Origin of the sequence: Enterobacter cloacae complex sp. SHL012 (assembly GCF_049237505.1) — a bacterium.
Taxonomy (GTDB): domain Bacteria; phylum Pseudomonadota; class Gammaproteobacteria; order Enterobacterales; family Enterobacteriaceae; genus Enterobacter; species Enterobacter kobei.
The window spans coordinates 796,308-853,978 of the sequence record NZ_JBMKIZ010000001.1 but is presented as its reverse complement, the minus strand read 5'-3'; the positions used below and the strand labels follow the sequence as shown (position 1 = coordinate 853,978).

At 56.2% G+C, this 57,671-nt stretch carries 47 protein-coding genes and 2 pseudogenes (2 of these 49 cut by a window edge); 38 read left to right on the top strand and 11 right to left on the bottom strand.

What is annotated here, in order from left to right; genetic code table 11:
• Positions 1-1,293, bottom strand: the 5' portion of a protein-coding gene (nhaB, locus tag ACOTY9_RS04070; protein ID WP_023330627.1) for a Na(+)/H(+) antiporter NhaB. The gene continues 246 nt to the left of window position 1, outside the view; 1,293 of the gene's 1,539 nt are visible here — the first part of the coding sequence; the start codon lies at positions 1,291-1,293; its stop codon lies off the left edge, out of view.
• 200 nt (positions 1,294-1,493) lie between these two features.
• Between nhaB and fadR the strand changes: the two genes are divergently transcribed.
• A complete protein-coding gene (gene fadR / locus ACOTY9_RS04065; protein ID WP_014884259.1) occupies positions 1,494-2,213 on the top strand; it encodes a fatty acid metabolism transcriptional regulator FadR in 720 nt (239 codons plus the stop codon).
• Positions 2,214-2,322: 109 nt separating this feature from the next.
• Here fadR and ACOTY9_RS04060 read toward each other — a convergent pair whose 3' ends face one another.
• Positions 2,323-3,855, bottom strand: coding sequence for a SpoVR family protein (locus ACOTY9_RS04060; RefSeq protein ID WP_421637307.1), 1,533 nt, complete (start codon positions 3,853-3,855; stop codon positions 2,323-2,325).
• Between the two features lie 321 nt (positions 3,856-4,176).
• Here ACOTY9_RS04060 and ACOTY9_RS04055 point away from each other — a divergent pair, with 321 nt between their 5' ends.
• From ACOTY9_RS04055 to ACOTY9_RS04045, 3 genes and pseudogenes are all read left to right on the top strand, one after another.
• The gene (locus ACOTY9_RS04055) at positions 4,177-5,475 is read left to right on the top strand and encodes a D-amino acid dehydrogenase (protein WP_348565435.1); all 1,299 of its coding nucleotides are present in this window, start codon (positions 4,177-4,179) and stop codon (positions 5,473-5,475) included.
• Positions 5,476-5,484: 9 nt separating this feature from the next.
• Positions 5,485-6,555 (top strand): catabolic alanine racemase DadX, encoded by a 1,071-nt coding sequence (gene dadX, locus ACOTY9_RS04050; RefSeq protein ID WP_014884256.1) that lies wholly within the window; start codon positions 5,485-5,487, stop codon positions 6,553-6,555.
• Positions 6,556-6,564: 9 nt separating this feature from the next.
• Positions 6,565-6,666: pseudogene (locus ACOTY9_RS04045) on the top strand (hypothetical protein); the annotation flags it as partial.
• On the opposite strand, the pseudogene ACOTY9_RS04040 reads toward ACOTY9_RS04045, so the two are convergent.
• Positions 6,622-8,337 (bottom strand): annotated as a pseudogene (locus ACOTY9_RS04040) (potassium/proton antiporter); the annotation flags it as partial. The pseudogenes ACOTY9_RS04045 and ACOTY9_RS04040 sit on opposite strands and share 45 nt — an antisense overlap.
• Positions 8,338-8,434: 97 nt before the next feature.
• Entirely contained in the window at positions 8,435-9,349 is a 915-nt protein-coding gene (gene ldcA / locus ACOTY9_RS04035) for a muramoyltetrapeptide carboxypeptidase (RefSeq protein WP_348565436.1), read from the bottom strand.
• Positions 9,350-9,455: 106 nt separating this feature from the next.
• On the opposite strand from ldcA, the gene emtA reads away from it, so the two are divergent.
• A complete protein-coding gene (gene emtA, locus ACOTY9_RS04030; RefSeq protein ID WP_014884253.1) occupies positions 9,456-10,067 on the top strand; it encodes a membrane-bound lytic murein transglycosylase EmtA in 612 nt (203 codons plus the stop codon).
• Between the two features lie 37 nt (positions 10,068-10,104).
• On the opposite strand, the gene ycgR is transcribed toward emtA, so the two are convergent.
• Complete coding sequence (ycgR, locus tag ACOTY9_RS04025) at positions 10,105-10,836, bottom strand: flagellar brake protein YcgR (RefSeq protein ID WP_014884252.1); 732 nt, start codon at positions 10,834-10,836, stop codon at positions 10,105-10,107.
• Between the two features lie 208 nt (positions 10,837-11,044).
• On the opposite strand from ycgR, the gene ACOTY9_RS04020 reads away from it, so the two are divergent.
• The gene (locus ACOTY9_RS04020; RefSeq protein ID WP_014884251.1) at positions 11,045-11,299 is read left to right on the top strand and encodes a GlsB/YeaQ/YmgE family stress response membrane protein; all 255 of its coding nucleotides are present in this window, start codon (positions 11,045-11,047) and stop codon (positions 11,297-11,299) included.
• 112 nt (positions 11,300-11,411) lie between these two features.
• Positions 11,412-13,514: a TonB-dependent siderophore receptor gene (locus ACOTY9_RS04015; RefSeq protein WP_063943263.1), complete on the top strand. Its 2,103-nt coding sequence runs from the start codon at positions 11,412-11,414 to the stop codon at positions 13,512-13,514.
• 82 nt (positions 13,515-13,596) lie between these two features.
• Here ACOTY9_RS04015 and ACOTY9_RS04010 read toward each other — a convergent pair whose 3' ends face one another.
• Positions 13,597-15,282 carry an alpha,alpha-trehalase gene (locus ACOTY9_RS04010; RefSeq protein WP_348565437.1) on the bottom strand — a complete coding sequence of 562 codons (1,686 nt, stop codon included), beginning with the start codon at positions 15,280-15,282 and terminating at the stop codon, positions 13,597-13,599.
• A 420-nt stretch (positions 15,283-15,702) separates the two neighbouring features.
• Between ACOTY9_RS04010 and ACOTY9_RS04005 the strand changes: the two genes are divergently transcribed.
• Entirely contained in the window at positions 15,703-17,043 is a 1,341-nt protein-coding gene (locus ACOTY9_RS04005; RefSeq protein WP_421637306.1) for a carbohydrate porin, read from the top strand.
• Between the two features lie 15 nt (positions 17,044-17,058).
• Here ACOTY9_RS04005 and ACOTY9_RS04000 read toward each other — a convergent pair whose 3' ends face one another.
• Positions 17,059-18,015, bottom strand: coding sequence for an AraC family transcriptional regulator (locus tag ACOTY9_RS04000; RefSeq protein WP_023330622.1), 957 nt, complete (start codon positions 18,013-18,015; stop codon positions 17,059-17,061).
• 115 nt (positions 18,016-18,130) lie between these two features.
• Between ACOTY9_RS04000 and ACOTY9_RS03995 the strand changes: the two genes are divergently transcribed.
• Positions 18,131-19,318 carry an MFS transporter gene (locus ACOTY9_RS03995; RefSeq protein WP_348565439.1) on the top strand — a complete coding sequence of 396 codons (1,188 nt, stop codon included), beginning with the start codon at positions 18,131-18,133 and terminating at the stop codon, positions 19,316-19,318.
• A 40-nt stretch (positions 19,319-19,358) separates the two neighbouring features.
• Here ACOTY9_RS03995 and gap read toward each other — a convergent pair whose 3' ends face one another.
• Positions 19,359-20,369, bottom strand: coding sequence for a type I glyceraldehyde-3-phosphate dehydrogenase (gene gap, locus ACOTY9_RS03990; protein ID WP_023330621.1), 1,011 nt, complete (start codon positions 20,367-20,369; stop codon positions 19,359-19,361).
• 78 nt (positions 20,370-20,447) lie between these two features.
• On the bottom strand, positions 20,448-21,428 hold the full coding sequence (locus ACOTY9_RS03985) for a GlxA family transcriptional regulator (RefSeq protein WP_045134174.1): 981 nt from the start codon (positions 21,426-21,428) through the stop codon (positions 20,448-20,450).
• Positions 21,429-21,576: 148 nt separating this feature from the next.
• Here ACOTY9_RS03985 and ACOTY9_RS03980 point away from each other — a divergent pair, with 148 nt between their 5' ends.
• Together ACOTY9_RS03980 and ACOTY9_RS03975 are read left to right on the top strand one after the other, a co-directional pair.
• Positions 21,577-22,545 (top strand): fatty acid desaturase, encoded by a 969-nt coding sequence (locus ACOTY9_RS03980; RefSeq protein WP_348565440.1) that lies wholly within the window; start codon positions 21,577-21,579, stop codon positions 22,543-22,545.
• Positions 22,538-23,296 carry a phosphate/phosphite/phosphonate ABC transporter substrate-binding protein gene (locus tag ACOTY9_RS03975; RefSeq protein ID WP_348565441.1) on the top strand — a complete coding sequence of 253 codons (759 nt, stop codon included), beginning with the start codon at positions 22,538-22,540 and terminating at the stop codon, positions 23,294-23,296. The genes ACOTY9_RS03980 and ACOTY9_RS03975 overlap by 8 nt, the downstream gene beginning before the upstream one ends.
• Here the strand turns inward: ACOTY9_RS03975 and ACOTY9_RS03970 are convergent.
• A complete protein-coding gene (locus ACOTY9_RS03970) occupies positions 23,275-24,171 on the bottom strand; it encodes a LysR family transcriptional regulator (protein ID WP_045269557.1) in 897 nt (298 codons plus the stop codon). The two genes, ACOTY9_RS03975 and ACOTY9_RS03970, sit on opposite strands and share 22 nt — an antisense overlap.
• Before the next feature lie 22 nt (positions 24,172-24,193).
• A complete protein-coding gene (locus tag ACOTY9_RS03965; protein ID WP_348565442.1) occupies positions 24,194-26,482 on the bottom strand; it encodes an FdhF/YdeP family oxidoreductase in 2,289 nt (762 codons plus the stop codon).
• 1,000 nt (positions 26,483-27,482) lie between these two features.
• On the opposite strand from ACOTY9_RS03965, the gene ACOTY9_RS03960 reads away from it, so the two are divergent.
• The 27 genes from ACOTY9_RS03960 to ACOTY9_RS03830 all read left to right on the top strand — a co-directional run.
• Positions 27,483-27,977, top strand: coding sequence for a hypothetical protein (locus ACOTY9_RS03960; protein ID WP_014884240.1), 495 nt, complete (start codon positions 27,483-27,485; stop codon positions 27,975-27,977).
• Between the two features lie 23 nt (positions 27,978-28,000).
• On the top strand, positions 28,001-28,504 hold the full coding sequence (gene tssJ / locus ACOTY9_RS03955; RefSeq protein WP_014884239.1) for a type VI secretion system lipoprotein TssJ: 504 nt from the start codon (positions 28,001-28,003) through the stop codon (positions 28,502-28,504).
• Between the two features lie 28 nt (positions 28,505-28,532).
• The gene (tssK, locus tag ACOTY9_RS03950) at positions 28,533-29,876 is read left to right on the top strand and encodes a type VI secretion system baseplate subunit TssK (RefSeq protein ID WP_348565443.1); all 1,344 of its coding nucleotides are present in this window, start codon (positions 28,533-28,535) and stop codon (positions 29,874-29,876) included.
• A gap of 17 nt (positions 29,877-29,893) precedes the next feature.
• Complete coding sequence (locus tag ACOTY9_RS03945; RefSeq protein WP_045134169.1) at positions 29,894-31,132, top strand: DotU family type VI secretion system protein; 1,239 nt, start codon at positions 29,894-29,896, stop codon at positions 31,130-31,132.
• Positions 31,133-31,134: 2 nt separating this feature from the next.
• Positions 31,135-34,755 carry a type VI secretion system membrane subunit TssM gene (tssM, locus tag ACOTY9_RS03940; RefSeq protein WP_023330613.1) on the top strand — a complete coding sequence of 1,207 codons (3,621 nt, stop codon included), beginning with the start codon at positions 31,135-31,137 and terminating at the stop codon, positions 34,753-34,755.
• 16 nt (positions 34,756-34,771) lie between these two features.
• Positions 34,772-35,488: a type VI secretion system-associated protein TagF gene (gene tagF / locus ACOTY9_RS03935; protein ID WP_014884235.1), complete on the top strand. Its 717-nt coding sequence runs from the start codon at positions 34,772-34,774 to the stop codon at positions 35,486-35,488.
• A gap of 11 nt (positions 35,489-35,499) precedes the next feature.
• Positions 35,500-36,516 (top strand): type VI secretion system protein TssA, encoded by a 1,017-nt coding sequence (tssA, locus tag ACOTY9_RS03930; protein ID WP_023330612.1) that lies wholly within the window; start codon positions 35,500-35,502, stop codon positions 36,514-36,516.
• 75 nt (positions 36,517-36,591) lie between these two features.
• Positions 36,592-37,116, top strand: a complete 525-nt coding sequence (gene tssB, locus ACOTY9_RS03925; RefSeq protein WP_014884233.1) for a type VI secretion system contractile sheath small subunit — start codon at positions 36,592-36,594, stop codon at positions 37,114-37,116.
• Between the two features lie 3 nt (positions 37,117-37,119).
• Positions 37,120-38,619 (top strand): type VI secretion system contractile sheath large subunit, encoded by a 1,500-nt coding sequence (gene tssC / locus ACOTY9_RS03920; RefSeq protein WP_014884232.1) that lies wholly within the window; start codon positions 37,120-37,122, stop codon positions 38,617-38,619.
• 65 nt (positions 38,620-38,684) lie between these two features.
• Positions 38,685-39,191, top strand: coding sequence for a type VI secretion system amidase effector protein Tae4 (locus ACOTY9_RS03915; protein ID WP_014884231.1), 507 nt, complete (start codon positions 38,685-38,687; stop codon positions 39,189-39,191).
• Positions 39,188-39,613 carry a T6SS amidase immunity protein Tai4 family protein gene (locus ACOTY9_RS03910; RefSeq protein ID WP_014884230.1) on the top strand — a complete coding sequence of 142 codons (426 nt, stop codon included), beginning with the start codon at positions 39,188-39,190 and terminating at the stop codon, positions 39,611-39,613. Before ACOTY9_RS03915 ends, ACOTY9_RS03910 begins: the two co-directional genes overlap by 4 nt.
• Positions 39,614-39,792: 179 nt before the next feature.
• On the top strand, positions 39,793-40,275 hold the full coding sequence (locus ACOTY9_RS03905) for an Hcp family type VI secretion system effector (RefSeq protein ID WP_014884229.1): 483 nt from the start codon (positions 39,793-39,795) through the stop codon (positions 40,273-40,275).
• Between the two features lie 582 nt (positions 40,276-40,857).
• Positions 40,858-41,847 (top strand): hypothetical protein, encoded by a 990-nt coding sequence (locus ACOTY9_RS03900; RefSeq protein ID WP_348565444.1) that lies wholly within the window; start codon positions 40,858-40,860, stop codon positions 41,845-41,847.
• Positions 41,841-42,257, top strand: coding sequence for a hypothetical protein (locus tag ACOTY9_RS03895; RefSeq protein WP_032636243.1), 417 nt, complete (start codon positions 41,841-41,843; stop codon positions 42,255-42,257). Before ACOTY9_RS03900 ends, ACOTY9_RS03895 begins: the two co-directional genes overlap by 7 nt.
• 87 nt (positions 42,258-42,344) lie before the next feature.
• Positions 42,345-44,099: a type VI secretion system-associated FHA domain protein TagH gene (gene tagH, locus ACOTY9_RS03890; protein ID WP_348565445.1), complete on the top strand. Its 1,755-nt coding sequence runs from the start codon at positions 42,345-42,347 to the stop codon at positions 44,097-44,099.
• On the top strand, positions 44,096-44,893 hold the full coding sequence (locus ACOTY9_RS03885; RefSeq protein ID WP_014884226.1) for a PP2C family protein-serine/threonine phosphatase: 798 nt from the start codon (positions 44,096-44,098) through the stop codon (positions 44,891-44,893). The genes tagH and ACOTY9_RS03885 overlap by 4 nt, the downstream gene beginning before the upstream one ends.
• A gap of 16 nt (positions 44,894-44,909) precedes the next feature.
• Positions 44,910-45,902: a hypothetical protein gene (locus tag ACOTY9_RS03880; RefSeq protein WP_421637305.1), complete on the top strand. Its 993-nt coding sequence runs from the start codon at positions 44,910-44,912 to the stop codon at positions 45,900-45,902.
• A gap of 9 nt (positions 45,903-45,911) precedes the next feature.
• Complete coding sequence (locus ACOTY9_RS03875; protein WP_221703447.1) at positions 45,912-46,724, top strand: type VI secretion system accessory protein TagJ; 813 nt, start codon at positions 45,912-45,914, stop codon at positions 46,722-46,724.
• On the top strand, positions 46,717-47,280 hold the full coding sequence (tssE, locus tag ACOTY9_RS03870) for a type VI secretion system baseplate subunit TssE (protein WP_014884223.1): 564 nt from the start codon (positions 46,717-46,719) through the stop codon (positions 47,278-47,280). Before ACOTY9_RS03875 ends, tssE begins: the two co-directional genes overlap by 8 nt.
• Positions 47,281-47,282: 2 nt before the next feature.
• Positions 47,283-49,154, top strand: a complete 1,872-nt coding sequence (tssF, locus tag ACOTY9_RS03865; protein ID WP_348565446.1) for a type VI secretion system baseplate subunit TssF — start codon at positions 47,283-47,285, stop codon at positions 49,152-49,154.
• Positions 49,151-50,194 (top strand): type VI secretion system baseplate subunit TssG, encoded by a 1,044-nt coding sequence (gene tssG / locus ACOTY9_RS03860; protein ID WP_023330605.1) that lies wholly within the window; start codon positions 49,151-49,153, stop codon positions 50,192-50,194. Before tssF ends, tssG begins: the two co-directional genes overlap by 4 nt.
• Positions 50,195-50,232: 38 nt before the next feature.
• Complete coding sequence (gene tssH / locus ACOTY9_RS03855) at positions 50,233-52,848, top strand: type VI secretion system ATPase TssH (protein WP_348565447.1); 2,616 nt, start codon at positions 50,233-50,235, stop codon at positions 52,846-52,848.
• 24 nt (positions 52,849-52,872) lie between these two features.
• Positions 52,873-54,291, top strand: coding sequence for a serine/threonine protein kinase (locus ACOTY9_RS03850; protein ID WP_014884219.1), 1,419 nt, complete (start codon positions 52,873-52,875; stop codon positions 54,289-54,291).
• Between the two features lie 20 nt (positions 54,292-54,311).
• On the top strand, positions 54,312-55,115 hold the full coding sequence (locus tag ACOTY9_RS03845; protein ID WP_014884218.1) for a hypothetical protein: 804 nt from the start codon (positions 54,312-54,314) through the stop codon (positions 55,113-55,115).
• Complete coding sequence (locus ACOTY9_RS03840; RefSeq protein ID WP_014884217.1) at positions 55,099-55,551, top strand: hypothetical protein; 453 nt, start codon at positions 55,099-55,101, stop codon at positions 55,549-55,551. Before ACOTY9_RS03845 ends, ACOTY9_RS03840 begins: the two co-directional genes overlap by 17 nt.
• Before the next feature lie 71 nt (positions 55,552-55,622).
• On the top strand, positions 55,623-57,545 hold the full coding sequence (locus ACOTY9_RS03835) for a type VI secretion system Vgr family protein (RefSeq protein WP_348565448.1): 1,923 nt from the start codon (positions 55,623-55,625) through the stop codon (positions 57,543-57,545).
• A 30-nt stretch (positions 57,546-57,575) separates the two neighbouring features.
• Positions 57,576-57,671 carry the 5' portion of a hypothetical protein gene (locus ACOTY9_RS03830; RefSeq protein WP_348565449.1) on the top strand. 252 nt of this gene lie beyond the right edge of the window, so 96 of the gene's 348 nt are visible here — the first part of the coding sequence; its start codon is at positions 57,576-57,578; the stop codon falls past the right edge of the window.

The window sequence follows — 57,671 nt, the reverse complement described above, 5'->3', positions numbered from 1 at the left end:
CAGCTCAAACTGTCCTGCGTTAATAATGCCTTCTTCCATCGCGGATTTGGCTTCGTTGATGTAGACCGTCCCGACAAAGACGTTATCGGAGATGGACGACAGGAGGCCGTTGAACAGATAGAAGAGCGTAAGCTGCGCGTCTGGTGCAGCCTGCAGCACAAAGGTAATTATGGGGGCAAACAGATGCTGGTCGATAATCACCGCCACAACCGCGAAGAAGACGGCCAGCAGCGCGGTAAATGGCAGGGCTTCCGTAAACGCTTTGCCAATAGCATGCTCATCCGTTACGCCGCTAAAAGTGGTCGCAAGAATAATGACAGAGAGGCCAATCAACCCAACCTCTGCAAGATGCAACGCCAGCGCGACGATAAGCCAGACGCCAATGATACCCTGCGCAATCAGACGCAGCGTCTCTTGCCGCGTGCGCTGCTTGCGGCTCTGCTCGTCAAATTTATGCAGCTCACTGCGGACCGGCTCAGGCAGTTGCGCGCCGTAGCCGAATACCCTGAACTTTTCGACCAGAATGCAGGTTGCTAACCCGCAGATAAGGACAGGAACGCTCACGGGGGCCATACGCAGGAAAAACTCGCCAAAATGCCATTCAGCCGCTTTGGCGATGATCAGGTTTTGCGGCTCACCCACCATGGTCATCACGCCGCCCAACGCAGTCCCTACGCCAGCATGCATCATCAGACTGCGCAGAAACGCGCGGAACTGCTCCAGCACCTCACGGTTATGCGCCTCAACGTGGCTGTCATCCTGCAAGTCTTCGCCCGGGCGGGACGAGGCCACGCGGTGATAAATCCCGTAAAACCCGACGGCGACGCTGATCACCACCGCAACAACGGTCAGGGCATCCAGGAAGGCCGAAAGAAAGGCAGCAGCAAGGCAAAACGCCAGCGACAATACCGTTTTAGACGGAATGCTGAGCAACAGGCGAGTGAAGATAAACAGCAGCAGCTGTTTCATAAAGTAGATCCCGGCCACCATAAATATCAGCAGCAGGAGCACTTCCAGATTTGACGCCAGCTCTGCTTTTACATGCTCAGCAGACGTCATCCCGATGACCACTGCTTCAAAAGCCAGCAGACCGCCAGGCAGCAGAGGGTAACATTTTAGCGCCATTGCCAGGGTGAAGATAAACTCCGCGACCAGCAGCCATCCGGCGATAAACGGGTTCACGCTAAAAATAAGGGGGTTAACGACCAGGAAAACCAGCAGTATCAGTTTGTACCAGTCAGGAGACTGACCTAAAAAATTGCGCCACAGCGCGCGCCCAAAAGAAATTTCCACAACAGACGTCCTTCCCCGTCACGTAAAACAAAACATCAGTATACGCAAAATTGCGGCCCGGCGGCGGATAAGCGAGCATTGTAAATTTCATAAAAATGAAACGGCGATCCCTCTTTTCTCTCTTTACCGCGCTACCTGCCGCTGCATGCCTCTGGTATGATGAGTGCAATTTGCTAAAGCTGTGTAATGGAAATCTCACTATGGTCATTAAGGCGCAGAGCCCGGCGGGTTTCGCGGAAGAGTACATCATTGAAAGCATCTGGAATAATCGCTTCCCTGCAGGGTCCATTCTTCCGGCTGAACGCGAACTCTCTGAACTGATTGGCGTCACTCGCACCACGCTGCGTGAAGTGCTTCAGCGACTGGCGCGTGATGGATGGTTGACGATCCAGCACGGCAAGCCAACAAAAGTAAACAACTTCTGGGAAACCTCGGGGCTGAACATTCTTGAAACGCTGGCGCGCCTCGACCACGAAAGCGTACCGCAGCTCATTGATAATCTGCTCTCAGTGCGTACCAACATCGCGACGATCTTTATTCGTACCGCTTTCCGTCAGCACCCGGAAGATGCGCTTGCAGTGCTGGCCAGCGCAAACGAGGTCGAAGATCATGCCGATGCCTTTGCCACCCTCGATTACAACGTCTTCCGCGGTCTGGCGTTTGCCTCCGGCAACCCGATTTACGGTCTTATCCTCAACGGGATGAAAGGGCTCTATACCCGCATTGGTCGTCACTACTTTGCCAATCCCGAAGCGCGCAGTCTGGCACTGGGTTTCTACCATAAGCTCAGCAAGCTCTGCACTGAAGGGCTGCACGATCAGGTTTATGAAACCGTGCGTCGCTACGGTCATGATTCCGGTGAAATCTGGCATCGCATGCAAAAAACGCTGCCGGGTGATTTAGCGATTCAGAGTCGCTGAAAGAAAAACCTCTCAAGTGAGAGGTTTTTTTTCGCCCGGTGGCGCTTCGCTTACCGGGCCTACAAACTCGTAGGCCGGGTAAGGCGTAGCCGCCACCCGGCAAAAAACATTACAACGTATTCAACCGCGCCGGGCAACGTTCCAGCAGTTCTACGCTGCCGTCCTCATTCTGCTGTTCCAGCTGCACGTCAAAGCCCCACAGGCGGTGAACATGCTTCAGCACCTCTTTACGTCCTTTATCCAGCGGCGCGCGGTTGTGCGGGATATAACGCAGCGTCAGAGAACGGTCACCGCGTAAATCGACGTTCCAGACCTGAATATTGGGCTCAAGATTGCTCAGGTTGTACTGAGAAGAGAGCCGTGAGCGGATCTCGCGGTACCCCTCTTCGTTATGAATCGCAGAAATCTCCAGGTAGTTGTTACGATCATCGTCCAGCACGGTGAAGAAGCGGAAATCACGCATGATCTTCGGCGACATAAACTGGCTGATAAAGCTCTCGTCCTTAAAATCGCGCATCGCAAAATGCAGCGTTTCAAGCCAGTCTGAACCGGCGATATCCGGGAACCAGTACTTGTCTTCTTCCGTTGGCGACTGACAGATACGCTTAATGTCCTGAAACATCGCAAAGCCAAGCGCATACGGGTTAATCCCGCTGTACCACGGGCTGTTATAAGGCGGCTGAAACACGACGTTGGTATGGCTGTGGAGAAACTCCATCATGAACCGCTCGGTCACTTTCCCCTCGTCATACAGATGGTTGAGGATGGTGTAGTGCCAGAATGTCGCCCAGCCTTCGTTCATCACCTGCGTCTGTTTCTGCGGATAGAAATACTGGCTGACCTTGCGCACGATGCGCAGGATCTCACGCTGCCACGGCTCCAGCAGCGGGGCGTTTTTCTCCATAAAGTAGAGCAGGTTTTCCTGCGGCGCGGAGGGATAACGACGCGTCTCGGCGACGGCTTTCTCTTCCTCACGCTTCGGCAGGGTGCGCCACAGCATGTTCACCTGGCTTTGCAGATACTCTTCGCGGCTTTTCTGTCGGGCTTTCTCCTCCTGCAGGGAGATTTTCTGCGGGCGTTTGTAGCGGTCCACGCCGTAGTTCATCAGGGCGTGGCAGGAGTCGAGCAGTTTCTCCACCTCATCCACGCCATAACGCTCTTCGCAGTCGGTGATGTATTTACGCGCGAAGATCAGGTAATCAACGATGGAGCTGGCATCCGTCCAGCTGCGGAAGAGATAGTTATTTTTGAAAAACGAGTTATGGCCGTAACAGGCGTGGGCCATCACCAGCGCCTGCATGGTAATGGTGTTCTCTTCCATTAAATACGCAATACACGGATTGGAGTTAATCACAATCTCATACGCCAGCCCCTGCTGACCGTGTTTATACAGGCGCTCCGTTTCAATGAATTTTTTACCAAACGACCAGTGCGGATAGTTGATCGGCATCCCGACGCTGGAGTAAGCGTCCATCATCTGTTCAGAGGTAATCACCTCAATTTGATGGGGATAGGTATCCAGGCGATACAGTTTTGCCACCCGGTCGATTTCGGCGAGGTAGACATCCAGCAGCTCGAAGGTCCAGTCGGGTCCATCGCTCAGACGTGTGTTGTCCTTGTTCAGGGAATCAATAGTAGCCATTAGCGCGCCCTCGTTGTGGGTGCTCTCTCTGTCTGGAGAGCCTCCTTTCAAGCATAGATCAACGTGTTAAAAAGCGTGCCCGACAAGAAATTTTTTCTTTGCGATTTCCCGTTTTTGATACGGCAAAAAAAGCGACTCCTTCAGCATTTTATGCTGGTTAAAAATAAAGCTCAGCATGAGATCCCAAATTAGCACCATCCCCTGATACTGGGGGATGTGTGAGGCAAGTCACCATAAAAAAGTCGTATGTTGAATAATATTTTCAACTAGGTTATCAATCTGTAATTAGAAGATTGTTCTTTTGCACATTATGGAGTGGCTATGCGTGTTGTCATACTGGGAAGTGGTGTCGTTGGCGTAACCAGCGCCTGGTATTTAAGTCAGGCAGGACATGAGGTTACCGTTATCGATCGTGAATCCGGCCCGGCGCTTGAAACCAGTGCGGCGAATGCCGGGCAAATCTCTCCGGGGTATGCGGCGCCGTGGGCAGCCCCTGGCGTACCGCTGAAGGCGATCAAATGGATGTTCCAGCGCCATGCGCCGCTGGCCATCAGCCTTGATGGCACGCCGTTCCAGCTGAAGTGGATGTGGCAGATGCTGCGCAACTGCGATACCCGCCACTACATGGAAAACAAAGGGCGCATGGTGCGCCTGGCGGAATACAGCCGTGACTGTCTTAAGACCCTGCGCGCGTCGACCGGCATTGAGTACGAAGGCCGTCAGGGCGGCACGCTGCAGCTGTTCCGCACCGCGCAACAGTATGAAAACGCCACCCGCGATATCGCCGTGCTGGAAGATGCCGACGTACCTTACCAGCTGCTGGAGGCCAGCCAGCTGGGGCAGGTGGAGCCTGCCCTGGCGGAAGTGGCGCATAAACTGACGGGCGGCCTGCGTCTTCCTAATGACGAAACCGGCGACTGTCAGCTCTTTACCCAGCGCCTGGCGCACATGTGCGAGCAGGCGGGGGTGAAATTCCGCTTTAACACCGCTGTCGACAAGCTGCTGTCGGAAGGGGAAAAAATTTACGGCGTGAAGTGTGGCGACGAGGTGATCAAAGCGGATGCCTACGTGATGGCGTTTGGCTCGTACTCCACCGCCATGCTGAAAGGCATTCTCGATATTCCTGTTTATCCGCTGAAGGGCTACTCGCTGACCATTCCGGTGAAAGAAGAGAGCGGCGCCCCGGTATCAACCATCCTGGATGAAACCTACAAAATCGCCATTACCCGCTTCGATAACCGCATCCGCGTGGGCGGCATGGCGGAAATTGTCGGCTTCAACACCGACCTCCTGCAGCCGCGTCGTGAAACGCTGGAGATGGTGGTGGGGGACCTGTTCCCGCGCGGGGGCTTTGTTGAGCAGGCGACATTCTGGACCGGTCTGCGTCCGATGACCCCGGACGGTACGCCGATTGTTGGCCGTACGCCGTTTAAAAATTTGTGGACCAATACCGGACACGGCACGCTGGGCTGGACGATGGCCTGCGGATCCGGCCAGCTGCTGAGCGACCTGATTTCCGGGCGCACGCCAGCCATTCCATTTGACGATTTAAGTGCGGCGCGCTATCAATCAGGGTTCACGCCATCGCGTCCACAGCATCTGCACGGCGCGCATAACTAAGGAGTTGTCATGTCCCGTCCTGTTCTGGCTCAGCTGGATCTGCAGGCCCTGAAGGAAAACCTGCAAATTGTTCGCCGGGCAGCACCTGGTTCGCGCGTCTGGTCGGTAGTCAAAGCGAATGCCTACGGCCACGGTATTGACCGTATCTGGAGCGCGCTCAGCGCCACCGACGGTTTTGCGTTGCTCAATCTGGAAGAGGCTATCCTGCTGCGCGAACGCGGCTGGAAAGGGCCGATTTTGCTGCTGGAAGGGTTCTTCCACCCCGAGGATCTGCCGTTGCTGGATAAGTATCGTCTGACCACCAGCGTTCACAGCAACTGGCAGATTAAAGCGATTCAGGATGCAAAACTCCACGCGCCGCTGGATATCTATCTCAAGGTAAACAGCGGCATGAACCGTCTGGGCTTTCAGCCTGAGCGGGTGCATACGGTCTGGCAACAGCTGCGCGCCCTGAAAAATGTGGGCGAAATGACGCTGATGGCGCACTTTGCCGATGCGGAAAAACCGGACGGCATTGCCGATGCCATGGTCCGCATTGAGCAGGCGGCAGAAGGGCTGGACTGTCCGCGCTCGCTGTCGAACTCTGCGGCGACGCTTTGGCATCCCGAAGCGCATTATAACTGGGTGCGTCCGGGGATCGTTCTGTATGGTGCATCCCCGTCCGGTCAATGGCAGGATATCGCCAACAGCGGCCTGAAGCCGGTGATGTCGCTACGCAGTGAGATAATCGGCGTGCAGACGCTGAAGGCGGGCGATACGGTGGGCTATGGCAGCCGCTACCGGGCGCAGGGCGAACAGCGAATTGGTATTGTGGCAGGCGGGTATGCCGACGGCTATCCGCGCATCGCGCCAACCGGTACGCCTGTCTGGGTGGACGGCGTCCGTACGGGCACGGTGGGGACCGTGTCAATGGATATGCTGGCGGTTGACCTCACGCCGTGTCCGCAGGCGGGCATCGGTTCACCGGTTGAGCTGTGGGGCAATGAAGTCAAAATTGATGACGTGGCCGCGGCGGCGGGAACGGTGGGGTATGAACTCATGTGCGCCCTGGCGCCGAGAGTGCCGGTTGTAACGGTGTAACGTGTTCTTATGCCGGGTAAGGCGAAGCCGCCACCCGGCATAAACCCGCTACTCTGCGTCCTCTTCCATCGGCCGCAAACCGACTTTCCGCACCGCGTTATCTTCTTTTTCGGCAACGGTCCAGATCATCCCGGCAAATTCCACCTGATCGCCGACGACCGGCGCAGCGCCAAGTCGTTGCTGGATGATTTCGCCCAGCGTTTGCTGGTTATCACCGTCTTCAGCACCTTCATCCAGACCGTAAATCAGCGCCACATCCGCAAATTTGGCGCTGGCTTCCAGAATAAAATCACCGAAGAAACGCTGGTCCAGCGCCACCGGAGGCGACTGGCTGAACAACTTGCCCAGCGCGGGCAGATCGCGCTCGCGGCCAATCACGCACAAAATATCCCCTTCGCGAAGCCGGGTGCTGCCGGTAGGGTGTTGCAGGACATTATCGCGAAACAGCGCGGCAATCCGTGTTTCGGCCGGCATGTGCAAATCGCGCAGCGATGCCCCTACGCACCACTTGTCGGCGCTCAGTTGATAGACGAACTGTTCCCACGGGTTCTCCGGATGAATATCAAGCCCCACGCGGGACACCGGCCAGCCCACGGGCGGGACCACTACTTTGGCTTTTTTCGCCGCCCATCCGAGCGACGTCCCCTGGAACAGCAGTGAAATCAGCACCACGAAGAACGCCACGTTAAAGAACAGTCGTGCGTTATCCAGCCCGGCCATCATCGGGAAGACGGCAAGGATGATCGGCACCGCGCCACGCAGGCCCACCCAGCTGATAAAGACACGCTCGCGCAGGTTGAAGCCGCGAAACGGCAGCAGACCGGCAAACACCGACAGCGGACGGGCGAAGAAGATCATCCACGCAGACAGCAGCAGCGCCGGAATGGCAATCGGCAGCAGATCCGAGGGCGTAACCAGCAGGCCCAGCACCAGGAACATGCCGATTTGTGCCAGCCAGGCAAGACCGTCGAAGTTTTGCAAAATAGCGTGACGGTTGCGGATAGGGCGGTTACCCATCAGGAATCCGCAGAGGTAGACCGCGAGAATACCGCTGCCGTCCAGAGCGGTGGTGACGGCAAAAATCAGGATCCCGCCGCTCAGCGCCAGCAGTGGATACAGCCCCGAGGGGAGCGAGATGCGGTTAATCATCTGCTGTAACAGGTATCCCCCCGCCAGACCTATCAGTATCCCCAGGCCGAACTGCTGCAGGATATGCCACGCAAACATCCAGCTCAGCCCGGTCTCGTGCTGCTGAATCATCTCGATCAGCGTGATGGTCAGGAACACCGCCATCGGGTCGTTACTGCCGGATTCAATCTCAAGCGTTGAGCCGACACGTTCGTTAAGCCCTTTTCCACCGAGCAGGGAAAACACGGCTGCCGCGTCGGTTGAGCCGACAATCGCGCCAATCAGCAAACCTTCCATGATATTCAGATGGAAAAGCCACGCAGCCATCATCCCGGTGAGGCCAGAGGTAATTAACACGCCGACCGTGGCAAGTGAAAGCGCAGGCCCCAGGGCCACGCGGAAGGAGCTCGCCTGCGTACGCATGCCGCCGTCAAGCAGGATCACCGCCAGGGCGAGGTTACTCACCATGTAGGCAAAAGGGTAGTTATCGAATGGGATACCGCCGATGCCATCAATGCCAGCCAGCATGCCGATAGCAAGGAAAATAACAAGAATAGGTATGCCGAGACGCGATGAAAATGAACTTAATAAAATACTGCTGGTTACAAGGACAGAACCCAAAATGAAAAGGCTGATTATCGCTGCGGCATCCAATGTTCTCTTACTCCCACCTCAATGTTAACGCTGTTACTAAAACCCTAACATATTAACGTCGGTAACAGCGTTTTATTAAGGCGGTTTAACGGATTTTTTACCCCTTTATGACCGGATGGCCGCTGATGGCGAGCTGGCTTCCGCCATCATCATGCTTCAGCCTGGCGTGCGCCCCCAGCGCAAGAGTGACGGTTTGCTGCTCATGGCCGAAATCCAGCCCGGTGATGACGGGAATGTCCAGCCGGGAGCGGATGAAATCGACCATCGTTTCCAGCGAGTAGCCCGCGTCATAGTCATTCGGCTCAGAACCGCTGAAGCTGCCCAGCACAATCGCGGCCTGACGCGCAAGAATACCGGCATGATAAAGCTGCAAAAGCATGCGCTCGACGCGGAACGGATGTTCGTTGATATCTTCCAGCACCAGAATGCCGTCTTCGATGTCCGGCATCCACGGCGTGCCGATGAGCGAGACCAGCATCGCCAGGTTTCCGCCCCAGAGCTGACCTTCACACTCCCAGTGCGGTCCGTTGCCTTGCCACTCCACGCTGTAGGCAGGATTACGCAGCGCGCGCCAGAAGTGTTCCATGGTAAACGCATCCAGCTCTGGCGCGCCGAAGTTACCGGCCAGCATTGGGCCGCTAAACGTGATGACATTGTGCAGGGCCAGAAGACCTAGCTGGATGACGGTGAAATCGCTGTGGCCGCAAATCAGCAGCGGATCCTGCTGCTGGCGCTGCGCCAGACCCTGCCAGTCAATGCTCTCCAGCAGCCTGCTCGCCCCGTAGCCGCCTCGCAAGGCAAGGACGATGCGATCCTTACCCTTCAGACTCACCAGGCTATTGATATCATTCAGCCTCTGCGCTTCCGTTCCGGCAAAACGCTGCTGGCGGCGGGGGATAATTGTCTGATTTTCTACCTGATGACCAGATTCCAGTAAGCGCTGAACGCCCCGCTGTGCCGCGTCCTGGTTAATGCAGTAGCCCGACGGCGCGATGAGATGAAACTGAGACATGGCAATTCCTTGCTGAATGAGAAACTAATTGTCTATATCATGCCGCGTATACGCTGCCTGCTTCAAGGGCGGCGCACCGCGATGACCGGCTATAAGGATAGATGACGTGAAATTGAGATGGTTTGCTTTTTTGATTGTGCTGCTGGCTGGCTGTAGTTCAAAACATGATTATCAAAACCCGCCCTGGAACCCGGAAGTGCCGGTGAAACGGGCTATGCAGTGGATGCCAATCAGTGAACAAGCCGGGAAGGCCTGGGGCGTGAGCCCGCGTCTGATCACCGCCATTATTGCGGTGGAGTCCGGCGGTAATCCTACGCTCGTCAGCAAATCCAACGCGGTGGGACTGATGCAGCTTAAGGCTTCAACGGCGGGGAGAGAGGTCTACCGCTACATGGGCTGGAGCGGACAGCCGTCGACCAGCGAGCTGAAGAACCCGGAACGCAACATTTCCATGGGTACCGCGTATCTGAGCATTCTGGAACATGGCGTGCTGAAGGGCATCGAGGATCCGGAAGTGATGCAATACGCGCTGGTGGTCTCCTACGTGAACGGTGCGGGCGCGCTGCTCAGAACCTTCTCCTCTGACCGCAAAGAGGCGATAGACGAGATCAACGGCATGGACAAAGATGAGTTCGTCGAGCATGTAGCGAAGAATCATCCGGCACCACAGGCGCCTCGTTATATCTGGAAAGTACAGAAAGCGATGGATGCCATGTAATGCCGCAAACGGGCGGCGGTTGCGCTGCCCGATTTTTTCACAGGACTTTATTTGCACGTTCCCGTGCTTCACGCTCCAGCGAGTAGATAATACGCTGCAGCTCGCGCTCAGCGCCTGGCCCGACGTTCAGGAAACGGAAGCTCAGACGCGGCGTGGTAATCGTTTCGTTTTTGCTGTCCACCACCGTGCGCTCGCTGATGGCAATCAGCTGTGCATCGAAATAAAAGCGACCCCAGCCGCCCATATCGAGCTCAATTTGGGTAAAACGCATGCCTTCTACCAGTCCGTCCGGTTTCGCTGAATCCAGCAACGCCCCCATTCCGCCCAGAGACAGGTCAAAGAGACGGAAACGAAGCTCTTTTTTGTCCGGCATTTTGGCCTTACAAAAATAGGCAGGGTGAAGCGGGGCGCTGATGCGGAAGTATTCACGACGCTGGACAAACCAGAGGTTGCCCGGAAGAGGGGTCACAAAAGCGGGAAGTCCCTGATATTCGCTCAGTTCCAGTCGCGGCAGGACAAACTCCACTTTGGCTCCATGGGTTTCGGCCATTACCGCAATATGTTCCGCTCTTAGCGCAGCGCGGTTTTCATACTCCTGGCTGCCCAGGTCTACAATCAGTCGCTCCTGCGAAACGTCAAGGATCTTGCTGATAAACTGATTATTTGACCAGCTGATGCGCAACGGCACTTCGCCTTTTTGCAGGTCGCGTAATACCCCTAATACAGCCAGCGGATTTTGCTTGAGGAACTGCTCACTGTAATGACTCACGCCGGATGGCTCCTTGATTAATGACAGACTGTCTGAGCGTTATCGGCAATCCACACTCAAACTTAATACAAACCGGTGAGTTTTTTTTTATTGCTGCATGCAAGATAAGTCGGTGAGAGGAAAATGATTTTATGCTGATGACCTATACTTACCTTAGCTGTGCAGAAGGTTTTCTGCACATGCGTTAAACCTGAAAGAGGGCATCGCTATGGGTATCATCGCCTGGATTATCTTTGGTCTTATCGCTGGCGCTATCGCTAAACTCATCATGCCGGGAAACGATGGCGGCGGCTTCATTTTGACCTGTGTTCTCGGGGTTGTTGGTGCGGTTGTGGGCGGCTGGCTGGCGACGATGTTTGGCTTTGGAGGCAACATCAGTGGTTTTGACATGCACAGTTTCCTCGTTGCTGTCGTCGGTGCCATTGTTGTGCTGGGCATATTCAGGTTACTGCGACGAGCCTAAAATGACAGAGCGGCTCTCTGCGGAGGGCCGTTTTTTTTGCCTGAATCTTGATTTGTTAATCGAAATGATAATAATTGTCGTTCCGTATTGCATCTAACAATAAGACGACATTATGAACTCCTCACGTTTTACGTTATGCGCTCTGGCCGGTGCCGTCACGCTGGCATTGCAGGTCCAGGCTTTCGCCGAAGAATCTACCATCGTCGTCACGGGCTCAGAGCAGGGCAGCGCGCTGCCGGCCTGGACGAACAGCGCCACGAAATCGGCCGTTGCCGAAAGTAAAACGCCCCAGGTCATCAATACGCTTTCTGCCCCGGAAATTGAAAAGCGTCATGCGAACTCCGTGAATGAAATCCTGCGCTATGCCCCGGGCGTCTCAACCGAAGTGCGCGGTAATACCTCCTACATGAGCGAATACAAAATTCGTGGCTTTACCGTCGATCAGGAGTTCTATAACGGATTGCAGTTGCCCTATAACGTCACCGGCAATACCAAGGCTCGTATCGATCCGCTGTTGATTGACAGCGTCGATATCCTGAAAGGGCCTTCATCGGTGCTTTACGGCGGTGGTTCGCCGGGCGGGCTGGTGAATATTCAAAGTAAAAAACCGCAGCGGGAAGCGCGAACGGAGGTCGGTTTTAATACCGGTAACCGCAACCTGAAAGAGGGTTATCTCGACTCAACGGGGCAGATAGCCGACAGCGACTGGAATTACCGTCTGCTGGGCAAGGCGACGGAGAATGACGATCAGCCGCACACCACCCGGTATGAAAATTACCTGGTCGCCCCGTCCGTCACCTGGCAGCCCGACAGCAAAACCCGTCTCACGCTGGATGCGCTGGCGCAAAACTCCCCGAGCCTGACGCCGTCAAATCCGCTCCCGCTGTCTTATCTGCGCTCGAAATATGCCGATCGCCGTGATTACGCCGGAGATGAATGGAGTGGGTTTAAGCAGCGCCAGTGGATGCTGGGCTATAGCTTTGAACACGAGTTTGACAGCGGCTGGGGCTTTAACCAGAAAGCGCGCTATTTTGACGTCGATACCCACCAGCGCAGCGTCTATGCGACAGGCACGGGGAGTGAGGTTTATCAGCTCAACCGCTTTGCTTACACCACCGATGAAGATCTTAAGAGCTTCAACATCGACAACCAGGTGACGAAAACCGTTGCGCTGGGTGAATGGCAGCACCATCTGCTGGCCGGGTTTGACTATCAGAAGATGAACTCGCATTTCCACTACCGTTACGCGTCGGCCACGCCAGGCATGGACATGCGCGATCCTGACTATAAGCAAATCAGCGAAGGCGCACTGGGGCTCTACACCGCCCAGAAGAATCGCCTCAGCTATCAGCAGAACGGTTACTACCTGCAGGATCAGGTGGAATTCGGTGGCTTAAATCTGTTGGGTAGCCTGCGCTACGACGATTACCGCTCCGTCACCACCGATTACCTGAAAAACGGGGATAAAGCCTGGGTATCGCAGGACCGCGTCACCAAACGTCTGGGCGCGCTTTACGCCTTCGATAACGGTATTTCACCGTTTATCAGTTATTCCGAAGGTTTTGCGCCGGTGTCACCGCAGGGAACGCTCACGGCAAAAGACGTCAAACCGACCACCAGCAAGCAGGTGGAAGGCGGGGTAAAATATCTGCTGGCTGAATACGCCACCACCTTTACCGCCTCGGTGTTTAACATCCGGCAGAAAAACGTTGTCACCTCCGATCCGGGCTTCCTGAATTATCGTCAGACCGGGGAAGTGGAATCCAAAGGGGCAGAGCTCTCCGCCATTAGCCGTCCGACGGACAACCTGACGCTGATTGCCAACTATGCCTACACCCATGCGATCAATACCGAAGATGATAAATACCAGGGTAAACGTCCAACTCAGGTGCCGGAGAACGCTTTCAATCTGTGGGGGGACTACACTTTCGAGAGTACGCCGCTGAAAGGACTGATGCTGGGGGCTGGGGCACGCTACACCGGTCCGATGGAAATTTCACCGGCTAACGATGCGGGTAAACTGGGCGGCACCACGCAGTACGATCTGGCGGCCTCGTACCGGATGGGCGAAATCCTGCCGTCGCTGGCGGGACTCACGCTTAAGGCGAGTATGCAGAACATCACCAATAAAGAGACGCTGACCTGCTACGACGCAACCAACTGCTGGATTGGGCGTGACAGGACGTATCAGTTAGGGGCGAGCTACAGCTTCTGACTGCCCGGTGGCGCTGCGCTTACCGGGCCTACAAACCCAACGTAGGCCGGGTAAGGCGTAGCCGCCACCCGGCAATACTCCCTTACTGCGCCGCAGCTTTTACCGGCGCAGCCTCGTCATTCGCCGCAGGCTGATTTTCCGGTACGCTGTCACACGGTTTTTCTTTTGGACAGACCAGATCCAGCATTTTCAGCGTCACGCCATTACTCCAGCCGAACCCATCCTGCAGCGGGTACTCGCCACCGCCGCCGCCCGTACCGGTTGTTGATACGTCATATTTCTCCACCAGTTTCTTCTCGCGGTCGTAAGTGTGCTGCACGTTCTTCAGGAAGCGCCAGGTGACATCCATCGCCACCTTATTCTGCCCGTAATTCTGCAACCCTTCCGTCGCCACCCACTGCAGCGGAGCCCAGCCGTTTGGCGCATCCCACTGCTGTCCGCTGTTGATAGTGGTGGTGGTAATGCCGCCCGGTTTCAACAGGCGCGCGGAGGTCGCCGCGGCAACTTTATCGGCACGCTCCTGCGACGCCGCCTTCACGTAGAGCGGGAAGAGAGCGGCCGCGGTAAGCTGATTACGCACCTTCTTACTCTTGAGGTCGTAATCGGCATACCAGCCCTCTTTATCATTCCACAGGTGATTCTCGATGGCTTTCTGACGCGCGGTTGCCAGCGCCTCGTATTTACTCGCCGCGGCGCTGTCGCCTGCCTCCTGGCTTGCCCGCGCGAGCAGTTTTTCCATTTTAAACATCAGTGCGTTCAGATCGACGGGCACGATGCTGGTGGTGCGGATCGTGCCGAGTTTTTGCGGATCGTCCATCCAGCGAGAGCTAAAGTCCCAGCCCGAGGCCGCTGCGGAGCGCAAATCACGGTAGATCTCAGTCGCGGGTCGGTTAGGGTTGTTTTTGGCGGTATTGACGTCGTCAAGCCAGGACTCGGGGCGCGGAGTATCGCGGTCATCCCAGTAGCGGTTGAGCACCGAACCGTCATCCAGCTTCACCACGCGCTGGTTAGCTTGCCCTGGCTGAAGAGAATCGACGCCCTCCATCCAGTAGGCGTACTCTTTTTCCATCTGCGGGCGATATTTCTTTAGCGCATCGCTGTCGTGCGTCGCCAGCAGTTCCACCATCATGGAGAAGAACGGCGGCTGGGAGCGGCTCAGGTAGTAGCTGCGGTTGCCGTTGGGGATATGTCCAAAGGTATCAATCTCCCAGGCGAAGTTATCCACCATATCGCTGATTTTGTCCCAGTGGCCGCTTTCCGCGAGACCCAGCATGGTGAAATAGCTGTCCCAGTAGTAGACCTCGCGGAAGCGTCCGCCGGGCACAACGTAAGGCTTCGGTAACGGCAGCAGGGAATCCCATTTATTACTGGCTTTATCGGTGGTACGCGTTAGTACGGGCCAGAGGTCGTCAATATGCTCGCGTAAACTTTGTCCTGCGGGCGGAACATACTTTTCGCCTTCCGCAGGCAGCGTGAAGTTCATCTCTACAAAGTGGCGCAGATCAAAGCTGGACTGGGTGTGCTGCATCCGGTAATCCGCCAGGATCATCAGCGGATCGCTTTTGGGGACGGCATCAGCGAAGGTTTTCTGATCGGGAAACAGTTTGGCACTTTGCACATCATTAAAGAGAGGGCCAAGTAAAATATCGGGGGAATTTTTCTGGAACGCAGGCTGTTCATCAGCATAACTCAATGTCGTCGCACCGAGCAGCGCGCCTCCCAGCGCGAGGTGCAAAAGAGCAGGGCGTAAAGTGCGAGGTCTTATCATCTGTTCGTCTCCTGTATTCGCTCAGCAGCGTGACCGCTGTTATCAATCACCTGAAAACCTTAGACGAATATCGCCCGCTTCGCGTGTTCAATATCCCATTTTGCGCAGAACCAGACAATTTACCGCTTCGCCCGTCCAGGTCTGTCGGGAGAAATTTGTTGTGCAAATGAAATTAAAAGAATTATGCCTTTAAATAATCATATATATTGCACGTTAAAATATACATAAACTTAATGAAATAAGAGTGTGAAGCGGGTGGTCTTTCTTCTCTTCATTACCGCAAGTTTTCTCTGTGCCGATCACACAAGTTAAAAATCATAATTACGTTGTGAAAAAACGTAATAGCACCGTTGAGGGTATTTGGTGGAAATGGCTGTGCTCGATATTTGGGTATTCACTTTTATAATCAGGATGGATTCTATGCAATTAAAGAAAACGGTAATTCTGATAAGCGCATTCTATTCCGGCGCACTTTTGGCGGCACAACCCTCAATGAACGTGGAAGAAAAGCTGGCGCAACTGGAAGCGCAAATTCAGGAGCTTAAACAGCAGCAGGCCGCCGCGACGCAGGCTGCGCCAGCCGTTGTGGTGCAGTCGGAAGAGCCGGTGAGCAAAACCGCTCCGCCAAAACTGACGCTCTCAGGGTTTGGTGATATTAAATTTTACGGTGATGTGGAATTTAATATGGATGCCGCCAGTAAAACGGGTAGCCTCACGTCTGTTAAGCAAAGTGCTAATAGTGACTGGGCGCCGGGCGATAAAGAACGCTGGGATATTAACGGGCATATTTTATTAGGCTTTGATGGTTATCGTAAAATGGATAACGGCAATTTCGCCGGGTTCTCCGTCCAGCCGCTCGGCGACCTCGCCGGGAAAATGTACCTGGATGATGCGGTATTCTTCTTTGGCACTGAGAGTGACTGGGAAATAAAAGTCGGACGCTTTGAGGCCTATGACATGTTCCCGCTCAATCAGGATACGTTTGTGGAATACTCCGGGAATACCGCAGACGATCTCTACAGCGACGGCTATGGCTATATCTATATGCTGAAGGAGGGGCGTGGGCGAACCGACAGCGGGGGCAACTTCCTGATGAACAAGACGCTGGATAACTGGTATTTTGAGCTGAATACCCTGTTTAAAGACGGCAGCGATTTGTATGTCGACCAGCGTTATCACGGTGCAGAACTTGAGAACGACAAAAATGTGGCCTACGTGCGCCCGGTCATCTCGTGGCAGAATGGGCCGTTTTCCAGCGCGGTTGCCATGGAGACCAACCTGGTCAACAACGCTTATGGCTATCGCGACGATGCCGGGCGCTGGGTAGACCAGTCAGAGAGAACGGGCTACGGGTTCACGATGACCTGGGACGGGCTCAAAACCGATCCGGAAAACGGAGTGGTCATGAATCTCAACACGGCTTATCTGGACGCGACGGGCGAAACCGACTTTACCTCAGCTATTAATGCCCTCTGGCGTAATTTTGAGTTGGGTTACATCTATGCCCATAACGAAATCGACGAGTTTAATACCTCAACGTTTGACGCAGAGTGTGAAAACGACTGCTGGATAACCGACCCGGGCGAGTATGACATCCATACTATTCATACCTCGTACCTGATCCCGAACGTCATGAAGATGAAAAACTTCAACATCTATCTGGGCGCGTATGCGTCATGGGTCAATGCATCCCCGAAAGAGGGTGACAATAAAAATGACGATCGCTACGGTGGTCGCGTGCGCTTTAAATACTATTTCTGATGTCCTGTCAGTCGGTCAGACCTCTTCCGGGGTCTGGCTGACTTCCCGAAGCGTGCCCGGCGCATGGCCGATGATGCGCTTAAATGCCCGGCTAAACGCCGCCAGAGACCCGTAACCGAGCCGCAGCGCGACGGTTTCAATCGGTTGATTTTCATGGCGAATATACTGAATAGCCAGTCGCATTCTGAGCTCGCTGAGATATTTTGCCGGCGTCGTCCCCGTCGCCGCCAGAAACCGTTCAGCGAACACGGAGCGGGAGGTGCCCGCTTCTTTCGCCAGATCCGCCACGCTCCAGTTCAGGCCCGGCTGCTGGTGCATGGCGTAGATGGCCCGGCTCAGACGCGGATCGCGTAAGACCTGCACCCAGCCCGTCGCTTTACCACAGCCTGCTTCAACCCAGCCCCGAACAATCAATGCCGCCACCACGTCAGCCAGACGGGCGAGGATCCCGGCAAACCCGACCTGACGCGTCATGGACTCGCGCTCCATCGCGGCCAGTAGAGGATGAATTTCCGGCCAGGTGGACATCAACCGGCTGACCATCATCACTTCCGGCATCGCTTTGATCAGCGGCTGCATGCCGCCTAGCTCAAAATCCATACACCCGCTAAAGATGATGGTGTTTTCGCTCTCCGGGCAGGGCTCACAGGTAATGGCACAGACCGAACTACAGATGGGCTCGCTGGGGAAAGCGTTGACTGGAGTGATGGTTGCCTTGTCGTCAGAGAGCAGGGCATGGGCATTACCGCCCGGAATAAACAGCGCATCGCCGCTGCTCAGTTCGAAGGTTGCACCGCTGTCCATTCGCAGCAGGGCGTTGCCGTGGCTCACAAAATGGAACTGCGCCTTGCCCGGTGCCTGATGGAACGCGACGCCAAACGGTGCACTGGCTTCAATCCGGCGGTATTTCACCCCCGACAGACGCATGCCGCGTAAAAGTTCGCTGATCAAATCGGGTGACTGTGCGGTCATGGCGTAACTCCGGACGAATAATCAATAAGTGGAGATTATATGTCATAGATCGTCCAGGGTGAACCCTCTATGCTTTTGCGACAGTTGTCACACTTTTATAACGGGAGATCAACAGATGAATGCATGTGTCGAGGCGAGAGAGGCCGTCGCGCCTGCCAAACCCGCCTGGCGAGCCGTCTATTCACTGGGGCTGGGGGTTTTTGGTTTGATAACGGCGGAGTTCCTGCCCGCCAGTTTGCTGACGCCGATGGCCGCGAGCCTGGGCGTCAGTGAGGGGATGGCCGGGCAGGCCGTGACCGCCACGGCGCTGGTGGCGTTAGTCACCGGACTGCTGATCACCCCGGCGACCCGGAAAATCGATCGTCGCTGGGTATTGATGTTTTTCTCCGTGCTGCAAATTATCTCCAGCCTGCTGGTAGCCTTTGCGCCCACTCTGCATGTTCTGCTGATGGGGCGTCTGTTGTTAGGGGTTGCCATCGGTGGGTTCTGGGCGATGTCGACGGCCACAACAATGCGTCTGGTTCCGGCGGACAAAGTGCCGAAAGCGCTGGCGGTGATCTTCTCCAGCGTGTCGATCGCCACCGTGGTCGCGGCCCCGCTGGGGAGCTATCTGGGAAGCCTGATCGGCTGGCGCAACGTCTTTATTCTCTGCATTCTGCCGAGCATGCTGGCGCTGCTGTGGCAGATCTGGGTGCTGCCGTCCATGAAGCCAGAGAGTAGCGGTAGCCTTGGCACATTGTTCCGCGTGCTGCGCCGTCCTGGCATGATTGGCGGCATGCTGGCGACCATTCTGATCTTTAGCGGCCATTTCGCCTTCTTTACCTACCTGCGCCCGTTCCTTGAAACCGTCGGACAGGCAAATGTTGAAACCATTTCGCTGATCCTGCTGGGCTTCGGGCTTGCCAACTTTGTCGGCACCTCCATTGCCGGGCATCTGCTGGCCCGTAATCTGCGCCTGACGCTGGCCCTCGTGCCATTCGGCATGGGCATACTCGCGCTGATGATGGTGGCGTTTGGTCATCTGGCGATGCTGGACGGATTACTGGTGGCGCTGTGGGGCTTTGCGTTCGGTCTGATGCCGGTAGGCTGGTCAACCTGGCTTGCCACCACCGTTCCGGATGAAGCCGAAAGTGCCGGAGGGCTGCTGGTGGCGTCCATTCAGCTGGCGATTAGCGCTGGCGCGGCCGGGGGCGGGGTGGTGTTTGACCTCAACGGGGCCAGCGGCGTGTTTGCCGGAAGTGGTTTCCTGCTGGTGACGGCGATGGTCATTGTATTTATGGGCGTGAAGGTCAAAGCGGCGTGATTTTATGCCGGGTGGGTGCTTATCCCACCCGGCTTGAGGCTTACAGCCCTTTTTTATCCATCAGCACCGCCAGGTCCACCAGGCGGTTGGAGAATCCCCACTCGTTGTCATACCACGCCAGGATCTTCACCATGTTCCCGCCAATCACCAGCGTGGAAAGCCCGTCGATAATGGAGGAGCGCGGATCGCCCTGATAATCGCTGGAAACCAGCGGTTCATCGCTATACCCCAGAATGTCTTTCAGTGGCCCACTGGCTGCCGCACTGCGGAATGCGTCATTCACCTCTTCGGCAGTCACGTTACGGCTCAGGGTGACCGTCAAATCGACAATCGATACCACCGGAACCGGCACGCGCAGGGAATAACCGGTCAGCTTACCATCCAGAGAGGGGATGACTTTGCCGAGCGCTTTTGCAGCGCCGCTGGAGTAGGGCACAATCGACAGCGCCGCCGCGCGTGCACCGCGCAGATCTTTTTCCGGCTGATCGTGCAGTGCCTGGCTGTTGGTATAGGCATGCGTGGTATTCATCAGGCCATGCTCAATCCCGAACTGCTGATGCAGTACCTGCGCGGCCGGAGCCAGACCGTTCGTGGTACAACTCCCGTTACTCACGACAACGTGCTGAGCCGGGTCATAGCGATCGTGGTTCACGCCCATGACGACGGTCAGATCGTCGTTCTTGCCGGGCGCGGAGATGATGACGCGCTTTGCACCACCGTGCGTGACGTGCACCGCAGCTTTTTCCCGCTCGGTAAAGAAGCCGGTGGCTTCAATTACCACATCCACGCCAGCTTCACGCCACGGAATATTTGCCGGATCGCGTTCGCTAAACACCACGATCCGCTGGCCATCAACCTGCAATGCGCCGTCAGCCGCTTCAACCGGTGCGGGCAATTTACCCAGAAGGGAATCGTGTTTCAGCAGGTGGGCGAGGGTTTTGCTGTCCGTCAGATCGTTAATGGCCACAATCTGAAGATCCGGGTTACCCAGCGCTGCGCGCAGGAAATTACGTCCGATACGGCCGAAACCGTTAATACCGACCTTAACCATGGTGCACTCCTTATCTCTGTTGTCTGGAGTCACTGTAGGCGTCAGGCCGATTGGCGTAAACGACAAAAAAGGATCAGATTAGGCCATCTTGCGACAGTGGAAGCGCTGGCGGTACTCGCCCGGGGTAAGGTGGAGCTGTTTCTCAAACACGCGGCGCAGGTTAATGCTGGTGCCAAACCCGCTTTGCTCAGCAATGCGCTCAAGGGAATCACGGGTTTGCTCAAGCAGCTGTCTGGCGGCGGCCAGGCGCGCTTCGGTCACGTAGCGGGCAGGTGGAACGCCTGCGTCCCGGGTAAAGACCCGGGTGAAATTGCGCGGGCTCATCGCCGCTTTCTCGGCCAGATTTTCTACGCACAGGTCGGCAGTGAGGTTCTGTAGTATCCAGGCCTGCAGGTCGCTTATTGGCCCAGACGCGCCGGACGGCTGCAGGCTATAGCGGCTAAACTGCAGCTGACCGCCGGGCCGGCGCAGGTACATCACCATATCCTGCGCCACGTCGCGGGCGAGGGTGAAACCATAGTCATCCTCCACCAGCGCCAGAGTGAGATCAAACCCCGAGCTCACGCCGCCGGAGGTCCAGACGGGACCATCCTGAATATACAGTGGACCGCCTTCGACGCGGATAGCCGGATACTGGGTTTGCATGGTCTCCAGCAACCGCCAGTGGGTGGTTGCGCGACGACCATCCAGCAGGCCGCTCTGGGCCAGCAGCATCGCGCCGCCGCAAATGGAGGCTATCCGCCGGGCATGCGGCGCAGCAAGGTGCAGCCAGTCCACCACCGCCGTGCTCTCCTGCTCGTTCATCCCGCGTCCGGTGATGATAATGGTGTCCAGCGGTTCACGCGGATCCAGTTCAGGCAGACGATAATCCGCCAGCAGATTCAGGCCGGACTGACCGTGGATCACCTGGTGCGGCTGCGTGGTGGCGATAATAATGCGGTAGCGGGGGTGCGCAAGCCCTTCCGGGTGCAGCCGGTTAGCCTGCATCAGAATGTCGGCGATACCGGCGGCTTCAAACAGCATGCCGCCGTCAGGGACGATAATTAAGATCTTCTTCATGTCCTGAAAAGTACCTTTATCACAGAATAAGTCAAGCCGAGCGTGGGCCTCTGTTTCTGGCAAAGCAAAGCGATTTAAGTTCTTTGTCATTTCAGACGTTATCCCCGATCGTCAGGGTAGTGTCTCTGGCGAAACGGCGTCTGAAGGAATGGGTAAACGAAGATCTCTCTATTTGCATGCGCAACAGCGCGATCGCATCCACCATCTTGCATCAGGATTTCTGTGGCGAAGCGAATTGCCCACATGGCTGCTGATCCTGACGATTTACGCTGGCTGGTTTACCACGCTGACGTTCTGGCAAACGCTCGGCCTGCTGCCCGCCACGCTGCTGCTTATCTGGTTTACCGCCTGGTATATGTCCCTGCAGCATGAGTTGATCCACGGGCATCCCACGCGTTTTGCCTGGCTTAACCAGCTGTTTGGCACGCTCCCGCTGGCGGTCTGGTATCCCTATGGCCTGTACCGGGATTCCCATCTGGCGCATCATCGTCACGACAGTCTGACCATCCCGGTGGATGACCCGGAGTCGTACTATTTTACAGAGGCGAGCTGGGCGCGCTTTTCCCCCTGGCAGAAGCACATGATCCAGGTCCGCAATACCTTCTGCGGGCGGATAGTGCTGGCACCGCTGCTGGATATTTTGCAGACGCTGGGGATCGCCGTGGCAGCCTTTCGGCAGCGTCAACGGCGGGCGATGGCGATGTGGCTGGTTCACGCTGTGCTTCTGGCGGTGCTTTTCACCTGGATGACGCATAACGGCTTTTCACCCGTCTGGTTTGTGCTGGCGGTAAGCTATCCGGCGCTGGCGCTGACCAAGGTCCGTTCCTTTTACGAACATCGCGCGGCGGACGATCCGCTGGCGCGTTCCGTCATTAACGAGGCTGGGCTATTCTGGCGGGTACTGTTTTTAAATCTCAACTACCATTCCATTCACCACGATTTACCGGGCGTTCCCTGGTATGGGTTACAGACGATCTACCACCAAAACCGCGAGGCGTACCGGCAGCGTAACCACGGTTTTGTGGTCAGGGGCTACGGCGAATGGCTACGCCAGTTCTCGACCCGGCCAGTGGCGGTCACCGTTCACCCCGGAAAACAAGAGGAAAGATATGAGTAACCTGCTGGCGTTTCCCATGTATGCCGTGGATCGCGCCGACACTCGCGCGCTCTGGCTGGCGGTACAACAACGTCTGGCCGACCGGGGCGTGTACGTTGAGCGTGTCCCCCGCTGGCCCGAATCGGACCTGCTGAACCACTGGCAGCAGCCGGCGCTGATTCTCAGCCAGACCTGCGGCTACCCGCTGGTCACGCAGCTCCCGGAGGTGCAGGTGGTGGGCTGTTTTCACTACACGGCAGCGGGATGCGAAGGGAGCCACTACCGCAGCTTTCTGGTGACGCGCTCGGAGGATCGGCCTCTTACGCTGGCGGATTTTCGCGGACGCCGGGCGGTCTGTAATTCTCCTGACTCGCAGTCCGGCTATCACGCGCTGCGAAAAAAAGTGGCACCGTGGGTGACCCGCGACCCTTTCTTTTCGCAAACGTCATTCAGCGGCAGCCACCGTCAGTCGCTGATTGACGTCAAACGCGGCAAGGGTGATATCGCCGCTATCGACTGTGTCACCTGGGCACTCCTGCAGCGTCATGAGCCGGAAGCGTTGGCGGGTCTGACGGTGATTGACCAAACTCCGCTAACGCCGGGCCTGCCCTTAATCACGTCGCCTCATACACCTCCTGACACGCTTAACGCCATCCGCGGTGCGCTTCACGCGCTGGTAACCGTCCCGGAGCACCGGGCGGTCTGTGATGCGGTGCTGATCGGCGGGTTTAGCGTGGTCACGCGCCAGGCTTATGCGTCATTGTCCGCATGATAAATCTCCTGCGCGTCGGTAAAACAGCGCAGCGCCAGGGAGGAGAGGGGTTTTTGCCTGCGCATTATCAGGCCGATGGGCGCCTCAATGTTCGCGTCGGCGATGGGGACAATCCTGAAATGGTTGTTTAGCGCCTCAAGCCCGTTGTTCAGCGGCATCACGGCGCAGCAAACGCCGCTCTGAACCGCCTGAATGATCTGGAACGTAGAGTCGCTCTCGAAAACGGATCTGGGTTCGATTCCGGCGGCGGCAAAGCTGGCCTCCATATGCGCCCGGTAATGCATCCCTTTTGTCAGGAACCCCAGCGGAAAATCCGTCAGGTCCTGCCAGGTCAGCGGCGTCGGGTCCAGCTGGAAATGACGAATATCATGCAGCAGGCCCATCTTCGTCTCAGGCAACTGAATAATGTCAAACAGACTGGTATCGATGCTGTTGAGATAGCAAATACCCAGCTCCAGCTGGTTGCGGCTGACGCCATCGGCAATGTGTGCAGAGGACATGGAATAGAGGCTGTAGGTCAGCTCCGGGTATTTTTGCGTCAGCTGGCGGATAAAGATCATCGGATCGACGCTCGCCAGCGGAACCATCCCCAGGCGTAATTCACCCACCACCTGGCCTTTGCACAGCGCGGCTTCCGCCTGGAGTCCGTCGTGAGCGGCAAGCAGAGCACGCGCCCACGCCAGGATCCGTTCGCCCTCTGGCGTAAAACCCTCAAAGCGCTGCCCGCGCGCAATCAGCACCAGACCGAGCTCCTCTTCCAGGTTGCGGATGCGCATGGAGAGGGTCGGCTGGGTGATGTTGCACTGCGAGGCCGCTTTACCAAAATGGCGGGTCTCGTCGAGCGCAATTAAGTATTTTAACTGTTTGATATCCATGGGTTACTCTTCGCGAACAGCCTTACAGCATGCGGATCTCTTTCGAGCGCAGGATGATGCGAACCGGAACGGATTTGTAAGACGGTGTACCGCTGTCCTTATCCAGATAATCGAGCGGCACCAGCACGTTGGCCTCCGGGTAATAAGCCCCGACTGAACCCCGCGCGATGTGGTATGCCACTACGGTAATGTCTTCCAGGCGCTGAACGCTGCCGGGCAGGGCGGTTTCGATATCCACGCGGTCGCCGTGTTCCAGCCCTGACAGGGCCATATCCTCTTCGTTCATAAACAGCACGTCGCGGCGGCCAAACACGCCACGATAGCGGTCGTCCAGAGCATAAATGGTGGTGTTGTACTGATCGTGGCTGCGCAGCGTAATCAGACGCAGAACATGCTCGCCTTCGCCGCTGGCGTTCTCGTGTACGCCGTCGAATACGGAGAACATCGCTTTTCCCGTCGCCGTTGGCCAGACGCGTTTCGTTGGGGGAAGCGGCATACGGAAGCCGCCCGGAATACGGATCCGCGCATTGTAGTCCTCAAAGCCCGGGATGGTCTGCTCGATCAGATCGCGGATACGGTCGTAATCTTCAACCAGCGTCATCCAGTCCACGCGGGTCTCCTGCAGGGTGGCTTTCGCCATGCCGGCGACGATGGCGGGTTCTGAACGGAGTAACGGTGAGGCGGGTTTCAGCTTGCCGGACGAGGCGTGCACCATCGACATGGAGTCTTCGACGGTGATGGACTGACGACCGGTGGCCTGAACATCCAGCTCGGTACGGCCAAGGCACGGGAAAATAAACGTCTCTTTACCCACCAGCAGATGGGTACGGTTCAGCTTAGTACCAACGTGAACACTCAAATCAAGGTTACCCATTGCCGGGAAGCCGTTCTCGTGATCGGGCATCGCGACGGCAAAGTTACCGCCGAGGCAGATAAGCGCTTTCGCCCGACCGTCGATCATGGCCTGGGTCGCCTGCACCGCATCATGCCCATGGTGAGAAGGCGGCTCAAAGCCAAACACCTCTTTCAGACGGTTCAGGAAGGCCGGGGTGGGCTTCTCGCTAATCCCGACGGTACGGTTCCCCTGAACGTTAGAGTGGCCGCGAAGAGGGCATATTCCCGCACCGGGCTTGCCGATATTTCCGCGCAGAAGCAGCACATCAGCGATCAGCCGGACGTTTGCCGTGCCTTTATTATGCTGGGTAATCCCCATCCCGTAGGTAATGATGGTGGCGTTGGATTTCGCATAGGCCACGGCCACCTTTTTGAGCGCAGCCTGGCTGAGCCCGGACTCGCGCTCAATGTCATCCCAGCGCGTCTGCGCGATATCGGCGGCAAAGTCATCAAAGCCCTGGGTGTGTTCTGCGATAAACGTGTGGTCGAGCACGTTACCGCGTTCGGCCTCCATTTCCAGCAGGTGTTTGGCCATACCTTTCAGCGCGGCGGCATCGCCTCCGGCCTTCACCTGGAAGTAGGTCGAGGCGATGTCCGTTGAGCTATAGGTTGCCATTTCAATGACGCTTTGCGGGTCAGCAAAACGTTCCAGGGCGCGCTCGCGTAACGGGTTAAAGACGATAATCGGCACGTTGCGTCGCGCCAGCTCATGAAGCGTACCCATCATCCGCGGATGGTTCGTGCCGGGGTTATGACCGATGGAGATCACCAGCTCGGTGTTATCGAAGTCGTCCAGTGAGACGGTGCCTTTCCCGATCCCGATGGAGCGGGGTAGACCGACGCTGGTGGCCTCGTGACACATATTCGAGCAGTCGGGGAAGTTATTGGTGCCGTATTCGCGTGCAAACAGCTGGAACAGATACGCCGCTTCATTAGAGGCTCGCCCGGAGGTATAGAACTCGACCTGGTCCGGTTCAAGCTCGCGCAACACCTCGCCGATACGTTGAAAAGCCTCGTCCCACTCAACCGGTTTGAACGTGTCGCTTGCCCGGTCATAGCGCAGAGGATGCGTCAGACGACCATACCCTTCCAGCTCAAAGTCAGATTTAGCCAGCAGAGAAGAGACGGCGTTTTCCGCCAGAAACGCGGGGGTAACGCGTTTGCTGGTGGCTTCCCAGGTTACCGCTTTGGCGCCGTTCTCACAAAACTGGAAGGTCGATTTGTGTTCTTTATCGGGCCACGCGCAGCCCGGGCAGTCAAAACCATCAGGCTGGTTGGTGCGCAGCAGCGTGGCGGGGGCATCAAAGGTATCCATCTGGGTTCGTACCGCAATGGCTGTCGCTTTTAGCGCACCCCAGCCGCCGGCAGGGCCATCATAGTGTCTGATACCGGGAACTGAGCGTCTTTTCTTGTTCATACCTACTCCTGACTTGTTCGGTCATACCGCGCATGCGCCCGCCAATCCACTGAAAAGGGCAATAAGTTAAAGCAATGAGGGCCGGGTGGGGAAGTGCTCGCGACGCAACATAATTGCTTATCTTAAATACTATTTATTACAGCGGGTTACTTACGGGCGGCTTAAATATTTAAAGAAATTATAACGTTTTTTTATCATTTTAATAATAAATTATATCTATCATCCAGTAGGTGGGATAGATAGCGGTGGGCGAGGAAGGATGTAGCACTGATAAAATTTCGAATGAAGGCTCAGGTCGATCAGAAACAGAAATGCCACGGCTGGCAGGGGGTATAGCACCTTCAGGATTAAAATAGGGACCTGAATGTTTATTCTGGCTTAATGATTGATGGATGGGTTTTATGTCTTATGCGGTAATTATTACAGCGTGAAATATAAAGTTATTTTGAGCCGTAAAATTAACGCCCGCGTCATAAGTGAAATAGGCGTCCTGCGAGTGGGCAGTACGGGTTATATTAAAGATACCCTGTTAGTGCAACAAATAATTCATCGTCGACATATTCTTCTGACATCACCAATTCGAGAGTTCTACTAATTATGGTAGTGGCGATAATAGCCTTATTGCGTTAATGAAAGTTGTTCTCTTTTGTGTTTTTTGTTTTTTATAACAACGATTTACATCTGTGTGCGGAGTGAAAATAAGTGAAGTTAGGCCATGTCGGGTTTTTTTATCAGATAAATCCTATAATGTTTCGACTGCTTCATTAACCGCCACTTACGTAGCGGTAAATATTGAATTGATGCGAAGCTCATGTAAACTTGTTTACCGTTTGTCAAAATATGTCAGGAAGACGCTGGGCCTTATTCTGAAAGGTTCGTGCGGTAGCTATGCCCTCAAAATAGTAACACCCCGAAATTATCCTGACTATTTTAACAATAGCACCTAAGTCAAATTTCATCCCCTTATCTCCATTATCGAAATATCGCTACGGAAAAGCATATGAAAATGCGCGTACTGTTTTCACTTCTGTTTGTCATGGCGGTGGCGGGCTGTAAAGCGCCACAGAAACCTGCAATCAACGACGACACGATCGTGACCAGTCAGGTCAACGGTGTCACCTTAACGCACCGTCACGCCGTGTTGCCGCCGACGGAATTCACTCCGCTCAACGAACCTTATCGTGCCATGTATCCGGCTTCCCTGATGAGCCGTCCTGACTTTGGCGGAAAGGTTATCCGTACGCTGGAAACTGGAAAAACCTACGTGGTGCTGGGTCAGGTTGAACACTACTGGATGGCGCTTGCCGATGAGGGTAATGACCAGCTGATTGGTTACGTCCCGATGCGTGCAGTTATCAAAGCCGACCAGTATGAAGCGACCGTCCGTAAACAGGCCATTCGTCCTAAGGCGCGTAAAAAAGCGACCTGCGTTGATGTCGATGGCAACAGCAAAGCCTGCAAAGACAGCGCTAACGGTACCTGGATCCTGAACTAAACGGCTTTCGTGGGCGTATTTTTATGAATAATAAAAATTTTCATAAGCTGTGGTTGGTCTTTTACGCGGCGGTTTTCGCCCTTGTGAGTGGTTGTACGTCGTCTTCACACAGCGACCCCTCCCGCTACAATCTGCAGTTTCAGGCTCATCCACAAATCAATGATTCTGCGCCGCTTAAAGTCCGTGTGCTGTTGTTGAAATCCGATGCGGATTTCATGTCCAGCGACTTCTATTCCCTGCAGAACAACGCGTCAGCAACCCTTGGCGCGAATCTGCTGAACAGCGATGTGTTCTTCCTGATGCCGGGACAGCTGTCGAAAACCCTCAGCGGTCAGAGCGATCCCGAGGCTCGCTACATCGGCGTGATGGCGGAATATCAGAAGCTGGATGGTAAAAAATGGCGCGTGTCTCTCCCTCTGCCTGTGCCAGGCGAAAATCATATCTACCAGTTCTGGAAATGGTCCGCGGATGAACTCCAGGCCAACGTTTTTCTCGACGTAAATGGCATTCGGGTCATCAGCCAGTAACGCGCTTCACAACAGGAAACACATCATCATGACGAAAGCAGAAAAGGTCGTCTGGACCGAAGGCATGTTCCTGCGTCCACACCATTTTCAGCGGACTGAAAGTTATCTGCTCAACCACGTTCGTGAATGGGGTACGTTGCAGCGTTCCTATCTTTGGGGCTTTCTTGATGTTGAACTCGACGAAGCGATGCTTCGTCAGGGATGCATTGCCCTGAGCTACTGCAGTGGGCTTCTGCCAGACGGGACCTTCTTCCAGGTGCGCAACGGACGCAATGGTCCTGTGCCGCTTAAAATCCCTGACAATCTCACCAACGAAAAGGTGGTGCTCGCACTGCCGGTACGTCGTGGCGAGCGGGAAGAGGTGATCTTCAGCGAAGAACCGGCCTCGCTGGCGCGCTTCATCGCGTTCGAGCAAGAGGTCGAAGACGACAACGCCATGTCGGTGGGGGATGCCACCGTACAGTTTGGCCGCCTGCGCCTGACGCTGATGCTGGAAAAAGATCTCACGGCAGAATGGACCGCAATCGGCGTGGCGTTTGTCACTGAAAAACGCCACGACAACCACGTCCGGCTCGATAACAGCTACATCCCGCCGATGCTGAACGCCAATAACAGTCCGCAGATCTACAGCATGATTAACGATCTGCACGGCTTACTGGTGCAGCGCAGCCAGCAGATCGGCGGCCGTCTGCGCCAGCCTGGCCGTTTTAACACCTCGGAACTGATTGAATTTACGTTACTGTCGCTGGTGAACCGTCATCTTGGCGAGGTTTCGCATTTAAAAACGCTGCCGCTGCTGCACCCGGAAACCCTCTGGCGCAGCTGGCTGCCGTTTGCGTCCGAGCTTGCCACCTGGACCCCGCAACGGACCACGGAGAGCGTGCTGCCGGTCTACGATCACGACGATCTGGCGAACTGCTTCAGTAAGCTGATGCTGATGCTGCGTCAGGGGCTGTCGCTGGTGATGGAAGACCACGCTATTCAGCTGCCGCTTAACGAGCGCTCGCATGGTCTTAACATTGCCACCGTTCCTGAAACCAGCATGGTACGCGAGTTTGGCTTCGTGCTGGCCGTCAAAGCGAATGTGCCCGGCGAACACCTGCAAACCCATTTTCCTGCGCAGATGAAAATCGCGCCGGTGTCGAAAATCCGCGATCTGGTCCAGCTTCAGCTGCCGGGCATTATGCTGCGCGCCATGCCGGTCGCGCCGCCGCAGATCCCGTGGCATGCAGGCTACAGCTATTTCGAGCTGGAGAAGGGCAGCGAGCTGTGGCACGAGATGGATAAGTCCGGCGCCTTCGCCCTGCACCTGGCAGGGGAGTTTCCGGGGCTGGATATGGAGTTTTGGGCCATCCGTAGCCCGACAGAATAATAAAGCGAGCGCTTAATATGCAGGAACGACAGGATACCGGCAGTGATGCCGCGTTTACCGGAGCCAGTAGCAACAATCAGCTGGTGGCGGCCGCTAATCCGCTGCTCAATGCGATTCCGCAGATCCGTCATTCGGTTTCACATGACGATCAGGTGGCGTTACGCCAGCGCCTGATCGATGAGATTCGCCGTTTTGAAGTCCGCTGTCAGCAGGCGGGGCTACCCTACGAAGTGATTGTCGGGGCGCGTTACTGCCTTTGCACGGCGCTGGATGAGGCCGCTGCGCTTACCCCCTGGGGCAGCAGCGGCGTCTGGTCAAGCAATGGCCTGCTGGTGACGTTCCATAACGAAACCTGGGGCGGCGAGAAGTTTTTCCAGCTGCTGGCGCGTCTGTCGCAGAACCCGCGCGAACATATCCTGCTGCTGGAGATGATCAACTACTGCCTGCTGCTCGGTTTCGAAGGGCGTTACCGTGTGCTGGACAATGGTCGCACCCAGCTTGAGACCATCAAGCAGCGGCTGTGGCAGATGATTCGCGGCGTGCGGGGCAGCTATCCGCCACCGCTGTCTCCCCACCCGGAAGATCGCCCGGTGCTGCGTAAGCTGTGGCGGCCGATGGTTCCCCTGTGGGCCTGCGTGGCGCTGGCCGGGTTTATCGCCTGCCTGTTTTATATCGTCCTTAACTGGCGTCTTGGCGATAACACCAGTCCGGTCCTGGCGAAGATTTATCAGTCCCAGCTGCCGGAAACCACCATTCAGCAACCGGCCCGTCAGTTGCCCGCAGTGCTAAACCTGCGCGGCTTCCTGAAGCCTGAAATCGAGGCAGGTCTGGTCGCGGTAAAAGATGAAGCGGATCGCAGCGTCGTTATCCTGAAAGGAGACGGGCTGTTTGCCTCCGCCTCGACGGTGGTGCGTGACCGTTATGAACCGGTTATTAACCGCATAGCGCAGGCGATGAACAACGTCAGCGGCAAAATTCTGGTGGTGGGATACAGCGACAACGTTCCAATCCGCAGCGCGCGCTTCGCTTCCAACTACGAGCTTTCTCTGGAACGCGCCCGCTCGGTACAGAAAATGCTGCAAGGAAGCCTCTCTCAGCCAGACCGCGTGAAAGCGGAAGGGCGGGGTGAGATTAACCCGGTAGCACCGAACACGACACCGGAAAACCGCGCCCGTAACCGCCGTGTGGAAATTACTCTGCTGGTGTCGCCTGAAAACACTCAGGCTGAGCTGAACGGATTGCCGCAAGGAAACTAAGGATGCTGACTACACTTCTTTCCATTCTGACCAACCGCATTCTGTGGAGCTTCCTGGGCGTAACCGCGCTTGCGGCGGTGATCTGGATGATTGGTCCGCTGTTGTCCATTGTGGATACCCGACCCCTGGAATCTGAACAGAACCGCATTATCAGTATTGCTGTGGTCTATCTGCTCTGGGCGCAGGGACACATTCTGCCGCGTCTTTATAACGCCTGGCTGAACCGCAAGCTGATGGATAAGCTCAACGAGAACACCACCAGCCCGGAAGCGGCGGATCCGCAGAAACGCCTGAACAGCGAGGAGCAAATCCTTGCCAGCCGTTTCGATGAAGCCGCGCAGATGCTCAAAAAAGCTCACTTCAGCAAAGCAGGACAGGGCGCCCAGTGGACGCAACGCTTCAGCACGCAATACCTGTATCAACTGCCGTGGTACGTGATTATTGGCGCACCGGGCTCCGGTAAAACCACGGCGCTGGTTAACTCCGGACTGCAATTCCCGCTGGCTGACCGCTTCGGTAAGACCGCGCTGCGGGGTATCGGCGGTACGCGCAACTGCGACTGGTGGTTCACCAACGAGGCTGTGCTGCTCGACACGGCGGGCCGCTATACCACGCAAGAAAGCGAGCAGGTGCAGGATGCCGGTGAATGGCTGCAGTTCATGGGGTTACTGCGTAAGTACCGTCGTCGTCAGCCGATCAACGGCGTCATTGTCACCATCAGCATCTCTGATCTGCTCACCCAGTCTGCGGAGGCGTCACGCCAGCAGGCGGTGAATCTGCGCCAGCGTCTTTCTGAGCTGCATGAGCAGCTGGGTATCCGCTTCCCGGTTTACGTGATGGTCACCAAAGCTGACCTGCTCAAAGGTTTCCGTGCGTGGTTTGCCGACTACGACAAAGCGCAGCGGGACCAGATTTGGGGCTTTACGCTGCCGTGGGAGCAGACTAAACACGCCGATTACGACCTGATGGGCAACTTCCAGCAAGAGTTCTCGCTCTTGCAGCAGCGCCTCGATGCCGGGCTGCCGGAAACCATGCTGAAAGAGCATGACGCGAAAACCCGTGCCGAAGCGTATCTCTTCCCGCAGGAGTTCGCCGCATTGCGTCCCCTGCTGGCGGATTACCTGAGCACGGTCTTCGCCCGCTCCAATTTTGAAACCGAGTTCTCTCCGCGTGGGATCTACTTTGCCAGCGGCACCCAGGAAGGGATGCCGTTTGACCGCGTCATGGGCGAACTGAACCGTGCGCTCTCTCTGCCGGAAGGGGGAGAGAGTGATAACTGGGATTCGGTAAGTAAAGACGCGCCGATCCCTGGGGCGAAAGGCCAAAGCTTCTTCATCAAGAACCTGCTGCAAAACGTCATTTTCCAGGAAGCCGGCATTGCCGGAGAAAACCGCTGGTGGGAACTGCGTAACCGGGCGGTGATCTGGTCCGGCTATGCGGCGCTGCTGGCCCTGCTGGTGATACTCGGCGGACTGTGGCTGACCAGCTATGCCAAAAATAAGGCCTATCTGGAAGAGGTGGATGCCAAGGTGCCGCTGCTGGATCAGCAGAGCAAAGCCTTGCAGAACCAGCCGCAGCGCGATCTGTTCGATCTGCTGCCGCTGATGAATGGTCTGGTTGATCTGCCAAAAAGCGATGCGTTTGATGTAAACGATCCGCCGGTTTCCCGTCGCATGGGGCTCTACCGCGGAGATGACGTCAGCGATGCCTCTCAGTCTCTGTACCAGAAAGCGCTGGATCAGCTGCTGTTGCCAGCGGTCGCCATGCACATCACTACCTGGCTTCGCAACGATAATGGCAGCGACGTGGAGTACAGCTATGAAGCGCTGAAAGCCTATCAGATGCTTTACCAGCCGAAGCACTACGACGGCAAATTCTTGCATTCATGGGTGATGCTCAATCTGCAGCGCAACCTGCCGCAGAACGTGACGAAAGCGCAGCTGCAGCAGCTTGAATGGCACCTGACGCAGCTGCTGGAGCCTAAAATTCAGGCTTCGCCGTACGCGCAGGACGCGTCCCTGGTGGCGCGTGAACGCGCGCTGATCAATCAGCAGCCGTTATCCACTCGCGTGTATGGTCGTCTTAAGCGTCTGCTGGAGCATGATGAAAACCTTAAGCCGGTCTCCCTTTCCGACCTGGGCGGACCGCAGAGCGAGCTGGTGTTTTCACGCAAAAGCGGCAAGTCGGTAAGCGACGGCGTGCCGGGTCTTTATACGCCAGACGGTTACTGGAAAAGCTTTAACAGCCAAATCGACAGCGTGACCACCGCACTGCATGAAGACGACGCCTGGGTGTTGGGCGCCGCGACGGCGCAGGAGGATAAACAGCAGATCGACAACGCCGTGCGTCAGCTCTACATGCGCGACTTTATCGCTACCTGGGATCGCTTTCTCGCCGACATTCAGCTTAACAACAGCGCCGATCTTTCCCAGCGCATCAATACAGCGCGTCTGCTCTCAGGCGCAAACTCACCCCTGCGCCGTCTGGTGCAGAACCTGAGCCAGGTGCTGACGCTGTCGCGCGATACGCCAGCCCCGGAAGACGCCGGTAAAGCGCAGGCGCAGAGCAACCGCGCCACCCGCACGCTGGAAGCGCTGTTCAGCAATAATGACACTGCCCCGACGCAGGCCGCTGCCGTTACCCAGGCCCCGGAACAGCTGGTGACGGATCACTACGCCCCGATGATTGAGCTGGCCCAGCCGCTGGAGAAGGGGGGCAAGACCATCGTCTTTGATGATTTTCTTAAGCAGGTGGATGAGCTTTATCGTTACCTGACCGCCGTACAGGATGCCGCCAACAGCGGCATGCCAGCGCCGGGCGGCGAGGCGATCAGCCGTCTGCAGGCCAGCGCCGGTCGTCTGCCGGGTGGGCTGCAAACCATGTTCAGCAATATGGCGGTGGGTGCCAGCAGCGATACCCAGCGCCGCGATCTGGAGAATGTGCGTAAGCGGATTAACGTCGAAGTGGGCGGGTTCTGCCGCCAGGCCATTGCCGGGCGTTATCCGCTGGTGCGTAGCGCCAGCACGGAAGTCACCCCAGACGACCTCGCCCGCATGTTTGCGCCCGGTACCGGGCTGATGGACACCTTCTTTCGCGACAACCTGACCAATAAAGTCGATACCACCCAGGCAAACTGGCGCTTTATGCCGGGCATCGACGGTAAAACGCTGCCGGGAAGCGAAGGGCTGCTGAGACCGTTCCAGCAGGCCCAGTCGATTCGCGACGCTTTCTTTGCGAATGGTGCCACCACGCCGTCTTTCAAGGTCACGGTACGCACCGTGCGAATGGATAACACCATCCTGAACCTGACGCTGGACGTTGACGGCCAGCTGCTGCGCTACAGCCACGGTCCGCAAGCCGTTCAAATCATGAACTGGCCGGGGCCGGGCGGCACCAACCAGGTCCGCATGCAGTTGGGGCTGGCTAACGGCAGCACGGCGACGCTGGTGACCAACGGCGCCTGGGCACTCAACCGCTTTTTCGACAAAGCGAGCACCAGCCCGGGCGCAGGTAGCCTGAGCCGTCAGGCCACCTTCAACGTCGACGGACATCAGGTCACGCTGGAGTTTGCGCCAAACAGCATTCGCAATCCGTTCCAGCTACCCCGTTTCTCATGCCCATAACCGCAAGGACAGCCGTATGACGAATACCCCTGCGATGAACCGCTACAGCTGGTATGGCAAATTACCCAGCGCCGGAGATTTCCTGCAGCGCCGCTTTCCTGACACCTTACAGCGCCAGTGGTCGCACTGGTTTCAGGTTGGCCTGCTTGCCTGGCAGCAGGAAGAGCAGCGTAGCGGAGAACGCCCGTTCACCAAAGCGCCGGTGTGGAATTTTGTTGTCCCCCCAATGCTGGGCAGCCAGATGATCCAGATGGGCTGCCTGCTGCCCGGTCGGGACAGCGTTGGCCGACAATACCCGGTGTGCATCCAGCTGAGCTTCGCCCCGTCAGAGTGGTCGACCAGCCTGCTCAGCCAGGCGGAAAGCTGGTATCAGCAGATTGGTCGTCTGGGACTGCACGCGGTGCGCAACAGTTTTTCCGCCTCGCAGCTGGATGAAATGCTGATGTCCATTCCGGCTCCGCAGCCCGTCGAGCCGCAAAAGCGTTCCGACATCCTTGACGTGATTGGCTATGACGAGGACGGTCAGAGCACGCTGGGCTGGCCGCAGGCGGCAGAGTGTTTTGACCCGCTGCGTCAGACCAGCTACTGGTGGACCAACCGCTGCGACGGTTACCCGCTGTACACCCATGTCCACAGCGGCAACTTTACCGGGCAGCTTTTCACCCTGCTGTTCGACCCGGCAGGGGGCGCCCGCCCGGGACGTCACGGTCTTTATCCGCCCATGTTTGAATAAGCAGGGATCTCATGAATATCGAAGAATTTCTCGCGCCCATAAGCCCGGATAAACCCTGTGGCGACAATCTGGAATACGACGCTGACTTCCAGGTGATGAACCAGGCAAGCCAGGGGAAAGCGGAACAGCAGTTTGGCGACACCATTATCCCTGCAGAGCCTGCTGACTGGAACACGGTAGAAAAATACGCCACCAGCCTGCTGGCGCGCACGAAAGATTTGCGCGTGATGCTGGCGCTAACCCATGCGTGGACACGCCGCCGCGGGCTGGCAGGCTACGCAGACGGGCTGCTGCTGGTGCAGGAGGCGCTCGCGCGCTACTGGGAGCCGCTTTATCCGCTTCTGGAGGAGTATGGCGAAACCGACCCGTTCTATCGGATTAATGCCCTGGCGGGGCTGAGCGATAAATCTGAACTCACCATTGCGGTACGCAACGCCTCGCTGCTGCGTTCAAACGGCGATGAAATTTCGCTGCGGGACGCCCAGGCACTGCTGGACGGCAGTAAAACTGAATGCCCGGACTATCCGGGAGGCCGTCCAAGATTGATTGACGAACTGGCCCGCGGTGACCAGCCAGGGACTGCCGCGGTAATCGTGATTAACGAGCGGTTGCTGGCCATCCGCGCGCTCCTTACCGGATATCTCGGTGAAAGCGGTGTACCCGAGATGGAGCAACTGCTGAAGACCACAGGACTGGTCGCCAGTGCCTGTCAGGTGACCGACATCAGCAAGCTGTTGCCGGGCCGCGAGGCGCAGGCTGAACCGCAAGCCGATCATCAACCTGCGGCAACACAACCCGTTCAGCCGGTTACCGACTGGCGCAGCGTGCAGGTCACCAGCCGTGCCGATGCGCAGCTGATGCTGGAAAAAGCAAAACAGTATTTTGCGCAGTACGAACCGAGCCACCCCGCACCGCTGATGATTGAACGGGTGCAGCGGCTGTCAGAACTTAACTTTATGGACATTATTCGCGACCTGGCGCCAGACGGCGTTAACCAACTGGAAAACATCTTTGGACGCCGCGAATAACGCGTCCAGGCATTATGACGACAGGCATGGAGCCTGCCGTTTCACCTTCACCGCGCATCTTTGATGGAGAACATCATGGCAATGAGTAACAGTGGGCAGAAATTCATCGCACGTAACCGTGCCCCCCGCGTGCAGATCGAGTACGACGTAGAGATCTACGGTGCAGAACGTAAGATTCAGCTGCCGTTTGTGATGGGCGTCATGGCCGATCTGGTCGGTAAACCGGTGGAAAACCTGCCGGCGGTCGACGATCGCAAATTCCTTGAAATCGACATCGACAACTTTGACGAACGCATGAAGGCGCTGAAGCCGCGCGTGGCGTTCCAGGTGGATAATACCCTTACCGGCGAAGGTAAGCTCAACGTCGATCTGACCTTCGACAGCATGGACGACTTCCTGCCGGACGCGGTGGCCCGCAAGGTGGAGCCGCTGAACAAGCTGCTGGAAGCACGTACTCAGCTCTCCAACCTGCTGACCTACATGGACGGCAAAAACGGCGCGGAAGAGCTGATCGCAAAAATTCTGCAGGATCCAACGCTGCTCAAATCTCTGAGCCAGTTGCCGAAAAATGACGACAGTGCGAAAGGTAGCGAGGAATAATCAATGAGCAACCAGACTCAACAACACGAGCAGCAGGCGGGTCAGGCCTTCAGCCAGGATGAATTCAGCGCGCTGCTGAACAAAGAGTTCCGCCCGAAAACCGATCAGGCGCGTTCTGCCGTGGAAAGCGCGGTCAAGACCCTGGCACAGCAGGCGCTGGAGAATACCGTTACCTTCTCTAACGATACCTATCGCACCATTCAGAACCTGATTGCCGGTATCGACGAACAGCTCTCTCAGCAGGTGAACCAGATCATTCACCACGAAGAGTTTCAGAAGCTGGAGAGCGCCTGGCGCGGTCTGAGCTACCTGGTGAACAACACCGAAACTGACGAGATGCTGAAGATCCGCTTTATGAGCATCTCCAAGCAGGAGCTGGGCCGTACCCTGAAGCGCTTCAAGGGCGTGGGCTGGGACCAGAGCCCGATCTTCAAGAAAATCTACGAGCAGGAGTATGGTCAGTTTGGCGGCGAGCCGTTTGGCTGCATCGTGGGCGACTACTACTTCGACCACAGCCCGCAGGACGTTGAGCTGCTGGGCGAAATGGCGCGCATCGGCTCTGCGGCACACTGTCCGTTCATCACCGGTACCGCACCGGGCGTGATGCAGATGGAGTCCTGGCAGGAGCTGGCTAACCCGCGCGACCTGACCAAAATCTTCCAGAATACCGAATACGCGGCCTGGCGTTCACTGCGTGAATCTGAAGATGCCCGCTACCTGGGGCTGGTGATGCCGCGCTTCCTGTCGCGCCTGCCGTATGGCATCCGCACTAACCCGGTCGACAGCTTTGATTTTGAAGAGCAGACCGACGGCGCAAACCACAACAGCTATTCGTGGGCGAACGCCGCCTATGCGATGGCGGCCAACATCAACCGCTCCTTCAAAGAGTACGGCTGGTGCACCTCGATTCGCGGCGTGGAGTCCGGTGGTGCAGTCGAAAACCTGCCGTGCCACACTTTCCCAAGCGATGACGGCGGCGTGGACATGAAATGCCCGACCGAGATCGCCATCAGCGACCGCCGCGAAGCCGAGCTGGCGAAAAACGGCTTCATGCCGCTGGTTCACCGGAAAAACTCCGACTTTGCCGCCTTCATTGGCGCGCAATCTCTGCAAAAACCGGCCGAGTACCACGATCCGGATGCCACCGCGAATGCGCGTCTGGCCTCTCGTCTGCCGTACCTGTTCGCCTGCTGCCGCTTTGCCCACTATCTGAAATGCATCGTGCGCGACAAAATCGGCTCCTTCCGCGAGCGCGAAGAGATGGAACGCTGGCTGAACGACTGGGTAATGAACTATGTGGACGGTGACCCGGCGAACTCCTCTCAGGAAACCAAGTCCCGTAAACCGCTGGCGGCTGCAGAAGTGCAGGTGCAGGAGATTGAAGACAACCCGGGTTACTACGCCGCGAAGTTCTTCCTGCGTCCACACTACCAGCTGGAAGGCCTGACCGTTTCCCTGCGTCTGGTTTCTAAACTGCCGTCGCTGAAGACGAAAGACGCGTGATGATGATTGCCGCCGGGAGGCCATGCCCGGCGTTTGCTTTATAGCATGGAAATTTGAGAGGAAATATGACCGCGAGACCTTCGTTTGTTGCTGCCTGGGCGGCGGCAACACGTATTTACGATGCAAATGATTCTATCGGCAAAGTTAAGCAAGTTATCGGCGGCAAGGTTAAGCACAACTTCGAAATACCGCAAGATCAGGGCGGGTGGTCAAATAGTTGTGCCGTACGCATGAGTTATGTTCTTAACTATACCGGACATCCCGTTCCGCGTATTGCAAATCTCACGGTATCCGGTGCTGATAATAAATGGTACTTCTACCGCGTAAAGGATGTCATTGCCTGGTTGACGCGTCAGTGGGGAAAACCTGACATGGTAGTGAGTTATCCTTCCTTACCCGTTCAGCAATTAGCCAACAAAAAGGGCGTAATTCTGTTTGAGGTACAGGGCTGGAGTGACGCCGCAGGTCATGCCACATTCTGGAATGGTTTAACCTGTTCAGATCACTGTTATTTCAATGCACCGGAGACGAATTACACGACGACCAAAGCCAATTTTTGGGAGTTGCCATGAAAAAAATAATTGCCAGTCTACTGTTGCTCACCAGTTCCGCCTCTGTTTATGCAACTGACGATCCGGTGTTCTTTGTCAAAAAAATGCCTTATAAGCAAGTTATTAAAGACGTTGTTTTTTCTCGCTGCCTGGCACAAGTTTCAGATGATAAAAGCCAGTTTTCTCTGGATGCTGCCCGAAGCAGTAATGCATTACTGGAATGGATACCTTTCGATATTGAAAATGGCAATGACAAAATTAATGCCCTTATTAATAAATATAAAGGCGCAACTAATGCCTTTCATTCTGAGATAAAACCCGATGTCAAAGGCGTAACGTTAAACTGTCTACGTCTTTATCATAGCGACGAACTTAATAAACTTGCACCTCAATTAATTATCGGCAATCCTGACCGCACCTGGCTTCAGGATAACCCGCAGTAGTAAAGACTTCACATTCTTTCCATTTATTCAGGGGGAATGTAAGACTGTCAAATGACACGGGTCATTTGATATGAGGCAGAGGTAAAATATGGACGGTTTTATTCAGCCCCATGCTTTCCTGTTTGCCATATAAGTGCTTTTTCGAAAGCAATATTGTTCATCCACGAAGAGTAGATATTATGGCTATTGATATGTTTCTGAAGGTCGAGGGTGTTACGGGCGAATCTAAAGATTCTAACCACACCGGCTGGACTGATATTACCTCCTTCTCCTGGGGCGCTTCCCAGCCAGGTAATATGAGCGTTGGCGGTGGCGGCGGTGCCGGTAAAGTAAACTTTAACGATCTGCACGTTAATGCTCTGATCGACAAATCCACCACTGCAATCCTGAAACACTGCGCCAGCGGTAAACACCTGACCAAAGTTGAACTGTCCGTCTGTAAAGCCGGTGGTCAGCAGGTGGAATATACCCGCATCACGCTGGAAGATGTGCTCGTGACTTCTGTTCAGTACACCGGTGCAGACAACGGCGATACCGTTGGTGTGACCTACGCGTTCCAGGCTGCGAAAGTGAAACAGCAGTACTGGGAGCAGACCACTGCCGGTGGTAAAGGTGCTGAAAGCAGCGCTGGCTGGAACATCAAAGAGAACAAAGAAGCGTAATTGCGCATGTGGCCGGGGAGTTTTCCCCGGCCATTATGATTGGTTCACTATTCGGCGTGTTTTTGCGATGGAAAGAGCGTTAACGGTTATACCCATTGTATTATCATGTAGCGCCTGCATATCCCACCCTGCTCAGTTTCAAAGTTTAACTGTTAAGGTGGAAAAAAATGTACCCTGTTTTGGGATTTCGAATGACATGAGGCTAAGTGAGCCTGTGTTAGTTTACGAACCTTCTATATCTCGACGTGTAGGTAACAAATGGGAAATTGCTTTCTCTCCAGGAACATTTCCTTCCACCCACATTTTAAACTCTGAAGAGTGTCTTCGCTGGGATAAAGTGGACTGGCAGTCAGGGGAATATGATGTGGTATTGAAGGCGAGAACTCATAATACGGAACTTCGCTATGCGGCTCGCTTTATTCTCAGTGTAAATGCCAGAGGTGAGTTATCGCTAGCCAAAACAGAGTAGGAGAGTTTTTAAACGTTGCCGTTTTTTATGAGAACATCAACGTTTGGATGCTGGTTCAACTCCATTTTTATTTGAATGCGAGTGCTTATTTGTGAAAATCAATGGGAATGAATATGGCTAGTCAATCATTAGTTAATCCGGGATATTGTATTGTTCAGCAACCCGGAACCCTGGATTTCCAGGCAAGGCTTTTATTCAATAATACAAATAGTGATGCGGCACGTTATTTTATGCAGGTTAATAGTGATGCGCAGTGGTCAAAGCCTGGGCAGATGTTGATTCTAGATGTGCCGGGAAGTAATAATTCTGTGCAACTTAAGCAATTACAGCTTGCTAAAAAGAAAGTCAATGGTGCTCTGGCCGATCTTAACTCTGGAGAAGCGAATTTCTTTAACCAACATTTTAGTACTATAGCTGCAGTCACTAATTTTATGGATAAGTCCCTTGGTGTCGTTGCTGATGCAGGCGAAAAATATTTTAGTGAAATAGAAAAAAAACTTAAATCCATTGAGTTGGCTTACCAGAATCAGTACAGAGCACAAGGGACATTGATAAGCCAACAGTTTTTTGTTGAGCGTCAGCGCCTCTTTTCTGAGTTGGATGGTTTATTAAACAAATTGTCTCGTCTGACCTTAAAGATGAAACCCTATAACGAATTGAAGCATGCATTAGGCTTGTCAAGCAGATCCATTGTACATGAATGGAGTACAGCCGGAGTCGCTTCTATTCGTGGTTATTCAACATATATCGATAATGCCTCTAAGGCCGCTCGTTTTCTTAAAGCGGGAGGGTGGCTTGCAATAGGTTTTGCAGGTGCAAATACCACTAATGAAGTTTACAATGCCTGCACCGCGGGACGAGAGCAGAGTTGCTCTAAAGTCGCTGTGAAAAAATACAGCAGCTTTGGTGCAAGCCTGGCAGGGGGTATTTACGGTGGTAAATACGGAGCCATGGCAGGTGCTGGTGTATGCGTTGCGCTTGGTGTTGCGACGGGGGGCGTAGGACTGCTCGCCTGCTCCATTGTCGGGGCAGCTGCAGGTGGATACGTTGGTGGTGAGATAGCGGGCGGAGCGACTGAATATATGATGGATAAAATATGGTGAATATAGAGAATTTACTATTATTTCTTATCGTGGTTTTATTGCTGATTGTTATAATTATGGATCTGCTCAGTTCTCGTTATTTCAAAAAACACGAGGCTGATTATAATCAGTTACTTTCAGACTATCGGCGCAAAGGATATGATCTGGATCTTGTAACCGACTATGCTTCTTTTTTTGGTTCGCTGGCTAATTATCAAAAAATAATCTGGTTCGTTCGCCTTTATAAAGGCATTAAAATGAAATTTACGCGTGAAAGGCTTGTTCAGGAAGAAGCTTATAAATATGTGCAGTCGTTGCCTGAAGAAAGAATTGGCTGGATACTAAAGTTACATCGTCGTTATAAGTTACAGGCATTAATATTCACTCTATGGCTCATTGTTGGATTATATTTTATCACCTTCATTAAATAGTTTTGATATTCAATTTCTCAAACGCCGCCGTTCTCACCCCCGAGAGCGGCAGCGTTTGAGCGCTAATCATACCAGCAGGAATACGCCATGCGATTCACGATTATTTCTACGAAACCCGGTCATCAGCCGCCGCAGAGCAGCTGTGATTTTTATGCCCCGGGCGGCACCATTGGGCGCGGTACGGATAACAATCTGGTGTTGCCGGACAATGACCGCACCATCTCGCGCCTGCAGGCCATTGTTCACGTTGACGCCAATGGTGAATGTCGCGTCACTAACCGTGGCAGCGTCACCCGCGTGGTATTAAATGATATTCCGCTGGAGCGGGGGCGTCAGGTTGAACTGCAGGATGGCGACATTCTCGGTATTGATGACTACCGTATCGAAGTGGCCGAGCTTATCCACGACACGCAGCCGGTGAGCCGCATGGCCGCCAGCATGCAGCAGCAGGCGCATCCGACAGCCGCGCCAGCGCCAGCATCGCAACCGAAGCCTGCGAACCCTGCGCCACGCGGTAAAGCGGAACCAACTGCCGTGCCGTCGGAAATCTGGGATAGCCTGATGCAGGAGTTTTCCATCTCCGACAGCATCTCCAGCAACCGTGCAAAACCGCAGTCAGCGGCTTCGCAGGATCCGTTCTCTCAGCCTGCGGCGCCGGAGCGTAATGCTGAAGATCCGCTGGCGATGTTCAACGACAGCGATCCCACGCTTGAGCGTAAGAATGTCGACCCGGACACGCTGTTCGGCGAAGAAACGCTGTTCAAAAAAGAGAGCATTTTCGACGACGTGACGCCTTCCACGCTGGTGCCACCTGTTGAGACTCAACCCGCCCCTAAAGAAGAGGCGGTAGATGAACTCGATCCGCTGGCGCTATTTGGTGGCAAGGCCAGCGCGCCGGCTGCACGCAATGATGACCCGCTCGGGCTGATGGGCGGGGCGCCGTTAACCCATCCGGATGACATCACTGACGAAAAGCCAGCGCCTGAGCCTGAGCTGGAGGAAGACGTCCTCGCCGGTTCCCCGCTTTTTGCCCCTGAGCCGCAGGAAACGCCGCGTGCAGAAGAGGAGCCGGTGAGACCAGATTACGCAGGTTTCACGATGCCTACGCCGCAGGCCGTTGCGCGCAGCAGCGCTCAGACCCCTAAGGGCCGACTGCGTATCGATCCGGTTAATAACGCTGCCTCCCCATCTGCTACCGCGAACACTGGAGAGAAGGGCGATGTGTTGCAGGGGGAACTGCTGCAGGCACTGCTGGAAGGGATGGGGCTGAGCGAAATGCAGCCTGTCCCGCAGTTTGACCGGGAAAATATGCGTCAGCTGGGGCAGATCCTCGGCATGTTCTCTCAGGGCACCGTGGCGCTGCTCTCCTCGCGCTCTATTCTTAAACGCGGCGTAAAAGCCGATATGACCATGGTGCTGGACGATGCCAACAACCCGTTCAAGCTGTTGCCGACCGGGAAAACGGTTCTGATCCAGATGTTCGGCACCCCGATGCCGGGCTTTATGCCGCCAACGAAATCCGTGCGCGATGCGCTGATCGATCTGCAGGCGCACCAGTTGGGCATGATCTCCGGCATCCGCGCCATTATTGCCGCGATGCTGCAGTCCTTCAATCCGGAACAGCTGGAAGAGCAGGCGAAGCAAAACGGCATGACCTCGCGTCTGGCGCTGCCGGGCAGCCGTAAAGCCGCCCTGTGGGACTATTTTGTTCGCAGCTATGGCGAAACGGCGGGCGAGATTGAGGATGACTTCCACACCCTGTTCGGCGAAGCCTTCCTTCATGCGTATGACATGGAGGTGAATCAGTACAAAGACTCACAGAGCGGATCGGAAGACAAATGAATATCGCAACGGCTTCTCTCTCCCGCCAGGGGACGCGCGCCAGCAACCAGGATCAGACGGGAGAAACCATAGGGGAACGTTCAGCCTGCTTTGTCGTCTGTGACGGCATCGCTGGCCTGCCGGGCGGTGAGGTGGCCGCTGAACTGGCCCGCAACAGCATTATTTCCCGCTTCGATGGCGACAAACACCTTAACGCGCAGCATATCCGTGATTATGTGCAGACCGCGAATCGCACCATTCTCAGCGAACAGCAGGCCGTTCAGGATTATCGCCGGATGGGCACGACGCTGGTCAGCCTGTTTATTGACCGTGATTATGGCCTGGCCTACTGGGCGCATGCCGGAGACAGCCGTCTGTATCTGTTTCGCCGGGGATGGCTGTGGCATGTCACCACCGACCACAGCCTGGTGCAGCAGATGAAAGATGCCGGGCACCAGACCGACAACCTGAACAGTAATCTGCTCTATCTGGCGCTGGGGATTGAAAACGGTGGGCCGGAAGCGAGCTACAGCGATGTCGTGCAGGTCGAAGACGGCGATGCATTCCTGCTCTGCACCGACGGGTTCTGGCACGGCGTCAGCGAAGAGCAAATGAAGCAATCGCTGCATATGGTTAATACGCCTCAGGAATGGCTGACCTTAATGAACCAAATCATTCAAAAGAATGGCGAGCAGGAGGGGAATGCGCAGGATAACTACACCGCCCTGGCGGTATGGATGGGCAACCCTCAGGACACCACTTTGCTGCATACCCTCTCTGATGCAGCACAATTTCTTCCCTGCGGAACTGATTAGACACACAAGGAACGATATGAAACTTTGGCTATCGGGTTTGGCACTTCTGGCGGTGACCTCCACCGCGCAGTCTGAGAATTTCCGCATCGTGCAGTCTCCTGCGCAGAAGCTGGATATCTGGATCGACAACATCAAAGACAACACCCCGCAAAGCTGGTGTAAGCCGGAGGTGGCACTGCGCATCGTGGCGAACGGCAAGAAGGATGTCTCTGTGCTGGAAAACTTCGTGCCACGTCTTGGCTCACTGCTGGAACACCAGTGCAGCAAAGTGAACACGCTCAGCTGGACGCTCAACGACCCGGCGGGAACGACGCTGGCGCAAGGAACCGCCGCCAAAGCGCAGGAGTGGGCGCTGGTGGTGAAACAGCAGCAGGCGACGCCAGCCGTGACGACGACCACTGCCAGCGGCGCGTTAATGCCGCCGGATCAAAACGTTGCAACCCATACGGTTGCCGCTGACCGCACGCCGTGGCAGGAGTTTACCCTCCAGGACGGCTGTCACCTGCGCACCTTCTGGGAAGGCGGCGCGTCCGCACCGGCGCTCTTTATCCCGGATTCTGATACCACCCGCTGCGGCAATGGCAGCTGGCTCAGCGGTCACACCGTGATCTCCCAGTCCCGCAACGGCGGGCAAAAAGAGATGGCTGTGACGTACATTCATGGCTTCCCGGTCATGGGGCTGAATCAAAACGCTGACCCGGAAAACGCGCTGATCACCTCCGTCAACAAAGAGCGCATGGTGTTCAGCACCCCAAACAGCGACCAGAGCTGGATGATCCTGCCTTACGATAACGCGCTCAACGGCTGGAAAAGTAACGGCACGGTGGCAGTAGAGATTTCCCGTGAAACCGCCAGCGATGATGCAAAGCTGCAGGCGCGTATTGCGGCGGTGAAGAAAACCTGGAGCGCCTGGGTCGCACCCGGCACCTCACTGAATATCGTTCTGATTGACACCCTGCGCCCTCAGCTGCGCGATCCGGCCGTGGGCGCATGGCGCGCGGCGAATTAAGGAATGGTTATGAATACGCTCTATCAACAGCTGGCGGGTGAAACGCTCAATGACGCGCTGGCGCGTCTGGAAGCCGGGATCAAAGCCCGTCCGGCAGATGCCGACCTTCGCGCCGCGTTCGTGCAGTTTTTAACCCTCAGCGGCAACTGGACCCGGGCGCTGACCCAGCTGAAAAGCTGGCTGGCGCTGAAGCCTCAGGCGAAGCCGACCGTCACACTGCTGGAGCAGGCCATTCAGGGTGAGCTGCAGCGTGCGCAGGTGATGGCGGGCCAGGCCCGTCCGTCCATGCCTGAAACTCAGTGGCCGTGGCTGACCACGCTTGCCGCCGCGCTTAACGAAGAGGGCGCGCGCGCCCAGGCGTTGCGCCTGGCAGCCCTTGAACAGGCGCAGGCAACGGCGGGACACATCATCCTTGAAAACGAGGAGACGCAGGCGTTTGACTGGCTGATGGACGGTGATGCCCGTCTTGGTCCGGTGTGCGAAACCCTTGTTAACGGACGCTATTTCTGGCTGCCGTTTAACGCTATTGCGGAGATCCGTTTCCAGGCGCCCGCCAGCGTGACCGATCTGGTCTGGCGTCATGCGCTGGTCCGTCTTACCGACGGTACCGAGCAGGTGTGCCAGATCCCGGCGCGCTATCCTTTTGCGGCTGATGCCCCGGATGCGGTCAAACTGGGGCGCACTACCGAGTGGCATCCGCTTGATGAGAGCGGCACGCTGTATGAAGGGCTGGGTCAAAAAGCCTGGCTGAGCGAGCAAAGCGAAAGCCCGCTGCTGTCGTTAAGCCTCGTGACGTTTGCGACGGACGGAGCCGATGAGTAATCCCGCTGGCGAAGGCGATCTGCTGCGCAGCGGCTGGCAGGCCCGCAGCAAGCAGGATAAGGTGGGGGCGCGCGACAAAATGCAGCCCTCGCTGCTGGATCGCCTTACGGATAACGACCCGGAAAAAAAGCGTGAGCCAGCCAACAGTAATCTGATCACCCACGCTGCGCTGCGTCGCAATGTCCTGCGGGATCTGCAGTGGCTGTTTAATACCATCAACCATGATGCCTCCGGCGATCTGAGCGCCTTGCCGCAGGTGAGCCGCTCGGTGATCAACTTCGGCGTCGCGCCGCTCGCAGGTAAGCGAATGTCAGATATCGAATGGCACGATATTCAGCGCAAGCTCACCGAGGCCATCATCAATTTTGAACCGCGCATTTTGCCGCAGGGATTGCAGGTGCGCTGCGTGTCGGATACCTCCTCGCTGGATCTGCACAACGTGCTCTCCATTGAGATAAAAGGGCGTTTATGGTGTGTGCCGTACCCGCTGGAGTTTCTGTTTCGCACCGATGTCGATCTGGAAAACGGCCATTTTGAACTGAAAGATGCGGGGTAATCATGGAAAGTAAACTGCTCGAATACTACAACCGTGAGCTGGCCTACCTGCGTGAAATGGGGGCCGAGTTTGCCGAGCGCTACCCAAAGGTCGCCGGACGATTGGGCATGCGCGGCATTGAAGTGGCGGACCCGTACACGGAACGCCTGATGGAAGGTTTCGCTTTTCTGACCTCCCGCGTGCAGATGAAAATGGATGCCGAGTTTCCGCGTTTCTCCCAGCGTCTGCTGGAGATGATCGCGCCGAATTACCTCGCGCCAACCCCATCAATGGCGATTGCGCAAATCGAGCCCGACAGCAGCCGGGGCGACCTGAGCAATGGCTTTATTGTGCCGCGCGGCACCATGATGGACAGCCTGGCGCTGAAAAAGACCGGCGTAACCTGCAGCTATACTACGGCGCACGAGGTTAATCTGCTGCCGCTGAAAATTGACAACGTGGAGCTGGGCGGCGTGCCTGCTGACCTGCCGCTGGCACAGCTGGGGTTAAGCCAGCGGGGGATCAACAGCGCGTTGCGGATCCGCATTGCCTGCGACGGCCCGCAAAACCTCGGCCATCTGAATTTCGACCAGCTGACGTTTTTCCTCAGCGGCCCGGACATTGAAGCGCTGAAGCTGCTGGAGCTGGTGATGGAACATCACGCCGGGATCGTCTGCCAGACGGTCAGCCCGCAACCTCAGCGACAGCTGCTGGCGTCGGATGCCCTGTGTCAGGAGGGCTTTGCCGCGGATCAGGCACTGCTCCCGGACGATCTGCGCAACTTTGACGGTTATCGTCTGCTGCAGGAGTATTTCGCGTTCCCAGCCCGTTTCCGCTTTATCAGCCTGAGCGGCCTGAGCACGCTGATCCAGCGCTGTGAAGGCGAAAAAGCCTTCGATATCTTCATCCTGCTGGATAAATCAGATGAACAGCTGGAGCGCGTGGTGGATGCCAGCCATCTGGCGCTGCACTGCACGCCAGTCATCAACCTGTTCCCGAAGGTGGCGGCACGCCAAAAGCTGAATGAAGGCCAGCACGAATACCATCTGGTGGTCGATAACATCCGCCCGCTGGATTATGAAATTTACGCGGTGAATAAAATCTTCGGCAGCGCGGACGGTCAGCGTGACGACCAGACGTTTCGTCCTTTCTGGAGCACCTGGAGCGGGGACGCGGGCAACTACGGAGCCTATTTTTCCCTGCGCCGGGAACAGCGCGTGCTCTCTGAGCATGCCCAGCGCTACGGCACCCGTACCGGCTATATCGGTTCAGAGGTGTTTGTTTCGCTGGTGGATGAACAGCACGCCCCGTGGCAGGAAAACCTGCGCTACATCTCTGCCGAGGTGCTCTGCACCAGCCGCGACCTGCCGCTGATGCTACAGCAGGAGCTTGGGCAGTTCATCATGGCCGACTCCATGCCGGTGAAATCGTTGACCCTGCGTAAAGGCCCGACGCCACCGCGTCCGGCGCTGGCAGAAGGGTTCAGCACCTGGCGGCTTATCAGCCAGCTGCAGATGAACTACCTCAGCCTGATGGACAGCGAGAATGAAGAGGGGGCTGCCGCGCTTCGCCAGCTGTTAGGGCTGTATGCCAACCTGGCCGAAACGGCCGTGGCGCGTCAGGTGGAGGGGGTTCGCCACTGCGTGCTGGAGCCGGTTCACCGCCGCGTGCCTGAACCCGGTCCGGTCGTTTTCGCCCGCGGAATCGGCATTACCCTGACCGTAGACGAGCGGGCGTTTTCCGGTGCCAGCCCGTGGCTTTTCGGCAGCGTGCTGGAACGCCTGTTTGCCCGGCTGGTATCCATCAACAGTTTTACTGAGTTCACCCTGAAGAGTCAGCGGCGCGGTGAGATCGGCTACTGGGCACCGAGAATGGGTAAAAGGGCGCTGGTATGAGTGACGCTGCCACTGCACCGCTGCGCGTGCATCGCCTGACGAAGCTGCCGGAGACGTTCTGGCACGGGGTCCGTCAAACGCCCTGGCGCTACGATCTGTTTCAGCTGTTAAGGCGTATTGATGCCCAGGGCGGCGAGCGCTACCCGCTGGGACGCGCGCCGCTACCGAAATTTGAGCCGCTGCGCATCGGCCAGCAGCCGTCGATGAGCTTTGCGCCGTCGACGCTGGCCGAGGTTAGCCTGCGGGAAGAGAGCGGGCTACATGAGGTGTCTATCCTCAGCTTCGGGCTGTTTGGTCCGAACGGCCCGCTGCCGGTTCACATGACCGAATATGCCCGCGAGCGTATTCATCATCATCAGGACACCAGCCTGAGCGCGTTTGTCGATCTGTTTCATCATCGTCTGACGCTGCTGTTTTACCGCGCCTGGGCGGATGCGCAGCCTGCCGTCTCCCTTGATCGCGCTGACAACAAACGCTTTGAGGGCTACCTGGCCTCGCTGATTGGCATGGGACAGCCGGGCCAGATGAATAAAGGCAGCCTGAGCGCCCATGCCCGCTTTACCCACGCCGGGCATCTGACCCGCCACAGTCGGGATCCGGAGGGGCTGGAGAAGATCCTGCGCAACTATTTTAACGCCCCGGTCAGGCTGGTAAGCAACGTGCCGCAGTGGATGCCGCTCTCCACGCGTGAGCAGGCACAGCTGGGGGAAGGTCGCCGTATGCCGCGCATGGGGGAATCCGCCTTTCTTGGCGTCGCTGTCCGCGACGTACAGCATAAGTTTCGTATTGAAATCGGCCCGCTGAGCGCTGAAGAGTACAACCGGTTTTTACCTGGCGAAGCGTGGGTCACCGAACTGCGCGACTGGGTGCGCCAGTACATTGGGGTGGAGTTTGAATGGGAAACGCGGGTGATCCTGCATGAAGACGCGGTGCAGGGTACTTCGCTCGGCAGCAATGGGCAATTAGGCTACAACACCTGGCTGGGCCTTCAGCCGCAGCCTGTCCCGCGTGGCGATCTGGTCTATCGCGCAGAGCGGTAATCCTTCCGTATACCGAATCATTGTTAATGGAAACTAACATGTCAGAAATTAGCCGTGCCGTGCTCTTCGGCAAACTGGATACGCTGTTATTTACCTCGCTGGAAAGCGCGACTGCCTTCTGCAAGCTGCGCGGTAACCCCTATGTTGAGCTGGTGCACTGGCTGCATCAACTGATGCAACAGCAGGATGGCGATTTGCAGCAGGTCATCCGCCACTTTGCCCTCGACGAACAGCAACTGACGCGCGATATCGTGGCCGCGCTGGATGCGCTGCCGCGCGGTGCGAGTTCCGTTTCCGATCTCTCCGAACATATCGACAGCGCCGTAGAGCGCGCCTGGGTCTATGGCTCGCTGAAGTTTGGCGTCAGCCGCATACGTGGCGGCCATTTGCTGATCGGCCTGCTCAAAACCTGGAACCTGGCAAACGTGCTGAAAAGCATTTCGGCGCAGTTCACCCGTCTTAACGTCGAGGTGCTGATCGAGCAGTTCGATACGGTTTGCGCCAACAGCAAAGAGACGCAGCAGGCCGCGGCCACCGTCGATGCGCCAGCGGGTGCGGTACCGGCAGCGCAGGGTACGCTGGCTCAGTACGGCCAGGATCTCACCGCCCGCGCCCGCGAAGGGAAGATTGACCCGGTCGTCGGGCGTGATGAAGAGATCCGCCAGATGGTCGATATCCTGATGCGTCGCCGCCAGAACAACCCGCTGCTGACCGGTGAGGCCGGGGTCGGGAAAACGGCGGTGGTGGAAGGGCTGGCGCTGCGTATCGCCGATGGCGACGTGCCGGAGCCGCTGCAAAATATTCAGCTGTGGCTGCTGGATATCGGCATGCTGCAGGCTGGCGCAGGCATGAAGGGCGAGTTTGAAGCCCGTCTGCAGGCGTTGATCAACGAGGTTCAGTCCAGCGCCACGCCGATTATTCTGTTTATTGATGAGATCCACACCCTGATTGGCGCAGGCGGCCAGCAGGGGACCGGCGATGCGGCGAACCTGCTGAAGCCCGCTCTGGCGCGCGGACAGTTGCGTACCATCGGCGCCACCACCTGGGCGGAATACAAAAAGTACATCGAGAAAGATCCGGCGCTGACCCGTCGTTTCCAGACGGTGCAGGTTCTCGAGCCGGACGAAACGAAAGCCATTCTGATGCTGCGCAGTACCGTATCGCCGCTGGAGACTCACCACCAGGTGCTGCTGCTCGACGAAGCGGTCAGCGCGGCGGTGAAGCTGTCGCATCGCTATATCCCGGCGCGTCAGCTGCCGGATAAAGCCGTTGCGCTGCTCGACACCGCCTGTGCCCGCGTGGCGGTCAGCCAGAGCGCGCCACCGGCGCAACTGGAAGATTGCCTGCGCCATCTTGCCGCGCTGGACGTGGAGATTGAGATAGCCGAACGCGAAGCGCGCGTTGGTGCAGGCGTTTATGAGCGCGTAACGGCGTTAATCACAGAACGTGATGCGTATGAAAGCAAACGTGAAGCCCTGACCCAGCGCTGGGAAGAAGAGCGCGGTCTGGTGCAGGAGATTATCCGCCTGCGCGCCGCGCTGTTTGCCTCGGGCGAGGAGGAGTCCGCCGGGCTGCACAGCCAGCTGGCGGAACAGCAGCAGGCGCTGAAAACGTTGCAGGGCGATGAGCCGCTGCTGTTTGCGGCGGTAGATGAAAACGTGGTTGCCGCAGTGGTTTCCGACTGGACCGGGATCCCGTTGGGGCGGATGGTGAAAAACGAGATCGACGCGGTTCTGAATCTTGCTGACACGCTGAACCAGCGCGTCATCGGCCAGCGTCACGGTCTGGATCTCATTGCCCGTCGCGTGAAAACCTCGCGGGCAAAACTCGACGATCCCAACAAACCGGTGGGCGTCTTTATGCTTTGCGGTCCATCCGGCGTCGGTAAAACGGAAACCGCGCTGGCGCTGGCGGAATCGCTGTACGGCGGCGAGCAGAACGTTATCACCATCAACATGAGTGAGTTCCAGGAAGCGCACACCGTTTCCACCTTAAAAGGTGCGCCGCCGGGCTACGTCGGGTATGGTGAAGGCGGTGTGTTAACCGAGGCCGTGCGCCGCCGTCCGTATAGCGTAGTGCTGCTGGATGAAATTGAAAAAGCGCACCCGGACGTCCACGAAATCTTCTTCCAGGTCTTTGACAAAGGCTGGATGGAGGACGGTGAGGGACGCCACATCGATTTCCGCAACACCATTATTATTCTGACGTCCAACGTTGGCACTGACCTGATCAGCGCTATGTGTGCCGATCCGGAACTGATGCCGGAACCGGACGCCTTAAGCGGCGCGCTGCGCCAGCCGCTGCTGGAGGTGTTTCCGCCTGCGCTGTTGGGCCGCCTGCTGGTGGTGCCGTATTACCCGCTCAGCGACGCGATGCTGGGGCAGATTGTTCGCCTGCAGCTCAAGCGCATTCAGCGTCGTCTGGAAGAGAATCACAATATCATTTCTGAGTTTGACGACAGCGTGGTGGAACAGATTGTTCAGCGCTGTACCGAGGTGGAGTCTGGTGGCCGCATGGTAGATGCTATTTTGACCAACACCCTGCTGCCTCAGATGAGCCAGATCTTACTTACCGCCAGCCGCAGCGACGAGCAGTACCGACGTCTGCATGTCACCTGCGAGCAGGGCGAGTTTCACTGTCAGTTTGCCGCGTAATAATCATCAAGAGAACTGTAAAAGATGACGGATAATGATAACAATCGGACTGTCCCAAACGCGCTCCCGGTCGGGTACCGCTTCAACGAGTTTGAAATCAAAGAGGTGATCGGCGGCGGCGGTTTTGGCATCGTTTATCGCGCGTGGGATCACCAGCTCGAACGCACTATCGCTATCAAAGAATTTATGCCTTCCTCGCTCGCCGTGCGCGGCGACGACATGACCCTGGTGCTGCGCAGCGAGCGCTTTGGCAAAGCGTTTTCCGCAGGCCTGAACAGCTTCATTCAGGAAGCCCGTCTGCTGGCGCGCTTTAACCACCCGAACCTGCTGCATGTCCTGCGTTTCTGGGTGCAAAACGACACGGCCTACATGGGAACGCTGTTTTACAGCGGCACCACGCTTTCGCGCCTGCGCGAAGAAAAACCGGAGCTGATCAACGAGGCCTGGATCCGCCGCACGCTGCCGATGCTGTTTGGCGCCATCAAGACCATCCACGACGAAGGCTATCTGCACCGTGATATCTCGCTGGATAACATCCAGATCCAGGATAACGGCCTGCCGGTACTGCTTGATTTCGGCTCCGCGCGCCGCACCATCGGTAACCTTTCTGACGAAACGGAAACCATGCTGCGACCGGGTTTTGCACCGATCGAGCAGTACACCGACGACAACGAAAGCGAGCAGGGCCCGTGGACGGATATTTACGCCCTTGGCGCCGTGCTGCGCACCCTGATCGTGGGTTCTCCGCCGCCGGTGAGCGTGGTGCGTTCTATTCAGGATACCTGCAAGCCACTGGTGGAAATTATGCCGCAGGGCTATTCCATCCCGCTGCTGCAGGCCATCGACCGCGCGCTGGCGCTGCACATGGAAGACCGTCCTCAGTCTATCGACGAATTCGCCGCGCTGATCGAGATGCCGGTTGCGGGCATAAACGATGTGCTGACGGCGAAAAAACCGGGCACCATGCTGGTACCGGTGGAAGAGGAAAAGCCGGCTTCAGCACTCGACTGGCGTCGTTACAAAATCCCGGGCATGGTTGCCGCAGGCGTGCTGGTGGGTGTGGTCGCCGGAGCGATGTTGTTCAGCGGTGGCAAGGATGCGCCAGAGCAGGCTGCGCAGGCACCCGCAGAGACGCGTCCGACGGAAACCGCCGCGAACGCGCCAGACGTGAAGCCAGAAACGGCGAAGGTGAGCGAGCAGGCGACGGCGCAACAGACGCCACCGCCTGTCGAGAGCCCTGTTGCGCTTGTCTATATCCGTATCCAGGACGGCGAAACGCTGAAAGTGAACGGCGAGCCAAAAGCGCTGCGTCCGGCGACCAACGGCTATGCATCGCTCAAGCTGCCCGCCGGTGAGGTGAAGATTGAACTGCAGGGTAACGGGAAAACGCGCAGCCAGACGCTGGATATTGCCAAGCCGGGCACCTGGCTGGTGAATCCGTAGGAATTTAAACAGGAGATACTATGGAAGTGTACGATCTTCGAAGCCAAAGGCTTCGTCCAAAGGAATTCGAAAAGATTGTCTCTCCTGTCTATGCACGGAGCGACGTAGGGCGTGAGTTTGTTGTGGTGCGAGGCGTTTCAAATCCATTTCACAGCATTGATGGTTTAACGTTACGACATCGCTTCGAATTTAATCCTAATGCCGTTTTTGATCCCCTCTATGCGCAAAATCTTAATAAAATACAGCGGTTAATTGATTCAGGGGAGGTGGTCTTAATAGATCACCGTCAACGGACAAAAGCCCTATATCCCTTTTTCATCTCTGAGTCAGGGGAGTTGTTTTGTGTTGATGAGACGATCTACAACTCAGCTTTTGTGAATTACGTCCTCGAACGTTACCGAAATAATGTCGCTCTATTTGGAAAACCAGCCCCAACGCGTGATTCATTCGTTCCCTCTACCAATAATTACGGGCCGGGTTACTGGAAAACTGTTGAAGATGATTATCATGGCACAAAAAATGTTGTGATTATGGCGATTAATCGACTGACGAGCATGGGGGATGAGGGACGAGTATTTGGATCGGACGGTAAAGATTACATGAATACGTCGCGCGATAAAATTCAGCGCTGGACAGCGCTACCCGGAGATCTGGATGGAGAATCGCGCGTGTTTATATCTAAGAAATCGGTCATCAGACGATACGGAGAACAACGATCCATTTATCAGAAATACCTTGAGAGTGATGATGCCTGGGCAGTAAGTGGTAAATCATGGCAATGGATACCTGGAGTCAGAGAAGAGGATTATGAATTTAAAAAGTAAATTATGGTATTTCTGGGGAAGCATGGATGTACTGGCTCTTTTGCTTTATTCTGTAAACTCACTTCGTCAGGACAGGATCCCCTTGATTTCAGATTTAATCGCGTTCACAGGAACCTCAGATGTAGTTTCAGGAGGCGGTTACAACTTTATCGTAACACTCTTTTTTATATTTGATTTGCTCTTGTTACTTTCACTTTTTATTTCGGCCTGGTTGTTTTTTAAGAGAAAAGACGTTGCGATTAAATTTGCCCTTGCTCAGGAAGTTTTCCGTCTAATTTCGTTCAGATGTTCGGTTTCTTTTTTCCCACTTTTGGTAAGTGTGTTTGGTATTACAAGTGTCTGGGTAAATTTAGGATTGTTCGTTATCTCGGAACTGCTAAAAATATATTCTCTTGTTTACTTAATGGGCAAAAGAAAAAGAAATCATTCACTTTGATATATAAATGACGCTGATGCGTAGATGCGAACCTCTTTTCTAAATCGCATAAGCTAGATGGAATAAAAATTATGCTCAACCGAATTACCGTTCAGCTCCCGGTGGAGGGGCTTCTGTTCTGGAAACTGACGGGCCGCGAGGCGATGTCCGAGTCGTTCGCCCTGACGCTGACCCTGCTCGGCACGGATGCACGCATTGACCGCAGCAAATTGCTGGGCCAGCCGGTCACGGTGACCATCCCGACGCAGAACCTACTGACGTCCCGCTATGTTAACGGCAAGATTACCCGCGTGGCGGTCAGCGCCGTTGAGCTGACGGGCACCCGCTATGCGGTGTACCAGCTGACGGTGGAGCCGGACCTGTGGCCGATGAAGCGCGACCGTAACCTGCGTATTTTCCAGGGCCAGACGGTGCCGCAGATTGTGAAAACCCTGCTGGCTGAACATCAGGTCAATGTGGAGGATAAACTCACCGGCAGTTACCGGGTGTGGGACTACTGCGTGCAGTATCAGGAGTCGAGCCTGGACTTCATCAGCCGCCTGATGGAGCTGGAAGGGATTGCCTATCACTTCAGCCACGAGGCCGACAAGCACACGCTTGTGCTGACCGACGCCGCCACGCAGCATCAGCCGTTCAGCGGCTATGAGGTCATTCCTTACCACCAGACGCCGTCCGGCGGCAGTACGGATGAAGAGGGCATCAGCCAGTGGGCGCTTGAGGACAGCGTGACGCCGGGGATTTACAGCCTCGACGACTATGACTTCCGCAAGCCGAACGCGTGGCTGTTCCAGGCCCAGCAGAACCCGGTGTCGCCGAAGCCGGGCAGCATTGACGTCTACGACTGGCCGGGACGCTTTGTGGAGACCGGGCATGCGGAGTTTTACGCCCGCATTCGCCAGGAGCGCTGGCAGGTTGAGCACCAGCAGATTCAGGCCACCGCCACGGCGGCGGGGATTGCGCCGGGCCACACCTTCACCCTGACCAACGCGCCGTTCTTCAGCGATAACGGCGAGTATCTGGTGACGGCGGCGGGCTACCACTTCGAAGAGAACCGCTACGCCAGCGGCGAAGGTGAAACTGTTCACAGGACCGATTTCACGGTCATCCCGGCGTCGGTCTCTTATCGCCCGGCGCAGAGCACGGCGTGGCCGCGCACCTACGGCCCGCAGACGGCGAAGGTGGTGGGCCCGAACGGCGAGAGTATCTGGACCGACAAATACGGTCGCGTGAAGGTGAAGTTCCACTGGGACCGTCTGGCGAAGGGGGATGACACCAGCTCCTGCTGGGTGCGCGTGTCGAGCGCGTGGGCGGGCCAGGGCTACGGCGGGGTGCAAATCCCGCGCGTCGGCGACGAGGTGGTGGTGGACTTTATCAACGGCGACCCGGACCGTCCGATTATTACCGGGCGCGTGTATAACGACGCGAGCATGCCGCCGTGGGCACTGCCTGCCGCCGCGACACAGATGGGCTTTATGAGCCGCACGAAAGACGGCTCCGTGGACAATGCCAACGCCCTGCGCTTTGAGGATAAAGCAGGTGCAGAGCAGGTGTGGATCCAGGCCGAGCGCAACATGGACACCAGCGTTAAAAATGACGAAACGCACAGCGTCGGCGGCGAGCGCAGCCATTACGTGAAGAAAAATGAACTGCATCGCGTGGAAGCGAATCAGACCCAGGCGGTGAAAGGCGGGACCGAGATCCTGACGGGGAAAGGCAAACTGGATGCGGCGGTCGAGCAGTATGTGATTGCTTCCGGGACGAAGCTGCGGCTGGTCTCAGGGGAAAGCGCCATTGAGCTGAATGCCAACGGCAAGATTAACCTGATCGGCAAAGAGTTTAACTTCTTCGTGGAAGGGGATGGTTATATCACCACGGGCGGTAAGCTGCACCTGAATACCTCGGGAACCAAGCCGGGCACCACGGCACCGGGATCGGGGCATAAAGGGGATATTGATGCGGCTGTGCAGGCGAAGTTTACGCCAAAAGATGAGTAAGGCCGGTGCGGTGCTTATCGCATTGCGCCGTTGTCATTTAAGATCACCAGACAAAATGAATATATCAATTTCTACAAAGCTGACGATTTCAAACTGGATGATGGAACGAGCATTACAGAAATTGGT

What these genes read in the sequence shown, in the direction of transcription:
- ACOTY9_RS04000 (WP_023330622.1), bottom strand. Translation starts at nt 18,015, where the DNA reads ATGACCGCACAGTCACCCGATTTGATCAGCGAACTTTTACGCGGCATG.
- ACOTY9_RS03905 (WP_014884229.1), top strand. Translation starts at nt 39,793, where the DNA reads ATGGCTATTGATATGTTTCTGAAGGTCGAGGGTGTTACGGGCGAATCT.
- ACOTY9_RS03915 (WP_014884231.1), top strand. Translation starts at nt 38,685, where the DNA reads ATGACCGCGAGACCTTCGTTTGTTGCTGCCTGGGCGGCGGCAACACGT.
- ACOTY9_RS03835 (WP_348565448.1), top strand. Translation starts at nt 55,623, where the DNA reads ATGCTCAACCGAATTACCGTTCAGCTCCCGGTGGAGGGGCTTCTGTTC.
- ACOTY9_RS03910 (WP_014884230.1), top strand. Translation starts at nt 39,188, where the DNA reads ATGAAAAAAATAATTGCCAGTCTACTGTTGCTCACCAGTTCCGCCTCT.
- tssM (WP_023330613.1), top strand. Translation starts at nt 31,135, where the DNA reads ATGCTGACTACACTTCTTTCCATTCTGACCAACCGCATTCTGTGGAGC.
- ACOTY9_RS04020 (WP_014884251.1), top strand. Translation starts at nt 11,045, where the DNA reads ATGGGTATCATCGCCTGGATTATCTTTGGTCTTATCGCTGGCGCTATC.
- ACOTY9_RS03975 (WP_348565441.1), top strand. Translation starts at nt 22,538, where the DNA reads ATGAGTAACCTGCTGGCGTTTCCCATGTATGCCGTGGATCGCGCCGAC.
- ACOTY9_RS03980 (WP_348565440.1), top strand. Translation starts at nt 21,577, where the DNA reads ATGGGTAAACGAAGATCTCTCTATTTGCATGCGCAACAGCGCGATCGC.
- ACOTY9_RS03945 (WP_045134169.1), top strand. Translation starts at nt 29,894, where the DNA reads ATGCAGGAACGACAGGATACCGGCAGTGATGCCGCGTTTACCGGAGCC.
- ACOTY9_RS03985 (WP_045134174.1), bottom strand. Translation starts at nt 21,428, where the DNA reads ATGAAGAAGATCTTAATTATCGTCCCTGACGGCGGCATGCTGTTTGAA.
- tagH (WP_348565445.1), top strand. Translation starts at nt 42,345, where the DNA reads ATGCGATTCACGATTATTTCTACGAAACCCGGTCATCAGCCGCCGCAG.
- ACOTY9_RS03970 (WP_045269557.1), bottom strand. Translation starts at nt 24,171, where the DNA reads ATGGATATCAAACAGTTAAAATACTTAATTGCGCTCGACGAGACCCGC.
- dadX (WP_014884256.1), top strand. Translation starts at nt 5,485, where the DNA reads ATGTCCCGTCCTGTTCTGGCTCAGCTGGATCTGCAGGCCCTGAAGGAA.
- ACOTY9_RS04010 (WP_348565437.1), bottom strand. Translation starts at nt 15,282, where the DNA reads ATGATAAGACCTCGCACTTTACGCCCTGCTCTTTTGCACCTCGCGCTG.
- ldcA (WP_348565436.1), bottom strand. Translation starts at nt 9,349, where the DNA reads ATGTCTCAGTTTCATCTCATCGCGCCGTCGGGCTACTGCATTAACCAG.
- tagF (WP_014884235.1), top strand. Translation starts at nt 34,772, where the DNA reads ATGACGAATACCCCTGCGATGAACCGCTACAGCTGGTATGGCAAATTA.
- gap (WP_023330621.1), bottom strand. Translation starts at nt 20,369, where the DNA reads ATGGTTAAGGTCGGTATTAACGGTTTCGGCCGTATCGGACGTAATTTC.
- ACOTY9_RS03900 (WP_348565444.1), top strand. Translation starts at nt 40,858, where the DNA reads ATGGCTAGTCAATCATTAGTTAATCCGGGATATTGTATTGTTCAGCAA.
- ACOTY9_RS04060 (WP_421637307.1), bottom strand. Translation starts at nt 3,855, where the DNA reads ATGGCTACTATTGATTCCCTGAACAAGGACAACACACGTCTGAGCGAT.
- ACOTY9_RS03960 (WP_014884240.1), top strand. Translation starts at nt 27,483, where the DNA reads ATGAAAATGCGCGTACTGTTTTCACTTCTGTTTGTCATGGCGGTGGCG.
- fadR (WP_014884259.1), top strand. Translation starts at nt 1,494, where the DNA reads ATGGTCATTAAGGCGCAGAGCCCGGCGGGTTTCGCGGAAGAGTACATC.
- tssC (WP_014884232.1), top strand. Translation starts at nt 37,120, where the DNA reads ATGAGCAACCAGACTCAACAACACGAGCAGCAGGCGGGTCAGGCCTTC.
- ACOTY9_RS04055 (WP_348565435.1), top strand. Translation starts at nt 4,177, where the DNA reads ATGCGTGTTGTCATACTGGGAAGTGGTGTCGTTGGCGTAACCAGCGCC.
- ACOTY9_RS03840 (WP_014884217.1), top strand. Translation starts at nt 55,099, where the DNA reads ATGAATTTAAAAAGTAAATTATGGTATTTCTGGGGAAGCATGGATGTA.
- tssJ (WP_014884239.1), top strand. Translation starts at nt 28,001, where the DNA reads ATGAATAATAAAAATTTTCATAAGCTGTGGTTGGTCTTTTACGCGGCG.
- tssA (WP_023330612.1), top strand. Translation starts at nt 35,500, where the DNA reads ATGAATATCGAAGAATTTCTCGCGCCCATAAGCCCGGATAAACCCTGT.
- ACOTY9_RS03880 (WP_421637305.1), top strand. Translation starts at nt 44,910, where the DNA reads ATGAAACTTTGGCTATCGGGTTTGGCACTTCTGGCGGTGACCTCCACC.
- ACOTY9_RS04015 (WP_063943263.1), top strand. Translation starts at nt 11,412, where the DNA reads ATGAACTCCTCACGTTTTACGTTATGCGCTCTGGCCGGTGCCGTCACG.
- tssE (WP_014884223.1), top strand. Translation starts at nt 46,717, where the DNA reads ATGAGTAATCCCGCTGGCGAAGGCGATCTGCTGCGCAGCGGCTGGCAG.
- tssH (WP_348565447.1), top strand. Translation starts at nt 50,233, where the DNA reads ATGTCAGAAATTAGCCGTGCCGTGCTCTTCGGCAAACTGGATACGCTG.
- ACOTY9_RS03845 (WP_014884218.1), top strand. Translation starts at nt 54,312, where the DNA reads ATGGAAGTGTACGATCTTCGAAGCCAAAGGCTTCGTCCAAAGGAATTC.
- ACOTY9_RS03885 (WP_014884226.1), top strand. Translation starts at nt 44,096, where the DNA reads ATGAATATCGCAACGGCTTCTCTCTCCCGCCAGGGGACGCGCGCCAGC.
- ACOTY9_RS03850 (WP_014884219.1), top strand. Translation starts at nt 52,873, where the DNA reads ATGACGGATAATGATAACAATCGGACTGTCCCAAACGCGCTCCCGGTC.
- tssG (WP_023330605.1), top strand. Translation starts at nt 49,151, where the DNA reads ATGAGTGACGCTGCCACTGCACCGCTGCGCGTGCATCGCCTGACGAAG.
- tssK (WP_348565443.1), top strand. Translation starts at nt 28,533, where the DNA reads ATGACGAAAGCAGAAAAGGTCGTCTGGACCGAAGGCATGTTCCTGCGT.
- ACOTY9_RS03995 (WP_348565439.1), top strand. Translation starts at nt 18,131, where the DNA reads ATGAATGCATGTGTCGAGGCGAGAGAGGCCGTCGCGCCTGCCAAACCC.
- ACOTY9_RS03875 (WP_221703447.1), top strand. Translation starts at nt 45,912, where the DNA reads ATGAATACGCTCTATCAACAGCTGGCGGGTGAAACGCTCAATGACGCG.
- ACOTY9_RS03965 (WP_348565442.1), bottom strand. Translation starts at nt 26,482, where the DNA reads ATGAACAAGAAAAGACGCTCAGTTCCCGGTATCAGACACTATGATGGC.
- tssB (WP_014884233.1), top strand. Translation starts at nt 36,592, where the DNA reads ATGGCAATGAGTAACAGTGGGCAGAAATTCATCGCACGTAACCGTGCC.
- ACOTY9_RS04005 (WP_421637306.1), top strand. Translation starts at nt 15,703, where the DNA reads ATGCAATTAAAGAAAACGGTAATTCTGATAAGCGCATTCTATTCCGGC.
- tssF (WP_348565446.1), top strand. Translation starts at nt 47,283, where the DNA reads ATGGAAAGTAAACTGCTCGAATACTACAACCGTGAGCTGGCCTACCTG.
- ACOTY9_RS03895 (WP_032636243.1), top strand. Translation starts at nt 41,841, where the DNA reads ATGGTGAATATAGAGAATTTACTATTATTTCTTATCGTGGTTTTATTG.